Raw genomic sequence first — 56,870 nt, 5'->3', positions numbered from 1 at the left:
GCTCAAGGAACGGAATCATGCCCGCGGCAACAGAAACAAGCTGCTTCGGCGACACGTCCATGTAATTCACGTCTGTCGGCTCTGCTTCATAAACTTCGTCCAACTTACGAACAGTAACGCGACCCTTAAAATGACCGGTCTTTTCGTCGACGATCGAATTGGCCTGTGCGATCACATTGCCTTCCTCTTCGTCAGCAGTCAGGTATTCGACGGTGTCGCTAACGATTCCGTTAGTCACCACGCGGTAAGGCGTCTCGATGAAACCGAACTCGTTGATCCGAGCATAGGTTGAAAGCGAATTAATCAAACCGATGTTCGGACCTTCCGGTGTTTCAATCGGGCAAATACGACCGTAGTGCGAAGTGTGAACGTCGCGAACTTCAAAGCCGGCACGCTCACGATTAAGACCACCGGGCCCGAGTGCGGAGAGACGACGCTTGTGAGTCAGCTCAGCCAGCGGGTTAATCTGGTCCATGAACTGCGACAACTGGCTGCGCGCAAAGAAATCGCGAATCACCGTAGACAGAGCCTTCGGGTTGATCAGCTTCTGCGGAGTAATTGTGTCAACGCTCTGATCATAAAGCGTCATGCGCTCCTTAACCAAGCGTTCGGTGCGAGCCAGACCAATGCGGCACTGGTTAGCAAGCAGCTCACCAACGGTGCGCACACGGCGCGAACCAAGGTGGTCGATATCGTCGATGGTGCCCTCACCCTGCTTCAGCTTACACAGGTAGCGAGTGGCTTCCACGATGTCTTCCACTGTCACAATACGGACTTCTAGGTCCGTCTGAAGGTGAAGCTTCTGGTTGATCTTATAGCGGCCAACACGACCGAGGTCGTAACGCTTGGGATCTTGGAAAAGGCGCTTCAGCAAAGCCTTGGCGTTCGTCACTGTTGGTGGCTCACCAGGGCGTAGACGCTTATAAATATCACGAAGAGCCTCCTCGTCATTGCGAGTCGGGTCCTTCTTGAGCGAACGGATGATCGCGCCGTCGTCGATGGTTGTATCGATGACTTTTACGGTCTCAAGCCCAGCCGTCTCAAAGGAACGAATGATCGTCTTGGTCAGCGGCTCGAAGGAACGTGCCAAGACAACACCACGCTCGGCGTCGACGATGTCTTCAACCAGAACCAAGTTGGAGACGTTCTCCATCGTCAAGGCCTGCTTGATCTTCAAATCCGAAATATCATAGAAGAGATTCAGGATATCGAAGTCGGTGCTGTAGCCCAACGCGCGGAGCAAAGTCGTGATCAGGAACTTACGACGACGACGACGACGGTCAAGGTAGACGTAAAGCAGATCGTTTTGGTCGAATTGACATTCGATCCAAGTACCACGGTCGGGGATGATCCGGAAAGCATGGAGCATCTTACCGCTCGTGTGCTGACTGTCCTCAAAGCAAATGCCTGGCGAACGGTGCAACTGCGAGACTACTACGCGCTCGGCACCATTAATGATGAAGGAACCGCGCTCGGTGCACATAGGCAGTTCGCCCATGTAAATTTCCTCATCCTTGATTGCCTCGCCTTCACGCAGACGAAGCTTGACGTAAAGCGAGACCGAGTAGGTCACGCCTTCACGAATGCATTCCATCTCGGTCATTTTCGAGAGGGTCGCGTTATAAGACACGTATTCTAGCGTCGACGCTTCGTCGTAACTTTCGATGGGGAAGACTTCGCGGAACACGGCTTCCAGTCCGACTGCCTTGCGCTGTGAAGGCGCGGTGTCTAGTTGGATAAACTCCGCATAGGAGTTTATCTGATTTTCAATGAGATTGGGCGGAGCAATGACCTCCTTCAGCTTCCCGAAATTGATACGATCTGCCATGGTGCTACTGCGAGTGTTAAGATTCGGTTAACCGGATTGGTTGCGGTGAAACGACCGCCGAGAAAGCGCTAGAGGGGGGGACCCTAACGCCCTGTCGGCGAGCGTTGTCAGCCTTGAGTGGAAAACGCCGACAGCGGACCCGCCATTTGGTGAGTCCGCTTGTCTGCGAAAATAAAGGATGCTTGAAACAAATTTCTGCTTCCTGAGAAAACGTCGTGTTACTTGACTTCGACTTCGGCGCCTGCGTCCTTGAGCTTCTTTTCAAGCTCAGCCGCTTCGTCCTTAGACACGCCTTCCTTGATGACCTTAGGTGCGCCTTCGACCATGTCTTTAGCTTCCTTGAGGCCAAGACCGGTGATTTCGCGAACTGCCTTAATAGAGGCAATCTTATTGGCACCAGCGGCCTTGAGGATAACGTCGAACTCGTCTTTTTCCTCGACAGCAGCAGCTTCAGCAGCTGGGCCTGCAGCCGCAACAGCTACGGGAGCAGCGGCGGATACGCCCCACTTTTCTTCGAGGTCCTTAACGAGACCGGCAACTTCGAGAACGGACTGATTGCTCAGCCATTCGATAACTTGATCTTTAGTGATGTCTGACATGATATTTCCTTGAATGACAGGCCGCCGATTGACGATTTAAGGAATAAATCCCCCTGCACGGTTCTTTGGATGTTAGTTTTGTTTTCTTACCAGTTGGGTAAAATTCAATGAACTACTCCGCACCGCCGTCTTTGTCGGCCTTGGCTTGGAGAACGTTGAGAATGCCTTGCGGCGTAGCGATAAGCACGCGAACCATTTGAGTGGCTGGTGTGTTGAGCAGGCTGAGGAATGTAGCACGGAGCTCGTCGAGGCTTGGCAGCTTCGAGAGGGCTTCGACTTCATCCTTGGTCAAGGTCTTGTCACCAAGCACGCCCTTCTTGACCTCTACTTTTTCGCGGTCTTTGAAGAACTTGATCAGCACCTTGGCCACTTCCGAAGGATTCGGGCCGCCAACAACGATTGCCGTTGGGCCATCCAACGCATCTTCAATACACGGCATCTCACGCTCTTTAATAGCGGTATTGAGAATGCTGTTCTTAACGACGTGGAATTCAGCGTTCTGAGCAGCTAGTTGGCCACGCAGTTCTGCGGTTTCCGCCACGGTAAGGCGGTTAAAGTCGGTCAAAAAGACGTATTCGCTTTTGGCGAGCTGCTCGGAAACTTCTTGAACGAGGTATTTTTTTTCAGGTCTCATGGTGACGCCCTCTTTAGTTGAGTTGCAGTGCCTTGACGTCAATCTTGACGCCCGGGCTCATGGTTGAGCTAATGGTGAGGCTCTTCAGGAACGCACCGCCCTTGAAGGTATCGGGACGTGACTTGGCGAGGCTATCGATAGCAGTCTGCGCATTTTCCAGGATTTGCTCCTTGGAGAACGAACGCTTGCCAACGACAACGGCGACATTAGCGGTCTTGTCCATCTTGAATTCGACACGACCAGCCTTCACTTCATTCACGATTTTAGCGATATCTTCGCCCACGGTGCCTGCCTTTGGATTCGGCATCATACCGCGAGGTCCAAGAACGCGCGCAACTTTGCGCACTTCCTTCATCGCACCCGGTGTCGCAATAGCGACGTCGAAATCCATCCAACCGCCGAGAACCTTTTCAATCAGGTCATCGAGGCCAGCGAATTCCGCGCCAGCGGCAAGGGCTTCTTCAGGATTTTCAGTGAAGACAAGGACGACGACCTGCTTACCGCTGCCATGTGGCAGAGCAACTGTGCCGCGAACCATTTGAGTGGTCTGGCGAGGATCGACGCCGAGGTGGGCGTAAACTTCAATCGTTTCGTCGAACTTGGCAGTCGGGAAAAGCTTCAAGGTATCAACAGCCTCATCAAGAGTATAAGCCTTGTTGAGATCGAGGCTTTCATTGGCTTTCGCCATGCGTTTGGATAATTTTGACATGGATCAGTTCTCCGGGTTAGCCTTCAATTTCGATACCCATAGAACGAGCAGCGCCTTCAATCATGCGGGCGGCGCGTTCTGGGTCAGAGGCGTTGAGGTCTTTCTTTTTGATCTCAACGATTTCAAGAATCTGCTTACGGGTCACTTTGCCGACCTTTTCCTTGTTCGGCGTGCCGGATCCCTTAGCGATTCCTGCGGCTTTCTTCAAGAGGACCGCAGCTGGCGGGCTCTTGAGGATGAAGGAGAAGGAGCGGTCCGCATACACGGTGATCACCACTGGCAGAATCATACCTGCCTGGTCCTTCGTCTTCGCGTTGAATTCCTTACAGAATCCCATGATGTTCACGCCATGCGAGCCAAGAGCCGGGCCAACTGGGGGCGCGGGATTGGCGGCACCAGCGGGAAGCTGTAACCGGATTAAACCTACTGCTTTTTTCTTTGCCATGTTATATTATGCGGTATTAGCGAATGCCTATTACGTCTGCCAGAGTGGCGATGCTTAGGACTCTTCCGCGCGTTCGACTTGCCAGTATTCCAACTCGACCGGGGTAAACCGACCAAAGATGGAAACCGAAACTTTGAGTTTTCCACGGTCTGGATCGACTTCATCGATACGACCAGTGAGATTAAGAAAGGGACCGTCAGTGATTTTGACTTCTTCTTCGATACCGTATTCGACCTTGGGCTTTTCATGGCCTTCGGAGGCCTTGATTTGATCCAGAATACGGTTAATTTCCTCCGTTTTGAGCGGAGTAGGATTATCGCCGCCGATGAATCCGATGATGCCCTGCACGCCGCGAACAAAATACCAGGGTTTCTGGAGCACCTTGCCAATTTCGTCGTAAACGCGCATGTGGATGAACACATAGCCCGGATAGAGCTTACGCTGTTTGGTGTACTTCTTGCCGTTCTTGACCTCGGTTACGGTCTCCGTCGGCATGAGCACTTCCTTCACGTAATCGCCCATTTCCTCAATTTCGATGAACTTGTCGAGGTACCGCTTTACCTTCGCTTCCTGGTTAGAAAGCGTTTGGACAGCGTACCATTGGAGTTCGCTCAACTGAATTGGGTTAGCCATGAAACAATGTGTTCTGAAATGAAAAAAAAAGGGGGGGGGGGGCTTAGCTCACTAAAGTCGTGAATAAATTCACAACGTTGAACAAGGCGAAGTCGGCCAAGCTAATAAAAGCGCCGATTATGATAATGCCAACAACAACAACCATGGTAAGCTCGCGCAATTCCTTGGCGTCAGGCCAATGGGACTTTTTGAGCTCAATTGCTGTTTCGCTGTAGAAAAGGCGTAATTTGGCGAAAGGATTAGCCATGGTTTTGAAGATATGAAATTCGCAAGCGAGGAGCTTCGTAAATGAATCGATTGGTCAGTAACTTACGAATTTACCAACTTATATAAACTGTTGAAAGGTGGCAGGGCGGGAGGGAGTCGAACCCACAACTTGCGGTTTTGGAGACCGCTGCTCTACCAATTGAACTACCGCCCTACTAAAAAATCTGTTATTAATACTGAAAACAACCAAGCCGGAAGCCCGATATCGAGCTTCCGGCAGAAGTTGTGCAATGTGAAAATCTATTCGACGATCGAGGTGATACGACCTGCTCCGATGGTGCGTCCACCTTCGCGAATCGCAAAACGCTTGCCTTCTTCCATCGCGACGGACTTGCCGAGGACGAGGTCGATGGTCAAGTTATCACCAGGCATCACCATTTCCACACCTTCTGGAAGGTTGATGACACCAGTGATGTCAGCAGTGCCGAAGAAGAATTGTGGACGGTAACCGTTGAAAAATGGCGTGTGGCGACCACCTTCGTCCTTAGTCAGAACGTAGATTTCAGCCTTAGCCTTGGAGTGTGGCTTAATCGTGCCTGGCTTAGCAATTACTTGGCCACGCTCGATTGCTTCCTTGTCGATACCGCGCAACAGGAGGCCGACGTTGTCGCCTGCTTGACCCTGTGGCAGAAGCTTACGGAACATTTCCACACCGGTAACGGTGGTCTTCTGTGTGTCAGCGAGACCAACGATCTCAACTTCTTCACCGACCTTGATAATGCCGCGCTCAATACGACCGGTGGCAACGGTGCCGCGACCAGTGATCGAGAACACGTCTTCAACGGACATCATGAATGGCTTGTCGATTTCGCGCTCAGGCTCAGCAATGTCAGCGTCAATAGCATCCATCAGGGCACCGATTGCTTCAGCGCCGCCGGGCTTGCCGTCGAGGGCTGCAGTAGCGGAACCACGAACGATAGTGATGTTGTCACCGTCGTACTTGTACTTGGAAAGGAGGTCACGGACTTCCATTTCGACGAGCTCGAGGAGCTCTTCGTCGTCGAGGAGGTCAACCTTGTTGAGCCACACAACGATATTTGGCACGTTCACTTGGCGAGCCAAGAGGATGTGTTCGCGAGTCTGCGGCATTGGGCCGTCAGCAGCAGAGACCACAAGAATAGCACCGTCCATCTGGGCGGCTCCTGTGATCATGTTCTTAACGAAGTCTGCGTGTCCTGGGCAGTCAACGTGCGCGTAGTGACGGTTGGCAGTTTCGTACTCCACGTGAGCGACAGCGATTGTAACCGTTTTGGTTTCGTCGCGGACCGTACCACCCTTGGCAATTTCAGCGTAGGACTTAAACTCAGCCAAGCCCTTATCGGCCTGTACCTTGAGGATAGCGGTGGTCGTCGTGGTCTTGCCATGGTCAATGTGACCGATGGTGCCCACGTTCACGTGAGGTTTCGTGCGTTCGAAGGTTTCTTTTGCCATGTGTTAGTGTTCGTGTGTGATTTGGAAGGAAGCGTAGACTAATGGAGCTCCGGAGCGGATTTGAACCGCCGACCTCGTCCTTACCAAGGACGCGCTCTACCAACTGAGCTACCAGAGCAATAATAACCGTCTCCTCTCGTTGCCGAGAAAAAACGGAAAGCTGGCGAGATTGCTAAGCCAAAAAGTTGCCGTCAATGAAAAATTACAATTATTTTGTTCTGAAATGACGACAGAGGCGACGTTTCAAGGGCCGATAACAACACGGTAATATCCCTCTGGCAAGCCCCATTCCGGGGCTTTTTGTAATAAATACTGGGCTGCAGCGGCATCGACGGCCTCCAATCCACTGCCCTTGATCAAGAGCGCTTGCCCCACAATGCCAATTTCTCCTACGGCCAAACGCCATTCGAGCACACCGCTTAGATTACTAACTGACTCATCGATGATCCCGCTTTCAAGCTCCTTAACTAGAGTCACTTGCGAATCATCCTCCCGATAAACCTCTAGCGTACCAGCACGATAAGGCAGGGCCTCCTGCGTGCCAGACACCTGCCCGAAGGCCCCAAAACTCCCGGCTGTATCGCGCTCCAGCATGTCTAATGGCTTGTCAATCGGCTCAACGAACTGATCTGCACGCGATGGAAATTGCCCATCATTAATAAGGAGACGCGGTGGGAGCGCAGAAAACGGCTCAGTACGCTCCACCAGCTCGCTCCAGCCCAAATAAACCGAGGCATTGCGCGCAGTCGGCAGAAAAAGCGGCTCAAAATCCAATAATTCAGACTGCTCCTGCATCAGAAGGTCAATTCGCTCGTCGGCACCACTATAGAAGATCTCAGGGGCCTTGATCGGCCCGACTTGATCAGGTGGCAATTCAATGCTGAATGCGAAAAAGCCAGCAATATGCACTAAAACCCCGAGCAACAGCGCCCAAATCGCGATCGGATTGCGCCAATAACGCACCTCACGGTGCCCTCCCCCGCTCACACTTGCAGTGGCACTCATTGAAACCCCTCGGCTCGATCCGTGGATTTGGTTTGCAGGGAAGATGCCTCTTCGGCGGGCCTCTCGGCAATTTGCACCCGAGTATAACCAGCCTCACGCGCACGATCAGAGATTTTCAGAAAAGCCTGTAGGCTGATGCGGGCGTCGGCCTTGATGAGGAGAATTGCGTTGCTTCCGCGGCGGATCTCGGCGTCCCCGTCCTCCAATTGAACCGACCAAGCCTCTGCGCTCATGAATTGCCCACCGTAGATCAGGCGATCATCCTGGAGCAGCGTCAGCACGTCCACCGTCGGCACGGCCGTGAGCTCCTGTTGAGAGGACTGCGGTAAAAGCAGATCTGCGTCGAGTCCCACCGTGCTGCCCGGTGCATAGACGAAGCGCGAGCCCAGCATTGTCAGCATGAAGGCGATCAAGAGGATATCAAACAGCGCAGCAACGTCCGGCCCTGTTGGCGGGGTCCGTAAGCGGCGGGCTAATTCCAATGGCTGGACGAGAGACATGCGATTCGGTTCTTGTGCTTGATTCGTTAGCTGGCCTTGTCAGCGGGAGTCGTGTCATCCACCTCTAGATTTTCTGGGGCCTCGATACCGGTCTCACTGCTGGCGTATTCAGACGCGGCGGCCAGCTCATCTGGTAATTCCAGCAAGAGAAACTGCATGATGTCATTGGCTACCCACTCCATGTCATGAACCAATGCGCGAACGCGGCCGTAGAGAAAATGGTGCGCCAAGTAGGCCATTACAGCAATTGCTAGCCCGGTAGCCGAAGTGATCAACGCCTCAGCAATCTCACCGGAGAAAAGGGAAGCGTTGGCGTAAGGCCCCTCTGCCTGCATCACCGAGAACGCCTGCATCAAGGCAACCACTGTGCCGAGCAGTCCCAGTATCGGCGAGGCCTTGGCGATCGCCGCAATCGTCCCAATGCGCCGTTCCAAGGCCGGGATCTCAATAATCGCAGCCTCCTGTACCGTCGAACGGATCTTCGCCTCGGGTTGGTCAAAATTCATGAGCGCAGCCTTCACAATGGCCGCCGTCGGCCCGGGCGTTTCTTCGCAAACGGTCAACGCCTCCAGTATCCGCTGCTTGCGGACAAGATTCTTGATCCCGTCAACAAAGGCGCTGGCCGGAATTTGCCCGCGGTGCAAATAGAGTGCGCGCTCGACGAAAAAAACGAAACCGAGCAAACTAAGCGCCAGCAGCGGCCACATTATTGGGCCACCCTTTTCGATGAGCGATAGGTCGAGATAGTTCATGGTATGCTTTTGAGCTATTTGGCGGGAGTAATCCGAACGGCGCAAATTCTTTCGCGAAAGATTCCTTCGTCGCCTTCGCTGGCAAAGCCCGCGAAAAACACCCAATCGAAGCTATTGAGGACCAAATTCGTAGGTGAAGACAAAGCCCCCTGGTCATCTTGCACCTGAAAAAAAGCATTGAGGCGGAAAGATGTTCTATCTCGAGCAATTTGGTAGGCGATGATGTAGCCATCACTCGTCTCAAGAATGCCGGAGTCGGTCGCCGCAGTCGCTAGGCGAAAAAGCCGTCCGTTTTCTATCATCTCTGGCGTTATCTCGTGCCCAGTCGAAGATTGTCTGCCATTTTCCAAACGCTGCTTCTCTACGTCTTCCTTATCCAGCACGACCATGGACATCAAAAATTCCAGCTCGTAGGGCTTATCTACGCGAATGGACGTCACCCAACTCGGCTCCTCCATTTTAAAGGGAATCGGTTCCTGGCCGAATATCGGATCGGGGTCGGCGCGAACGACTAATGGCAGCAAGGCAATGAGCCAAAGCAAAGTCTTCATTCGGAAATGATACTGCCCCCCTCCCCTCTGACTCAAGACAAAGCAAGGGGCGCTAATAAAGAAGGAAGTCTTGGATGAAATCGCCATTGATCAGCGTATCAATTTTTAGAAGCCGGCACCGATGCGACCTGACGTAGTTTTTCGCGACGGGCAGCAGCCAAGTTCTTACCTGGCAGACCATTGGAGACTAGCTGAAAGTAAACTTCACGCGCATCCTCCACCTTGCCTTCTCTTTCCAATATTTCGCCTAACTCCAGCAAGCAACGAGCCATCCAGTATTTTCCATTGGCACCTAGTTGGCTGGCGGCAGATGGCTCTCGCAAAAAGCGTGAAATCACTAGCCAAAGCGTTTCAGCAGCGAGCTGGCTGCTGTTCGATTGTAATTGGATGCGGCTGAGCATGTAACCAGCCTCGACACGTACATCGACTGGGACGGAAGCTAGGTCAAGCAGGCGTTCCAAGCCTCGGGCCGCTTCGTCCAGCAGCGCAGGGTCATCTCCTGAACGGGCTAGCAGCGTGTTGGCGCGGTAAAGCTCGGCCAAATAGATTTCCGGGTGGTTCGCATAGTCACGGAGGACGGTTTCGTAGACCACGCGGGCATAACCGAACTCACCCAATTGACGGGCGATGTTGCCCTGAAGCAGGCGGGCGCGGAACACCAATGCGTGGTCTGGATAGCGGGCAATCAAGTCGTTGAGAATGGAAAGGGATTCGCGGCGGGTGGACTCCAGCCCCTGCCGGTCAGCAAGGATGGCCGCCTCATAGAGAGCAGCGGGCGCATGGGGGCTGTCACGGTAACGGTCGGCCAATTCACGGAGACGGCGTTGCGCCTCGGCGTCGCTGAACTTACCCGCGAAATAACGTGCTTCTTCTAGTATAGACAAAATGGCCGGATCGCTGCCGGGATAATCCTCACGAAGCTTGGCCAAAGCGGCGAGACCTTCCTCGGATTTACCAGAGCGAATCAGCGCCTGCCCTTCCAGTAGGCGCACATGGCTGGCAACCTCGGGCGTAGCTGCGGCAATCTCTCCCTTGGCCAGCTCGACCTCCACCTCTTGAGCCAACTGACGTGCTTCTTGGGCGGCGGCATCAGACTCACCATTGTCGTAGGCCAACCGTGCATTCAGCCACTCCAAGCGCCAACGCAATGCAGGGTCCGCAGGCAGGCCATGTGAAGCAAAGAGCGTCTTGAGCCGGATGCGCGCTTGTTTGGCCTGACCGGACCGGCGAAGGCTATCAAGCAAAATCCACTCGGCTTGCCAGCGAATCGCCGGAGGAAATTGCCCCCCCTCATCAAGCAGGGTTCGGGCGTTGTCCCAACGCTCCGCCAAGGCGTTGGCGAGGATCGTCTGATAAAAGAGCATGTTTTCAAACACCGAGACTTTGCTCTCCCGGAGCACACTGGTGTAGACGTCGGCGGCGGCGGCATAGTCCCCTTTTAAGAAGTAACAATCGCCGATCTGCTCGCCAATGCGCACGCGGGCGGGGCTGGGTTCCATCTTGTCACGAATTTGCACCAAAGACTGTGCTGCTCGGAGATAGCGGCCTTCGTTCCAAGCCAGGGAAGCACGAAGCCAAAGCGCGTCGTCAACCAGCGGCGAAGCCGGGTAGTCTTCAATCAATTCCCCAACATCGGCATCTGCCGCAGAGTAATCTCCTGCCTCCAATTGAAGCCGACTCCGCATCAGCAGCAGCTCATCGCGCAAGGGGTGGCTGGGCTGGGCAATCAGGTCATCCAAGGTCTTACGGAAGGCGTCACGATTTTCACCGGGCTGAGTGGCGCTGGCGGCCAACAAATAGAGGGCGAGCTTTTGCGTATCGGGCTGGCCTTTACCAGTCAGGATCTCGCGGAAGGCCAATTGGCCACGGGCAGAATCTCGCCCGGAGATTAGCCCAATGAGCAACAGCATTTGGCCGGCCTCCGCTTGCTCACGGTCTGTCAACATGCTCATTTGGTCGCGCAGAACGGCGATTGCTTCGTCTTTACGACCGAGTCGGTCGAGCACAACCGCCATCTGGCGAGCAAAGTCAAACCCGGCCCGTGTGCCGCGAGTCTGCTCCACCTTTCGCTGCAAAAGCTTAAGTAATTCCTTGTCGTCCTGTGATGCGAGGACGGCTCCCTTGAGGATGACGGCCTCTATCTGTGCGCTTTGTGCTGGGGAGACCGAGCGCGCCAACGCCTCTTCCAATGCAGCGGAGGACGCCGCTTGATCATCCCGCGCACGGGCTTCCATCCCGCGCAGCAGGTAATACCAGGAAACGTCCGCCCGGCTAAGTTCCTTGGGGGAAATCCGCGCAAGCAAGTCCATCGTAAGGCCGAGTTTACCATTGTTGTAAGCAAGGATCGCGCGGCGGAGGGCGACGGCTTGAGCCATCAGGCCTTTCTCCGCAGGCAAGGCCTCACTGGCTTCTGTAAAGCGGCGCTGGGCGATCAAGGAGGAAGCCAGCTTGAGCTGGAGTAGCGCCCGGGCCTCGGCGTTTAAATCGGGGTTAGCGAGGACGCCGCGATAGAGGCCCTCGGCAAGGCCGGGCAGACCTGCCTGCAAGGCGTCATCACCAGCAAGCATCTTCCATCGCCAGGCGGGCCAGTCGGCGATCATTTCCACTGGCGCAAGGAGCGGCTTAGTCGGGAGGCTGGCCGGGGCGGCACCGCCTGTTACTGCGGAGGGCGTTGCCTCGGCAGGCTTGTCCTGCGCTTGCAGCCAAGCCCCCGCGAGGAGGCAAATGGCGTACAAGGCCCAACGCCAATGGGCGATCAATCTGCAATTCGAAATGGGCATCAATGCGTCAAAGTCTCTAATGAAATGACTTGCCTCGCTCAAGGCAACCCAATCCAGCACTACCTCGGAATTCTCATTTTTTTGGGGGGGAGGAAAAATGAAAGGGGGGGGGTGCGGAGAGGGCAATCCCGCGGAACGCCCGTCAAAAACCACTTTCAGAGCCGTGGCAGGCTAATAACACCCGTTTCGAGCCGAAAAACTGATACTTTTATGCTCTTTTTGGCGCAATTTCAGACTCAAAATGTAAACTAGAGCAAAGTTTAGTCGTCCGCCCCATTAACTCAACAAACAAAAACCCTTCAGATTTCGAAAAATGCGCCTTCTCAGATTTGATCAAACGCTTGACAGAATCATCCCCTAAAAAGGCGTGGCAAATGAGTTGATTTCGAGTCTCAAAGATTTAGCATCAAAACGATGCCCGAAGATGAATCAGTGCGCCCGATGGTTCCAGGAAGCCGTAAGCTCTTTCAGGCGTTGATGGGGCAGACTCCGGATCGTGTCTATTTTAAGGACATGCGCAGCCGATTTCTTGTCGTGAGCAAAGCCCTCGCGAACAAGCATGGCTGTGAGGATGCAGACGAGCTTATCGGCAAAACAGACTTTGATTTCTTCAATGAGGAGCACGCGCGGGAAGCTTTTGAGGACGAACGCAAAATCATACTGACGGGCAAACCGCTCATTAATAAAGAGGAGCGCGAAGTCTGGCCCGATGGCAGCATCACTTGGGTGTCCACTACCAAAGTGCCCCTGTTTCTCGAATCCGGGAAAATCGCGGGCATCATGGGCATATCCAGAGACATTACGGAGCAGCATAAAACCCGTGTCCTGCTTCAACATCAAAATGATATTCTTTCGCGGGATTTGGAAAGCGCGCGCCAAGTGCAAAAGCTGATGATCCCCGGGCGGGTTCCCGACTTCGACGGCATCGTGATCGGCGTATCTTATCGCCCCATGGAGGCCGTGGGCGGAGACATCATCGTCTTCCCCGTTACGCCCGATAAATACACCTTCTTCTTTATTGGCGATGTCTGCGGCCACGGGCTCTCCGCCGCGATGTACACCGTGCTGGTGCGCCATCTTACAGACCAGCTTGCCGGGCAGTATAATGGATCGCCCGAGCAATTCCTGACCAGCATGAATACGCTCCTCATGGGCAAGTTCACCAATCGTTTCATGACGACGCTGTGCGGGCACTTTCTACTGGCTGAGAACGGGCACATCACCTACACCGCTGCCAATGCCGGGCACCCTCCCCCGATCATCTGGCGCAAAGAAACCCACACCCTCGAAACGCTCAAATTTTCTGACAGCCTCGCCATCGGTCTAATGGACGAGCCCGCTTCCCAAATCGTTCATGGCGAGCTTGGCTCCGGTGACCGCATTTTCCTCTACACCGATGGCTTGCCCGAGATTCTTGACGCCTATGGCGAGCTATCGCTAGAGCAGCTCATCCGCTCAACGATTTCGCTGTCACCCCAGTATCAAGCCGATGCCATGACCGAGCGCGTCCGGCAGATTGGCGAAGAGATCACCATGGAAGATGACATAACGCTCGCCGTGGTCGAGGGGCCGTAAGCTCCTGACACGCTTGACTTAGCGCAACTTCAGGCACAGGCTGTGCCCATGAACGCCCTGCAATGGCTCTGCCCCACCGTCCAAGCTGCCCGGCCGGAAAATTGGTGGCAGGTAGTTACGATAGCGGTTGCTTGGCTAATCCTTTATGCCACCTGTCGCGGCTCCAACGAAAAAACCGAGAGCTACAACCCCGCGATCTGGCTCAAACAAAATGCTGAGCTACCGCTCCTCGCCGCCTTAATGCTCATTTTGGCAGCCGGGTTTTCGTTCACGGATATTTCGGTGCCAGTCTTCCGCGTAGCCGCAACGCTCTTTTCCCTGTGGACGGTTATCGGGCTGCTGACCTCACTGATCAAAGATCGGTTCTGGGCCGAGTCCACCTCACTCGCACTCTTTCTACTGACCGCCTCCGTGGTGCTCACGGTTGATGATCAGGTCGTGGATTTTCTGGAAACAATCACCCTGCCGATTCCCGCGGGCGACCAACCACTTTCGCTGTGGAAAATGATCACCGTCGCCGCGTCATTGGCCATTGCCCTTTGGATCGGCATCGGGCTATCACGATTCATTGAGCAGCGGGTAGAAACGGTGGATCGCATCAATGCCTCCAGCCGCGCATTAATCGGCAAAGTCATTCGTGTTTTCTTCGTCGCCATCGCGCTCGTCGTTGGCCTCACCTCGGTTGGCGTTAACCTGTCCGCACTCACGTTCTTTGGCGGTGCCTTTGGCCTGGGCCTGGGCTTTGGTCTACAGAAAATTGTTTCCAACTTGATCAGCGGATTCATCTTGCTGTCCGACCACTCCATTAAACCGGGCGACGTCATTGAGCTGGAGGGCACCTATGGCTGGATCAACGGCCTGCGCGCCCGCTACGTATCCGTCATCACACGCGATGGCACCGAACACCTGATCCCCAACGAAGACTTGATTACCCAACGCGTCATCAACTGGTCCTACAGCCACGATCGCATCCGCATCAAGGTGGACATCGGCGTCGCCTATGGCGAAGACCCGCACCGCGTGATCGAGATTTGCGAAGCAGCGGCCCGTAAGCAAAAACGCGTGATCCAAGACCCTCCACCACGCTGCCAGCTCAGAGAATTCGGCGACAGCTCGGTGAACCTCCAACTGCGCTTCTGGATCCGCGACCCCTACGAGGGCCTCGCCAATGTCCAAAGCGACGTCTTGCTCGAAATCTGGGACCGCTTCAAAGAAGAAGGCATCGAAATCCCTTTCCCACAACGCGACTTACACATCAAAAGCGATGAACGGCCCCTAAGCTCCCGACCCGAAGGGACGGGAGATTAGGGGAGGTTAAAGTTTAAAGATTAAAGGTTAAAGTGCTGGACGCCTGAGTGTGTGAACACGCGGCCGGATGTGAGGATGCGCATTTTCAATACGCATTCAATTTCGTTGCATTAACGCAAGTTATCTTAATTAATGAGAAAAATAATTTTATCAAGCTCCTGAGAATATGGATGACATCTAAAATCAATCATTTCTTAGGCGATATAGGTGACTTTAAAAGCTATGAAAAAAGCTACGCGAAAAACACAATTGCCCCGCAGCCCTGTGTATTGCGAGGTTTTCGACCATTTTTTCACTTTTAACACGAAGCAACTGCCCATCGCCATCCAATCGTTACGCTGTGACTCAAATTGATGTTGATAAAGAGCTTACGGGTAGATTAAGTGATTTTCATGCAATTGACGCCAACCTCTGATTGTTACCGTAACAATCGCACCGTACGCGTATACTAACCTGTTAGCTAATTAAAAATGAATGACTTCTCAAAAGCACTGAATAATAGGTTCAATCTTGAAGCTCCAGAAAGCTATAAAGCACTAGAAAGTCATTCCGGTCTATTATGGAAAGATGAATACAGAGGATCTGAGTTGAATGAATCTAACATACCATATTTTTGGCTGAATGATATGGAATGGTATCAAGCAACAGAAATAGAAAATTTTGAATTTGAAGAGTATCATAAGCCCGGCTTCATCCCATTTGCCCATACTGGAGGCGGTGATTACTGGTGCTGGTCTCCACCCCATGAAACAAATAGCGAAATCCCCGTATTGCTTTGTCCACATGACTGTGAAGAAGCAGAATTTTATGCTCCGAACTTTTCTTCGGCCTTATTTCGACATGCTCTGGAATATTCCGCATCAATTGATGAAGATGAACTAGAACTCCTGAAAGCAACACTCACAAAACTACTCTCATATTTTTCTGAAATTTGGGATGACCAGTGGGTCGAGAAAATCAAAGAAGTCAGCTCTACTCCATTAACTTGGAATCAATACGAACATTACATAGAACATGAGTTCGGGAAAGACTTCATCGAGAGGACAATCATCTGGACGAAATAAGACCTAACCAGGCAGTCGTGGACAACTCCGTTCGTGCCTCACTCCGTGCCACACTTTGACGTTCACGGCGGATTTAAGAGTAGTCGCTCAAGACTTCCCAATTTTTTAAAAAGCCAGTAAAGAAGCTCCGCTATTCTCTCGCCAAGCCGCCGCCGTCACTCTGGCGTTTGGCCTGAGAGCTTGCGGAGGATGCTGACGACGTTGTCGGGGGTGGCGATGGGGATGTCTTGCTGGTGGAAGGTTTCGCGGACGTGGTCGTCGAAGTTCTTCATGTAAGGGACGCAGAGGACGACGGCGTCGATTTGCGGCATGCTGCGCAAGATGATCGCTTGGCCAAGAGTCACCGTGTAACGGCCGCGGAGGTTGTGCTTGCACTCCAAGGCAATACGGATCGTGCGGTCGGTTTTTTCGTCAACGTGCTGGATGAGGAAGTCGGTGCGCAGATTGGCGACTGAGCTGTAACGCGTGTAGCAAATGTCTTCGTCGCGGAGAATTTCCTCGATGTCGTCTTCAAAGTCGATGGACGCCGCCTTGGCCGCGCTGTAGTCGCTACCGGCGTCGATGGCGGACTGGAGGTTGAGGTCTTCGCGGACAGGCGCGGCCCCTAGCTCGGTGAGTAGCTGCGGCTGGCGGCCATTAAGCTCGGCCTCAACGCACATTGTGACGTAGCGGCTGAAGGATAAACCGAGGCTGCGGGAGCGTTCACTGGCTCGATCACGGAGCTCCGGATTGAAAGAAACGCCGACTGTTTTATGCTTTTGGGTGTCCTGGGCCATGTTGTTGAAAGTGATGTATCAAATTGGGTTCTGTAAGTCATTGATGCTGAACGCAGGATAACACTCAATAATAAAATAAACAAAAATAGTAAATAGTTGTTGCCAAGAGTGCATTATTCAATGATGATTCGTTCACTATGAAAGTCATGAAAAAACGCACTGTCAACGTTTCGATTTCACTGCCCAAAAGCCTCCGGGACGCGGCTCGCAATGCAGCGGTGGACGACCAGCGCTCGGTTTCGAGCCTAGTCGCTAGCCTGCTCAAAGATCACTTGTGTGCGGAGGGTTATATCTCGGCCACGCTCCAGCCTGCCGAACGCCCGTTTAACCGTAACCGCCTCTAACTCCCCCCCCCCTCCGCCATGAAAAAGAAACTAAAATCACCTCATTTCTCCCCTCTACTACCCACCGACAAAACTTGGTTTAACACCAAGGACGTCGCGTCCATGCTGGGACGCACCGATCAATACGTACGTGATTGCTACGACTCTGGCCGCCTGCCGGGTCATCGCTTGGCCGCTGGCCCCGTCAGTGAACGCACCCGCCACGTTTATCAATTTCACCGCGACGCGCTGCTGATGTATTTGTTGGAGACAGCCAACTACACGCCGGAAGATTTCGAGGAACGCCTCGCCGCGCTGATTCGTGGGCGGAGCCCGGAGGAAATGCGCACGGTTTTGGCCCGCGCGGGGATGGTTATCCTGCCGACTCCCCCCCCCCCTCGTGGTCCACGGGCACTAGGAACTTGTTAACCACGGCGCGCACCTGGGCAATCGTAGCAGGCTTGGGCAGGAAAAAATTGGCCCCGGCAGTCAGACAGCGATCGGCCGCTTTCTGATCCGCATAGCCCGAGATCACGATGACCGGAATATCCCGGGTGCGCCAGTTGAGCCGGAGCAATCGCAAGTCCGTATAGCCGTCGATATCAGGCATCAGGATATCCAGTAAGATGAGGTCGGGCCGGTGCTTTTTTGCCTGATCAAAAGCGTCTTTGCCGTTGCTCACGAGGATGGTCTCATGGCCAAGTCGGCGAACAGCGGCGTCCAAAAAAGTCCTCGTAGCCTGATCGTCATCAGCTACAAGCACCGTTTTATTCGTTGGTTGCACTTCACTCATTGGACAACTTGTCTTTACTGATCGTGGGCTATTTTGAAAAGCGGAAAATTTTCCAGTTTGATTTTTGCTCCACGGACGTCACGTTTTGGCGTGTCATTCCGTCATGGCCCCCTCATTAGTAGAGACATGGAGATTATAAGCTCGGTTCAGGAAATGCAATCTCAGGCGACGCGCTTACGCGGCCAGGGGCGGCTAATCGGCTTTGCCCCCACCATGGGCGCATTGCACGAAGGCCATCTATCGCTGATCGACATTGTGCGGGAAAAGTCCGACGTGGTCATCGTCTCGATCTTCGTCAACCCAACGCAATTTGGGCCCAACGAGGATTTCGACCGCTACCCCCGCCCTCTGGAGGCTGATTTGGCTGCCTGCGAGGCACATGGGGCAGACATTGTCTTTGCCCCAAGTCGCGACGACCTCCTACCCCCCAACTTCTCAACCTACGTCGAAGAAAACTCCTGCTCACAAGGGCTGTGCGGCATCTCCCGCCCCGGCCATTTCCGCGGGGTGTCGACCATAGTCGCGATCCTGTTTAACGTCTGCCGCCCGGATTTTGCTGTCTTCGGCCAGAAGGATGCCCAGCAGGCCGCTGTGATCAAAAAAATGGTCACTGATCTGAATTTCCCGGTTGAGATAATTATCGCCCCAACGGTCCGCGAGCCCGACGGCCTAGCCATGAGCTCGCGCAATCGCTATCTGGACCCCGGCCAGCGCCAAGACGCGGCCCGCCTCTCTCAGGCACTGGTGATCGGCAAGGAAATCGTCGCCAAGGGCAATCTGAGCGTTGACCGCATCAAGGCCGAAGTCACCCATCACCTGAGCCAGAGTCGGCGCATCCGTATCATCTACGTGGAAATCGTCGACCCTGACTCCATGAAGCCCGAGCGCGCCGTCCGCCCCGGCCAAAGCCTCTTGACCGTAGCCGTCTGGCTGGAACAGACTCGCCTAATCGACAACATGACCCTTTAATCCCATGACCATGCCTAAATACATTGCTTTCCTCGCCGCCCTCTACCTCGCAGTTTGCCTGAGCGGCTGCGGCGAAGATGAAAAAGTAAAGTCCATGCGCTTCTACATTGAAGTGCCTGCTGGCGGTGCCTCTGGCGAGGTCGGCAAGAATGTAACTCTTCCTCAAAGTGGGCTGAACTACAACGTGCGCATCGATCCGCTCTTTACCGAAGTGGACATCAGCAACGTGCAACTCGTGAAGGTTGCCTCCGGCGAACACGCCCTGCTCTTCCACCTCAACGAACCCGGTGCACGCAAGCTCTACCGCCAGTCCGTCTCCAACAATGGGCGCGTGGTCATCTTTGAATACGGCGGTAAGCCCATTGGCGCACGTCAGATCGACGGAGCCATCAGCGATGGCCGCTACTTCACCTTTGTTGAAATGCCTTACCCTGAGCTCGAAGCCATGGTCATGGAAATGCAGGGCGACACGCGTCTCATGAATGAGAAGCTGCGCGAATCACGCTTTTAAGCAATCTATGGTTAAACGCCAACGCCACGCCATCCGCTGTTTTCTAGTCTGCCTGCTGGGCATGTTCCCATTCGCACTTCAGGCGGACGAACCGCCGTTGTTTTGGCCCACGCCCAACCCCGCCTTTTTCGAAGGCGCGACCTGGGAAGACATCGTCCAGCCGGCCGCATCCGGCACGACCGAGTCTGCTCTTTTTGGCTGTGTGCGCAATGGTGGAAGCCGTTTTCATGAAGCAATCGATCTGAAGCCCATCGGCCGTGATCGGCACAACGAAGCCACCGACGCCATCTACGCAGTCATGCCAGGGCGCGTCGCCTATATCAACCCGCATGCCGGCAACAGCAGCTATGGCCGCTACATCGTGTTGGAGCACCAAGACGCCGATGTCGCCGTTTACACGCTTTACGCACACCTCTCCGCCATTGAGCCTGGCCTGCGCGAAGGCTCCTTAGTAACCGGCGCTCAACGCATCGGTACGATGGGCCGCTCGGCCGCCGGTTATACGATTCCCCGCCAACAAGCGCACCTGCATTTTGAAATTGGTCTGCGCAAAAGCACCAACTTCGACGCTTGGTACAAGAAAGCACGCTACTCGGGTAAAAATCACCATGGTGACTACAGCGGCCTGAACCTGATTGGTGCCGATCCCGTTGACTTTTGGGAAACCGTTCGGGCGGGCAAGCTCAAGACCTTCCGCGAATATTTCTTTAACCTACCCACTGCCTTCACCCTGCGAGTCGGCACCAAAACCGTCCCGGAATACATCAACCGTTACCCGCAACTGCTCACCAAGCCAATTCCCTCAAGCGGCGTAACTGGCTGGGACATTGACTATACGTGGTACGGCCTGCCGAAACGTTGGACTCCATTAGGCGCGGAAGCCTTCCCCTACGGGGCCAAAGAGGGAGACATTGCCTTACTCGATTTCAACCCCGAAGCCTTCGAAAGCCAATGCCGCGACACACTGGAATTTTCAAACTCCAACCCCGAAGGCACGGTCAAGCTCGGTAAAAATTTGAAGAACGACCTCAAGCAGATTTTCGGTTTTTAAGACCAGCAGGACGCTGTTACATTTCTCACGGAGCCACAGAGATCACAGAGGCCAGCGTGATGAATTTCCTCTGGTAAAGGCGCAATGCATCGTAGTCCAATGCGCGTAGGAAAACTTACGAAAGTATGGAGAATTTGTTCGTGTAGAACATCTTTAATATAATCCGCGTGTCGTCAAAAAACAGAATCCCACGCATCGCTGGCCTCTGTGATCTCTGTGGCTCCGTGAGAAAACCTGCACACCCTACTCGCTCAGTGCCTTCCCAGCCTCAGTTGCTGAAGAAATTCTTTTCCAAGCATTGCCGCAGGGCCATGCGGGCGCGATGGAGAATCGTCCAAAGATTTTGCGGGGTAATCTCGAGTTGCGCGCAGATTTCATCGCTTTTGACGCCATCCACTTCGCGCATGATAAAGACTGTGCGGATTTTGTCCGGGAGCTTGTCAGCGCAGAAATAAAATTGCTGCATGAATTCCTTGCGGTCCATCTTTTCGACTTGGGCCGGATTCCAATCCTTCGGCACGTTGGGGTTATTGTAATCCCAACTACCATCTTCGCTGAAGAGATCGGCTTCCTCGCGCTCAAAGAAGGCCGCCGTCTCTTGCATGGACTGCGTGCGATTCTTTTTGCGGTAGTAGTCGATGACCTTGTTTTTCAGGATACCCGTTAGCCAAGTCTTAACGCTGGCTTTGCCGGAGAAACGATCCTTGCCCTTGATTGCCGCCAGAAAGGTTTCCTGGACGAGGTCCTCGGCCAACGCCGTGTTATTCACCCGAAAGTAAGCAAACTTGTAAAGCGCATCGCCGTAGGCGTCGACCCAGGTTGCAGGGTCGAGTTCCGGATTGGCTGGAGACTCATCGGGCATGTGTAGTGGATTCCGCGAAAGGACGGCGCACTCTCGTTCACTAAGCCTAATACGTCAAGCGTGATAAGATGTTGTCTACGCGGACGCAACAAATATGCTCCCCACTAATGCCACGGAAAAAAGCCCCTGCCCAGCCCTCGACAAATCCTGAACGGGATCGCCTTACCGAAGCTCGCGAACGCACAAACAATTGGAAACGCTGGGGGCCTTATCTCTCCGAACGCCAATGGGGAACCGTGCGAGAAGATTATTCTGAAGACGGCGATGCTTGGCGCTATTTTCCCCACGATCACGCCCGCAGCCGTACGTATCGCTGGGGGGAGGATGGGCTCCTCGGCTTCACAGACCGCGAATGCCGCTTGTGCTTCAGCCTAGCCCTCTGGAACGAGCAGGACCCGTTTTTAAAAGAACGCCTATTCGGCGTTGACGGGCATGAGGGCAACCACGGTGAGGACGTCAAGGAGCTCTATTACTACCTCGAATCCACACCCACGCACAGCTACGTCAAATCGCTCTACAAATACCCTCAGGCCGCATTTCCCTATCAGGACCTGGTCGACGAAACCGCCCGGCGCGGCCTCGATGACCCCGAATACGAACTCCTCGACACCGGCGTTTTCAACGAAAACCGCTACTTCGATGTCTTTGCAGAATACGCCAAGGGGGGGGCCAATGATATCCTGATCAAGATCACCGTGGCCAACCGCGGGCCCGAAACCGCCAAGCTCCACGTGCTCCCAACGCTCTGGTTTCGCAATACCTGGATCTGGGGTTGCGACCACGAAGGCTGCTCCATGAAGCCAAATATCTCACAAAGCGCTGGAGATCAATTAATTGCCAATCACGAAACGCTGGGCGACTTTCAATTTTGCGCCGAGGAAGCGCCCGAGTTCCTCTTTACGGAAAACGTCACCAACTCGCAATTACTCTACGATTCACCGAGCTACACCCCGCACACCAAGGACGCCTTTCATCGCCATATCGTCAACGGTGAGCATGGCGCCGTCGCCAAAGACAAGGGCACGAAAGCCGCCGCGCACTATCAGCTTGAAATCCCGGCGGGCGAGGAACGCGTTATCCGCCTGCGTCTAAGCAGTTCAGAAAAAGCGCCCAAAACACCCTTTGGCAAAGGCTTCGAGGATATCTTTAAGCAACGCATTGCCGAGACCGATACCTTCTACGACAACATCACCCATGGCAATCTCTGCCCGGACGAATACAAAGTCCTGCGTCAATGTTACGCCGGGTTGCTGCAATCCAAGCAGTTTTATCATTACTCCGTAGCGGATTGGTTGGACGGCGACCCAGACTCTCCCCCCCCCCCTGAGGCTCGAAAAAGCGGCCGGAATTCTGATTGGCGGCACCTGTTCAATCGTGACGTTATTTCCATGCCCGATAAATGGGAGTATCCGTGGTTCGCCGCGTGGGACTTGGCTTTCCACATGATCCCATTCGATAAAATCGACCCGGACTTCGCCAAACAGCAACTGATCCTGTTTTTGCGTGAGTGGTATATGCACCCCAACGGCCAGATTCCGGCCTATGAATGGAACTTTTCCGACGTCAACCCGCCGGTCCACGCTTGGGCCGTCTGGCGCGTTTACAAGATGACCGGCGAACGCGGAAAGCGAGACTTTGATTTCCTCGCCCAATGCTTTCACAAGCTGCTCATCAACTTCACATGGTGGGTCAATCGCAAGGATCCCGAGGGCCGCAACCTCTTCGCTGGTGGCTTTCTGGGCTTGGATAACATTGGGGCCTTCGACCGCTCTCAAACGCTACCGGGCGGCGCTCAGCTGGTGCAGGCTGATGGCACGGCGTGGATGGCCTTTTACTGCGCAACCATGCTCTCCATGGCCCTTGAGCTGGCAGATCACGACCCGTCCTACGAGGGCGTGGCGTCCAAGTTTTTTGAGCACTTTGTGGCCATCGGCGAGGCCATCAACACCCTTGGTGGGACGGGCCTTTGGAACGAGACGGACGGCTTTTACTACGACATGCTCCACACCGGAGACGGCCAAGGTATCCCTATGGCGATTCGTTCGCTCGTCGGCCTTCTGCCGCTCTGCGCAGTGGAAATCCTGCATGGTGACACGATCAACAAGATCACTGGCTTCAAGAAGCGCATGCAGTGGTTCATCAAGCACAACAACATTTTTGAGCAGCGTGCTTCGTGCCTGGAATTTGAAGGCGGCGAAAACACCGACCCAATGGTGCTCCTTGGCCTGACCTCTCGTGAGCGCTTGGAACGCGTGCTGCGCTACGTCTTCGACGAAAATGAATTCCTCTCGCCCTATGGCATTCGCTCGCTGTCCAAGGCGCATGAGGAAACGCCATTCGTGCTGAACTACGGCGGCGAAACGCATACCGTCGCCTACGAGCCCGGCGAATCGCGCAGCTACCTCTTTGGTGGGAACTCCAACTGGCGCGGCCCAATCTGGTTCCCGATCAACTTTTTGCTCATCGAGGCGCTGGAAAAATATCACCATTACTATGGTGACGACTTCAAGGTCGAGCTACCCACTGGCTCTGGTAATTGGGTCAACCTCGACACGGCCGCCAAAGAGCTTAGCCGTCGCATGGCGAATCTCTTTTTACCGGACAAAAACGGTGACCGCCCGGTCAATGGTGACCATGCCGAGCAATACCGTGACGAGCATTTCCGCGAACATGTGCTCTTCTACGAATACTTCCACGGTGATACTGGCCGCGGCTGTGGGGCCTCTCACCAGACTGGCTGGACAGGCCTCGTGGCGAAAATCCTCGAAGACGCCTGCCAGCAGAAAAAATGAGGAATCCGCCTGCTGGACAGATGCGGAGAAAAAGAGCAAAGTAAACGCATGTCGAAATTCGCCAAATATGTGAACCACCCGGATGTCGGGCTGCTTATTATTCGCGTCGTCGCTGGCCTGATTTTTGTGGCGGCGGGTATTCCGAAGTTCGCTGGCGGCGCGGATATGCTCAAGCAAGTCGGTGCGGCAATGAGTACCTTTGGCATCACCTTTGCCCCGCTGCTCTGGGGCATCTTGGCAGCGACGGCGGAGCTGCTCGGCGGCATCTTGCTGATCATTGGCTTGGGGACGCGCACGGCAGCATTCTTCCTACTATCCACGATGATCGTGGCCGCGGCGGTCCTGCTCAATGGTGGCGGCGAAATTGTTAAAGACGCGGGCTTTCCGATCACACTGGGCGCAATCAGTTTGGCGCTGATCTTCACCGGCCCTGGCAAGTACGCCGTTAAAAGGTAATCCGTCTTAGCCCTTCGCGGGCACCGGTTCGATTTCACCACGCTCGCGCTCTTCCTGAAGACGTAGCTGACCGCATGCGGCATTGATGTCATGTCCCTTTTCACGGCGCAATGTGGCGCTGATGCCTGCCTCGTGGAGGATGCCGACAAAGCGTTCCTGGCTCTCAATGCTCGGGCGAATCCAGTCCAAACCCTGCACGGTATTGTAGGGGATCAGGTTAACGTGCGCATGCAGCCGACGAGCGATCTTCGCCAAGGCGTGAGCCTGCTCGGGCATGTCGTTGATGTCCTGAATCAAAATAAATTCCAGCGTGATCATGCGGCCGTGCTTATCGGAAAAAGCTTGGACGGCGGGGAGCAATTCCTCCAGTGGCCACTTGCGATTGACGGGCATGATCTGTTCGCGCACTTCATTGGTGGCACCATGCAAGGACAAGGCCAAGCGGAAGCCCATTGGCTCCTCGGCTAGCTGATAAATTTTCGGCACCAAGCCAGAGGTCGATACCGTGATGCGCCGTGCGCCGAAGTTCAGGCCCCAATCGGCATTGAGAATCGTCAACGCGCGGAGCAGGCTGTCGTAGTTGGCCAGCGGTTCGCCCATGCCCATGACGACAAGATTATCAAAGCTCGCCAACTCTTCCCGGGCTCGCGTGGTGTACGGGTCTTCGCGGCGGCAGACCTCAATAAGTTGAGCCACGATTTCGCCAGCGGAAAGATCACGCTTCCAGCCTGCCAAGCCCGAGGCGCAAAACTTACAGCCATAGGCGCAACCGACCTGCGTGGAAATGCAAACGGTTTTGCGAGAGCTATCTTGCCCAACTCCCTTTTGCGGGGCGCGGATGATAACCGTCTCGATCAGCGAGCGGTCGCCGAGCTGGAGCAGGAGCTTATCGGTTACATCACCTGATTGTTTTTCGAGTAAGGGTGCCGCGGGGGCAAACTCAAAGGTCTCTGTCAGCCAAGCACGGAGCGACTTGCTGAGATTCGTCATGTCCTCCGACGAGCGAGCGCGTTTCTTGTAGAGCCAATCCATGATTTGCCCAGCCCGGAAGGCTTTCTCCCCCATAGCCTCAAGACGTTCCCGGAGGGAATCCAGAGTCTCTCCATAAATGGCAGGCTTGTCGGGTGTGTATTTCATGGATGCTCGGTTATCAAATCAAAGTAGATAAGGATGGCGCGCAATTTGATAAAATCCAGCGCGTAATCCATGCCGCAATGGTGCCAATCGCTCTTCAGTGTGCTGCCAGCTTGAGCACGACGACTCCGCCAATGATCATCGCGACCCCTGCCCAACGAAGCAGAGATGAAGGATCATCGAAAATCAGCACGCCCAGGATGAACGTCCCCGCAGCTCCAATCCCCGTCCACACTGCGTATGCGGTGCCAATAGGAATTTGCTTCTGCGCGATCCAAAGAAAATATCCGCTGATCGCCATGGACAGAATTGCTGCGCCAATGCCTAGCCCTACACGGGAGGTCGTTTGAGATACCTTTAGCCCTAAGGGCCAGCCGATTTCAAACAGCCCGGCCAACAAAAGGCAGATCCAATATTTGCTCATCAATGCTCCCAGTACACCACTCGTCCGCAACTGTCGCAGTGAACGGGCCCATCTTTGTGACGTGTGGCAGACTCAACTTCGCTGGACACCTTCAGGTGGCAACCTCCGCACTTATGCTCCTCAATCGCGGATACATGGGGGGGGCGTGCGCGACGACGCTTTACACGATCATAAGATGCCAAATACAACTCCGAGCAATTTTTTTGAGCGTCAGCAACCTCAGCTTGGACAGCAGTGATCTCACTCTTGAGCGTCTGTTCGCGGTCCTGCAGGGTTTCAATTTCGTCACGGAAAAGCTGGATACGCTCTTCACGTTCTGCCTTTTCGGCAGCAAACTTAGCGGTCCCCTCGTCAATCTCCAGTAAGAGGCCGATCTCGGCTTCTTCCAGATCGCCGATTTTTGCTTCGGTTAATTCGATCTCATGAGTGAGCGCTTGGTATTCCTCGTTTTTCTTTACCTGGATTTGCTGGTTCTTGTACTTGATAACCTGCTCCTCGGCAGACTTCACGTCGTTGTCGAGATCCTTGCGGCGAACTTCTAGTTCTTGCAGCGCCAGGCGGGCGGCGGCAATGGCTGCCTCCTCCTCGACAATCTTGCGCTCGTTTTTCGCGAGTTCGACGGGAATCGACTTCAGCGAATTCTCGATGTTATAGAGCCGCGTATCGCGCTCCTGCAAAATAAGTAGCTGCTCAATTTCGGGATCCACGCCTGCATCATGCACCGTCGCGCGCGGCGATAAAGTCTTTTCTATTACAACTTCATCCTTCGATTGAATTGAGCGCAATAAAACAGCACGAAACCGTTGCCTGATCTTACGACTCGGCTGCCGCCTTTGCGTATTTTCGCTGCGGATTTTCGGTTTTGAAACACAAGAAAAAGAAGATGACGCTTAGGCCAATGCTAATGAAAAACGCTGGCCGATAGCTACCCATCAACAGCTTGCAGAAGTCGAAAAAGACTGGGCCAAGCGCACTGGTGACAACCATGAGCATCATCACCCAACTGCTGATCTTTCCCAAATGACGACGCCCATAATAGCGTGGCCACGTAACCGTGACGAGTGTGCCAAATGAGCCCCACGTCGCTCCGAATCCCAAAAGAAACAGTATCCGGCCCAATTCAGATGGTAATAACAAGTAGCCCACCATGCCCAAGGCCATGCCAAAGGCCGTTACCAAATAAGCGTATTTCAGGCGAAAACGGCTCGTCATCCAGCCAACGATAAAGCTTACCGGAATATTGATAAAAATGGTGGAGGCCAACAGTAGATAAAAGGCCTCCTGGTCCATTCCGATCTCCTGAGTCAGTGACTGAGCATGAAAACCAATCGCCGTGCCGACGAATCCGTTGATGCAGATCGTCAGCGAAAACACCCAAAACGCCATGGTACGCAGAGCCTCACGAGCGGTAAATTCCCGGTTGATCACGAACTCGTCGTTCTTTGCTTTTGCAAGGCCAAGATCGGCCGATCCATCCATCACTAGCCCGCATTCCTCGGGATTATCGCGAAAGATCAGCCAACAAAAAACCGTGCTAAAAAACAGCACAAAAAGACCCATCCCAATCCAGGCCTGCCGCCAACCTCCCATCGTTTCGATGATCTTATAGAGGATATAGAGTGCCGAGGTGAAAGCGATCGCAACCGGCATGCCGCTGATCGCGCTCGCGATGCCCCGCTTCCGATCAAACCATTTCCCAATCATCGCCCGTGAAACGATAGAAAATACGCCCTGCCCCCAAAAGCGGATCGCGAAAAAACCGAGAATGATCAACGGCATCGCCAGCCAGACGGAGGAACGGCCCAGTATCCCAAACATGATCCGGTCCACTTGGGAAATATAAAGCAAGGACAAGCCCAAGCCAATCGACGCCATAACCCCTACCTTGCGCGCTCCGATCCGATCGAACACACCACCAATCGAAGGCAACGACAGCCCTGAAACAATAGTTCCAATCATGTAAGCAATACTCAGTTGCATGCTACTAACGTGCAACGCCGCCATCATGTGTTCCTTAAAAGGCCCGATGCCAGCCGTTTGCCCCGGAAGGCTGAAGAGCATGGCCCCGGTGCCAGCAGCCACGATCGCCCAGCCGTAGAAAAACGGCAAAGATGCGGGCCGGAATGGCATATTGGGATCGAAAAAGCGGCGCATAAGAAGTCGCCAAGCTACCGCTTTCCATCGATTCGACAACCTGTGATTCAATTTTCTTTCGCGCAGCTACCTACGGCGTACATTCATGAACCTGAGCGTCAGCTTGATTTGACAGCGCCGCGACAGCGGACCAAAGTCCGCCCATGTCATTGGAACTCCGACTAAAAGAACTGGGTTATGAACTCCCCGACGCACCTGCGCCGGCTGGCAGCTACGTGCCCTTTGTCCGCGTGGGCGACGTGCTCCACATCTCTGGCTCGATTTGTATGCAAAAGGGCGAGATGACTCACACTGGCAAGGTGGGGAAGCTCCGCGATCTTGAATACGGTCAGAAAGCGGCGGCAGTCTGTGTCCTCAACTCACTCGCCGTGATCAAATCCGCTGTGGGTAGTCTCGATGCGGTGAAACGGATTGTATTCGTCAACGGATTCGTCAATGCCGATGAAGGCTTCGCGGACAGCCCAGCGGTGATTAACGGCGCTTCGGACCTGCTGGTCGCGCTCTTTGGCGAGATGGGCAAGCATGCCCGTGCAGCGGTTGCTGTTAGTGGTTTGCCCAAGAACACAACCGTCGAAATCCAGATGATCGTCGAGGTCGAGTAAAACGACGGCAGATATACGGAACAGGATAAATCAGTCGCCCGGCGGACAATTTCGGGAAAACACTTGTGCTTAACTCGACGTATGTTAGCCAGTTGAGCATCGCGCCCTAGTGGCGTTAGTTGAACCGCTACTACTATGAATCACTCAGAATATACATGGGTGCGAAGTGCCTTGTTACTGTCCTTGATGTCCACTGGTCTAATCCATGCACAAGCGACAGTCGTTGACTCCACTTGGATCGGTGGCTCGGCCAACTGGAATGTCCCCGCAAATTGGTCCCCTGGAAACATCCCGAACAACAGCACGGACTCCTATCAGGTGATCATCGATGGCAACGACGGCGCGGATTCCGTGGTCTCGTTGAATACAAATGCGGTCATTGATAATCTTTCAGTCACGACCGGCGACACGTTGAACATTCTCAATAGTCGCAGCTTGTCGCTAACGACTCTCACGCCAAGCACCGCCTTAACGAACAACGGCACGATCAACCTGAACAGCTCAGGTAGTGCCACACGGCTGATTTTCGGTGGCGACGCTGCTATCAGCGGCACTGGCCAAATCCAGCTTTCCAACAACGCCGCCAACCAAATCACGACCACAGGTGTGCTCAATCATGGCAGCGGCCACACGATTCGCGGCGCAGGCACACTGCTTAATAATCTCGGTGGCATGATCAACCACGGGACAATTGTTGCAGACTCAAGCACGACCCTGAGCATCGCTCCTGATTCACGCGGCTTTGTGAATCAGGGGTCACTCCAAGCGACGGGTAGCGGTAGTTTAACGTTCGCCGCTGGTATTTTTACCAACACCGGACACACGATTCACGTAGGCAGCAGTTCACAGCTGATTCTGTCTGCGGGCACCCAGCTCGTTGGCGGAACCATCGAAACCATTGAAGGCGGCTTTACGACTTTCGCCGCCACGGGAGCAGTGTTGGAAGACATCACCCTCAACGGAACAATTATCCAGGACACCGCGATCGACACGACGATACGAAACAGCATAACCAATAACGGCACCATCAGCCTGCAATCCTTAGGCAGCTCAACCGATTTATTTTTTACCGGAACAAACCCCGCGATCCTCGGCAGCGGTGAGATCAATTTAAATAGCTCCAGCGCCAATCGCATTTCGGGCGCGGGCTTGGTTATCACTCATGGTGCCGACCACACCATCCGTGGCAGTGGTGCCGTACTCCTGAACCAGGGCGGCATGATTAACTTGGGAACGATCATCGCGAACCAATCTAGCGCCATGATCATTGACCCAGATGCGAACGGTTTTGTCAACCAAGGCACCATACAGGCGACGGGCAGCGGCGGTTTAACATTCGGCCCCGGAGTCTTCACCAACACCGACCACACCATTGAAATAGGGGATGGTTCGCGGCTTTATCTGTCCGATCATTCGGAAATCATTGGAGGTGCGATCAACACAACGGGCACGGGATACGTGAGAATGAGTGACGATGACGCCGTCCTCGAAGATGTAACTTTCAGCGGCATACTTAACGTCAACAATAGCATCAATCTACAAATCCGCGACGGCATAACCAATAACGGCGTCATCAATCTGCAATCATCCAACACGGACACCAGTCTGCAACTAACCGGCACCACGCACATGCTTAATGGGACCGGTGAAATCGTTCTTGGAAACAATGTCAATAACCGCGTCTTCATGAACGGCGGCGTCATCACCAACGGCGTAAGCCACACGATTCGGGGGGCGGGTAATCTGCTGAGCAACTCGGGCGGAATGGTCAACAAGGGAACCATCATTGGCGACCAGACGAATGCACTCGTGATCGACCCAGACGCCAACGAATTTGAGAATCAAGGTGAGCTTCGCGCGACGGGCAGCGGTGGCATTACACTCGCTTCAGGTATCTTTACAAACAGTGCGGGAGGGATCATTTCAGGCACATCATTTTTCAATGCAAGCGCGGCCACCTTTACCAATGCAGGCGTAATTTCGCCCGGAACCTCTCCCGGCAATCTGGAATTCCAAGGGGACATTGACTTCACCGATTCGGCGAGCCTGTTGATCGAGATCGCGGGAACAATCGCCGGAAGCGAATACGATGTACTCACTGTCACCGGAAGCGGTCTGGTATCCCTCGACGGCAATCTCGATATTGTTCTGCTAGGTTACACCCCGGATGTGGACGATGAATTCACCATCATGACCACTACGGGCGAAATCACTGGGACATTCGACAACGTCTCTAGCGGCGTAGTCTTCTTCTCGGGGGGGCAATTCGACGTGACGTTCAACAGCAACCACATCCTGCTATCGAATTACTCCGCAGTGCCTGAGCCTCATCAATGGGCTTTGTTGACCAGTCTGGCAGCCTTGGCCATCACCGGCATTCGGCACCAGAAGATTCATCGATAAAAAAACACCGCAGAATCTGCGGTGTTTAGAAATAGAGCGAAAACGGAATCTACGAACAGCTTGAGGCTTATTCAGACAAGATTCTAGCGAGCTTCCATTTTTACGTAAGGACGCTGCGTACTGCCCTGATAAATCTGGCGTGGGCGATGGATGCGGGCACCGCTTTCCGCAAGTTCCTTCCAGTTCGCAATCCAACCAGGCATACGCCCAATCGCAAAGATAACCGTGAACATGTCCAGTGGAAGACCAATGGCCTGCAAGATGATGCCACTATAGAAGTCGACATTTGGATATAGGTTACGGCTGACAAAATAGTCGTCCTCACGAGCCTTAGTTTCCAGTCGACGAGCAATGTCGAGTAGCGGATCGTTGATATTCAGTGCAGCAAACACACGTTCGGCAGCTTCACCGAGGATCTTGGCACGCGGGTCGTAGTTTTTGTAAACCCGGTGGCCGAAGCCCATCAGACGGGTTTCCCCAGTCTTCGCCTTTTCAATGAAATCAGTGCCATCGTCGCCAGAAGCATGGATGTCTTGCAGCATTTTGACCACGGCCATATTCGCACCACCATGCAACGGCCCCCACAGTGCGCAAACACCAGCGGAAACAGAGGCGAACAGATTCGCGCCACCGGAGGCCACCATGCGGACGGTGGAGGTGGAACAGTTTTGCTCGTGGTCTGCGTGCAGAAGGAAAATCAGGTCTAGCGCGTTCACAACGTCATCATGAAGAACATAATCGTTGTAAGGCTCGGAGAACATCATGTGCAGGAAGTTCGCACAGTAGCTCAATTTTGGCTTTGGGTAGATGAATGGCAACCCGTGCTTCATACGGTAGCTCATGGCGGCCACCGTGCGAACCTTGGATATCAGGGTTGCAGCAGCATCATCGAAATTGTCCAAATCCTTCTGGCGATCATTTGTGGCGAGCTCCGGATAGTAGCTGCCCAGTGTATTGAGCAACGCGGAGAGGATGACCATCGGGTGCGCATTGGTTGGGAACCCATTAAACAAGTTCTTCATGCCCTCGTGGATCGAGGCACCGCGAAGAATACGGCGGGAATAGTTGCGAAGTTCGTCCGCCTTGGGCAACTCACCATAAATCGTCAAATAGGCCGCCTCAACGAAATTGGAGTTCTCAGCGATCTCTTCAATGGGATAGCCGCGGTAGCGCAGGATGCCCTTTTCGCCATCAATAAACGTGATCTTGCTTTCGCAGGACCCTGTGTTGCCGTAACCCTCGTCGTAGGTCACTACCCCGCTTTGAGCGCGGAGTTTGCGCGTATCAATTGCGCGTTCACCCTCCGTCCCAACAATAATGGGGAAGGTGTAGTTTTCATTTCCAATGCGAATAGTGGCGGTGTCTTCCATAAATAGAGATTAGCTGGGCTAACAGATGCTAACAGATTCCACAAAGTTGCGGTATATTTGCAAGCCTTTGGCTTGGCTTTTTTCTGGATGGAACTGCGTAGCATAGCAGTTTCCACGCCGTATTGCGCTGACAAACCGCTCCCCATACTCCGTTTCACCCCAAACCAAATTCGCATCGTCCGTTTCTACTCTATAGCTGTGAACGAAATAAAATTGAGCGCCATTTTCAACCCCAGCCACAGCTGAGTGCGCTGGATCGCTGAACTGAACGGCATTCCAGCCCATGTGCGGGATTTTATACTCCGGGCCGAGTTTGAATTTTTTTACCTTTCCGGAAAATATTCCCAGTGCTCGAGAATCCCCTTCCTCCGAATATTCGAACAGCGCCTGCATGCCCAAGCAGATGCCGAAGTAGGGCTTATCGGCACTAATCCATTCTCTTATAACTGCATCAAAGCCAGTTTGCCGCAGTGCATTCATACAATGTGGCATCCCCCCCTGCCCCGGAAAAACGAGCGCGTCGGGATCACCAACTTCCTTCGGAGAGGCAGCCAAATGCACGTCAGCACCGACATGTTCCCACGCGCGACAGACGCTGCGCAGGTTGCCCATACCTGGGTCAATGATCGCCAATTTCGGCGCTGAACTCATAGTGCTTCCTTCGTGCTGGGCAAACGGTCACCCATGCGCGGATCGATCTGCGTAGAGACATCAAGCGCGCGCCCAAAGCATTTAAAGAGTGATTCGGCAATATGATGCGGCTCCTCGCCATATTCGAGCTTCATGTGCAAATTCGCGCCCACAGCGTTCGTGAAGGCTTGGAAGAACTCCTTGACCAGTGCAATGTTGAAGTCGCGGATCATGACGTTTGCAGCCTCCACCTTATAGCGGAAGATTGGGCGATTGCTCAAGTCGATCACAACCTGCGCGAGGCATTCGTCCATTGGCAGAATAAAAAAACCATAGCGCTTCATGCCGCGTTTATTACCAATGGCCTGCTTGACGGCTTCACCGAGCACGATACCGACGTCTTCCACCGTGTGGTGATAATCGACATCGAGGTCGCCAGTCGCTTTGACTTCCAGATCAAACAACCCATGCCGGGCGAACAAGTCCAGCATGTGGTCGAAAAACGGAATACCCGTGTCGATCGACGATTGGCCCGTCCCGTCAATGTTCAGGGAAAGCGTGATCTGCGTTTCCTTGGTTTCACGGGTGATTGCAGCGCTACGCGCGTTGTTTTCTACTTCTTCTGCCATGCGTCTAATATTTCGCCGAGGCGGTTCATCTCCTCAGCGCTGCCTACGCTGATACGGAGAAAAGATTGAGTCAAGGCGTGGTTCGGAAAAGCCCGGACAAGAATTTTGTTATCGAGCAGACATTGGAAAAGGTCTTGGGCGACCGCCTTGCCTGCCCCCCCCCCCTTACGCGGCTCGACAAAGTGAAAATTCGCCGCACTCGGGTAGACGAACCAACCGCGCTCTTCGTAACTAGCCGCTGCTTTGTCACGGAGCACTTTGGTCGCCTCGATCGTTCCCTGATAATACGCTTGGTCTTCCAGCGCGGCCTTGGCGGCGACTTGAGCCAAGCGGTCGAGGTTATAGCTGTCACGCACACGATCGAGCAGGCTGATGACTTCCGGATTCGCCAACGCATAGCCCGTCCGCATACCCGCCAACGCATAAGCCTTGGAGAAGCTGCGTACAATCACCAGACGTGGATTATCCGCCAATAAGCTGACACAATTCTGCTCCGCAAAGGGCGCATAAGTCTCGTCTACTACCAAAATGCCAGAGAACTTCTCCAACAGCTCCGCAATGCGCTCAGGCGCAAAGCTGACGCCGGTCGGAGCGTTCGGTGAAGTCAGAAAGAAGATATTTGCTCCGCTGCTCGCAATGGCGTCTATCGGCAGTTCAAAACTACGGTCAAATTCCACTTCACGCATTTCAGCTGCCTGAATACTACGCAGAACCGTATATAAAGAATAGCTGGGAACGGTCATACCAGCGGGTCGGTCGACACTACAGAAGACTCGCATCAATAGATTAAGCGCATCGTCGCAGCCATTTGAGGCCAGCACCTGCTCCACCTTCAGCCCATGATGCGCCGCAATGGTCGCACGCAGGGGGGCGCTAGTCGGGTTCGGATAAAGCCGAAGCCCGCGCGCTTCATTTGCCAATTCACGCTGGATTGCCTCAATTACTTTTGGGCTCGGCGGAAACGGATTCTCGTTGGTGTTAAGCTTCACCCAGCCGCTTTCCATTGGCTGCATACCGGGCACGTAGGCGTGCATTGCGGCAACATGTGGCAAGGCCAGGGATTCGATAGAGAGGTCGGGTTTCATCTGAAGGGTTGTTGTCTATGCGGGAATCATCGGTCGCGGCAAGGAAGAAGGTAAGGGCGGTTGCCTCAACCGCCCTTACCAGATCAATTTTCCTTCTTTGTCTTGGCGCGAACGACCCATCCGCTGCCGAAGAGAATCAACACACTACCGGCCAATTCAAAACCGCCATAGGACTCACTGAAAAACACCACACCGCCGATAGCATTCATCACCGGAAGTATGAGTTGGATCGATGCCCCCTGCGCCACTGGCAACCGCTGGTAAGCAATTGTCATTACCATCTGCCCACCGGCCACCAGAATTCCAGCGCCCAGCATAATCAACACATTGCTCAGGCTGGGCATCAGGTCTGCCAACCCAATGAATGGCACGGCGACCAACATACCGTAGATGGCCTGCGCGGCATAAATGGTGGTCGTGCTCTCCGTTCGCACCAGTAATCGGATCAGCATGACAATACCACCTGCCGAAATGGCCCCACCAATCGCGTACAAGTGATAGACACCCACGCCGGCGAGCGAAAAGCCTGTCAACAGCGGTATACCCATAAAGGCCACTGCAAGGCCGATGCACTGCATTTTATTAAGGCGCTCTCCGAGGAAAATCGCTGCAAACAACGTACCCCAGAGAACATAGGTCAGATTGAGCACGCTCGCCGTTCCCAGATCCATGTGGAACACAGTTACGTAAAACATCGCTAAGGCTACGCCACCAAGGACACCGCGAATAATAAGCATCGGCCGATAGAACACGCGTAAAATCTGCCGAGCGCCCACGCCCGCCAAGAGCACTGCAAACGCCGTCCCCGCCACGCCACGGTAGAAGTTCACTGCCCAGAATGAGACCTCACCTTGCGTGCCCAGGTATTTAACCACCAGGCAGTTCGCGGAAAAGAGCACGACGGACGCGAGCATCAGGAAGACACCCTGTGCAGCGGCGCTCAGATTTAGGATTGGTAAGCGGATTGTTCGATCATTCATGGGTGAGGTTGAAGCGCCTCGCCGAATGGTTATCCTGCTAATCCTAGTTTACAACTCGCAGAGGCCAACCCGGTCAAGGAGCCTCTGCTTTGTGTTGAAATCAACTTACGCCAGAGACACCCCACGCTCAAGAAGCGCGACGACGAACCAACGGTTGACATGTTTCTGTGCAAACATTGCCAAAAGGAATGCGCCTCGCCGATGGGAAGTCAAGGCAGGAACACCCGTAGCGCAAAAGTCACAAACCCGCCACGGCCTTGGCCATGCGCTCAAGCGCTTGCTCCAGAACGGAACGTGGACAGCCGAAGTTCAGGCGCAAGAAACGGTCGTCTCCGAAATCGGAACCCGGCGACAGGCCAACGCCATGCTCAATGAAGAACGCGTGCGGATTTTCCACACCCTTGGCTTTCAGGTCCTCGACATTCATCCAGGCCAAATAAGTCGCTTCCATGGTTTGCTGGAATTCAATGCCCGGTAAGTGTTGCGACACAAAGTCGTAGAGGTAGTCGCGGTTGCCGGTCAGATATGTCATCAGTTCCTGACGCCATGGTTCACCGTGATTATACGCCGCCGCGCACCCAACATATCCGTAGGGGTTGACCTCGGTAATAAAACCCCGTGCAGCTTGCTTGAAACGCAGGCGCAACTCAGCATTTGGAATCACGGCGAACGAACACGCCAGACCAGGGATATTATATGTCTTACTAGGCGCGTTGAGCGTGACCGTTCGCTGGTTGATTTCTTCGCTCAATGTGGCCGTCATTCGGTGCTTGTTATCGTCAAAAAGCAGGTCGCAGTGGATTTCATCTGAGATGAGTATCAGGTCGTGCCGTTTGCAGAAATCCGCAATGGCCAGCAACTCATCTTCGCGGTAAACGCGACCGACGGGGTTGTGCGGATTGCAGAGGATGAAGATCCGCGTGTTGGGCGTCACCTTCGCTTCGAGGTCGTCAAAATCGAAGGTCCACTCACCATCCTGTTGCTTGAGGTGACTAGAAATCAACGACTTCTCCTGCCAGGGACCACACGACAGAAAGGGCGGGTAAACCGGCGTGCAGGTCAGCACCGAATCGCCGCGCTCACCGTAGGCACGGGCCACAACATTCAGTGCGGGGACGACTCCTGGTAGCCAATGTAGCCACTCTGCCTTGGCCTCGTAGCCATGGACGCGGGACAAATAGCCCAACACTGCGTCGACGACTTCGGTGTTCGGCAAGGTGTAACCGAGCACGCCATGTGCGGTACGTGCGTTGAGCGCATCAATGATTTCCGGTGCGGAACGGAAATCCATGTCGGCCACCCAAAGAGGCAGCACATCGCGGCCAGCATAGCGGTCCCACTTCAGTGAGCCCGTGCCGCTGCGGTCTAGGATAGAGGTAAAGTCGTAGGCCATTGGTCGAAAAGGGGAATACCAGACGCGAGTTGTCAACCGAAGCAAGGTTTAATATAGCGGCGGCTTTACCCAAAGCAGGAAAATGTAGATTGAAGCGGCCAAATTGTTTTACGTGGAAACCTCAAAGAAACTCGTAATGCGAGTTAACGATAATATGCTTAATGTCATGATTAAGAAAAGCCCACAAAACCCCATTCTAACTGCTGACCAAGTCCCGTACAAAGCAGACTGCGTATTCAATGCTGGTGTCGCCAAGATCAACGGCGAATACATCATGGTCTTCCGCAATGACTACGACTATATCAGTGGAGCTGCCTTTGGCGGCTGCAACCTTGGCTTGGCGCGCAGTAAAGACGGGATAGCGTGGGAGGTAGAAAAGGAGCCAATCTTAAACGCGGAGCAGGCGCGTGAGTGGTTTGCAGATTCTCACGATGAACGTTTTGGTTTAGGCGAAATCCGACGCGTGTATGACCCACGTATCACCGTCATTGACGGGCAGTCCTATCTATGTGCCGCCATGGATACAAGGCATGGCATCCTCGGAGTCATTCTAAAGACCGATGATTTTCGCTCATTTGAGCTTTTAAGTTTAACGAGTCCGGACAACCGAAATATGGTGCTGTTTCCAGAAAAAATTCAGGGCAAATATTACCGACTCGAGCGCCCCTTCCCAGTCTATGGTCGGGGCAAAGCGGAAGCCTTTGAAATCTGGTCCTCCGCCTCACCGGATTTACGCTACTGGGGGGACACCCGTCTGCTGCTCGGGAGCGAGGAAGTCCCATACATCAATTGCAAAATTGGACCAGCGGCCCCACCTATCCGCACCCCCAAAGGTTGGTTAACCACCATTCACGCAGTCAACAAAGATGAGAGCCAACTGCTGAAAGCATGGGGAGACCAAAAGTGGACAAAGAGCTACTATGCTGGCCTGATGTTGCTGGATCTGGAAAATCCACAAAAGGTCATTGGTCTGTCCGATCAGCCGCTTCTGATTCCTGATGCCCCATACGAAGCCGATGGATTCCGAGGCAGCGTCATTTTCCCAGGCGGAATGATTCTTGAAGATGACGGCGAGGTAAAAATCTACTACGGTGCTGCTGATACATGCGTGGCACTCGCAACTGCACACGTCGACGAGCTTATCGCTCTGTGCAAGCCTCTGCCAAAGCCCGAATAATAGCTTAGACGAGCTCCAATGAGGCGTTGCGAAAGCACCTCATTGGAGTCTGTTCTCCTTGACCCACGAAGCTCAATCGCCAGATTGGTTTACGTGGAAAACCGCACAGTCACCATCAGAGATATTGCGAAGTCTGCTGGCTGCTCGCACACGACCGTATCCCTCGCATTACGGAACCACTACCGAATTTCTGAAGAAACCAGAAAGTCGATCCAGTCGCTGGCCTCAAGGATGGGTTATCAGGCTAACCCGCATATACAAACGCTGCTGAGCCAAGTGCGACGCGGGAGATTGCAGTCGCAGCGTGCCGGGCTCGCCCTTCTATCCAAATACCGGAAAAAGGAGCAATGGCGTCAGATGCCAAACAATAAATTGGCCATTATGGGTGCCTTTCAACGCGCCAATGAGTTGGGATACAACCTGAAAGAATTTTCCCTTAGCGAAGAGGGAATGAACTTTGATCGCTTACGAAAAATCCTGATCGCCCGCGGCATACTTGGCATCCTCGTCGCGCCAACTCCGGATGATCGTCTTGAGTTTGAGATGGATATCAGCCCCTTCGCAGTTGTCTGTATGGGCCAAAGCGTGCGTAACCGCCAAATATCGATGGTCTCGCACTATCACGCTCATTCCATGCAACAAATCCTGCAGGAACTACGAAGGCGGGGCTATAAACGCGTGGGCTGCAGCCTAGATGTTGGCATAAACGAGCGCATTGAAAACGCATGGTCGGCGCACTACCACGAGTATCAGTCGCAGATTGCAGAAAACCAACGCGTTCCATTGCATCTCCGCCCAACCAAAAGCCAACCAAGCAATCTGCTTGAGTATACGGCAAAAAACAAGCTGGACGTTCTGATAACCGATAGTGACCGCCATTTGCATTTGCTTCGATCGACTGGCATGCGAATACCCGATCAACTAAGCTATGTTTGCCTGTCAACTAGCCCAGGTGCTACAACTATCAGCGGAATTGAGCAAAACAACCAGCTATCCGGAATACGTGCCGTGGAACTACTGGTTCAATCCATCAACAATGGCGTCTTCGGATCACCGGAATCACCTCAATATATTTATATCCCGGGAAAATGGGTCGAGGGGAACACCCTATTCCTTGACGCAAGCTCTGCTGTATAGAGCGGAAATGGCCAATGCACTTTTCACCTATAAAACCAATCATATAGAAGTAATTATTCAATTCACCAAAAAACAACCGACACTCTACAAACAATAAATCAAGATACTATTAACATAAATAAAACTATGTAACCGAAACCAGTTAAACAATTTCACTAAACATAATAACTTTATTTCGTCTACGCCATTCAAAAAAAACAATACTCAATATAAAAAACCCTCCAAAAGCATATGTAGTAGGTTCTGGCAAAATTTTCATGCCGGGCACAAGCTCGATCGCGCCTAGATATGTTGGGCTAGCGATTGCCTGGGCATAATACGCAAATCCATCCGATGCAAAAATACGCACATTTGGCAGAGTATCGCCCACCATCACTTCCGTTGTTCCATTATACAGAGAACTGAAGACAAACTGGTCTGTGCCGCCACCGGTGTCGAACGTGCCATTCCAATTCGACATCACAATGATGTTGTTGTTGAAATTGCCACCGGTAGTATTCGTATCGACGAACGCGATAGTACCCCCACCAACATTATTGCCAAATTGAATGGTTGAATCCGCAGTCGCGGTTAGGCTGCGGTAGAACTCTGCCCGACGTACGTCATTATCGGCGCTGGTGTAGCCAAACGTCCCCCCTTGCAGCTCAAGCCTCGTCCCACGTGCAGTATTATCGGAGTCCTGAATGAGGTCTACTCCAGTTGGACCATCCAACAAGAAGGTACCTCCACGGACCCCAATACCATGCATTCCCGCATTATCCCCAGTAATCCCTACGGTGCCGCTCACAGTAATCGTAGTGCCTGTTCCTGCGTAAATAACTGCGGAGGAGCCAGTGGAATTGGCGAGAGATGAACTGCCATTCAGATCAACATTCCCCGAGCCAGAAACGAGCACATCCTTGGCGCTATTAGCGAACGATACTGTCTGGTTGAACATCAATCCTCCCGAACCGGGAGACCAAATACTTTCCGTAAACGAAGAGCTGTTTTGCGCACTCTGCTCAATGGGCACATTAAACGTAGCCAGATTGCCCGAAGTGTTGACGATCGAATTACCCGTAGGATCTCTCCCGAAAACAGCATAAGAATGAGAACCCGTTCGATTGAAGGTGTAACCAGTAGAACCGCCATTTATCAAAATCGTGCCAGCGTCTTGTACATCCTTATTATCGCCCTGGTTGAGTAATACGATATAATCCCCTCCCCCAGACTCAGCACCGAAGGTTAATATTTGACCTTTAGCGGAGTTGTTCGTCAATGGAACGCCTGCTGTCCAATTACTAGAATTATTTACGTTATTATTCCCCCCACTTCCATTCCAAGTAGTATCTGCACCTAATGGCAAAACAAAAGCCATGCAGGTGAAAAGCATGAGTCTGTAACCTCTCGTTTCGCCCATTGAAATTCGCATAGATGTATATTTAATTTATATACATACATAATCGAAAAATCACCAGATTGCAAATTTACGAAGATTCAAGATACCCTATTATAAAGGGGGTAAAAACCTTTTCATTTAGAACCCGCGACGTGCGTTATCAAGTTCAGCACAAGCGGCATTTAAGTCGTCGTGGACTTTTTGTGTCCAGGAATTACCCCAATAGAGATTGCAACTCGTCTCCGCCCGGAGAAGATGCCAATAAGCCTCATTGAGATGATAATCCAAATGCTCAGGATTCCGTGGAGAGGATGCCTCGGCCTCCGACTTAACGAAGTGAATGGCGCTGCTGATCTCATGGATACGGGCTAAAGCATCTTTTTGCTCCTGAGTTCCTGTCCACTGTGTAAAATCGTCACCATAATGCATCTCGGTGTTCCAGGCACCTGTCTTGACCTTCACCTTACCACCAACACCGTGCTTGCTGATGTAATCGTCAATAAAGGTCGGAACAATCTGCCCCTCCAGACGAGCTCGGTTGAGAAATGGCTGGTAGAAAGCGTGCCAGAAATTGGCCTCAGGCGTGTAATTCCGGAACCAACCGCCATTGTCCCCATCACTACAGGTCGTGACAAGTGGCTCGAAATCGCAGAACTTCGTGCGTTCCTTGACTTCGTGGTCAAACCACTCGGGGTCCATACCGGAAAGCTGCGCATTGGATAGCTCACGCTCACGGGGAATAACGATAATTTCCTCACCGCCATACTCTGCTATATGGGGACGGTAACGCAACTCGGGCCAAGACATCTCACCCTCAGCGGCTTCCAGATAAACGTCGTCCACCAACACGTAGCGATAGCCAAGACGCTTGAGCAGCGGGATAAGCTCCATTGTGAAACCCATTTCCGGCGGCCAGAACCCGCCAAAATCTTCTCGCCAAAACAGGTGTTGCGCAAGGCCCTTCCAGCGAGCCAGTTGTTCGCTCCAATCCTCCTTGGGTATCAGCGGCAGCACGGGGTGATAGTAGCCCGTGCCAAGCACATTAAAGAGGCGCTTGTTCTGAAGCTGCCAGAGCAGATCGCCAACTTTAACAACGCCGTAGACCTTTTCCTGAAACTCAGGCGAGGCCAGACTCTCCAGCAACGTACCAGAAAGCGACATGTGCACCCGGGCAATGTCCTCGTAACCCCACAAGGCGCGGGGCATGCGATCCATGGCAAAGAGAATCTCTTTGACCTCCCATGGGTTCGTTTCCAGCAGATCGTCGAGATTATGCGGGGGCTGGTGAAAGTTTAGGACAAGCGCGTGATGTACAGTCATGGTGAGAGAACTGACCACAGACGGTAAGCGGCATTAGGTACCTTCGGCAATCTTGATTTTTCAAGAGCATGTCAGCGGGATATTCTAAATACGTACCGACACTGCCCGAAATGTGGAATGCGATTTTATAGTGCGACTGAAGCAGTTTTTAAATTGAATACGGGGTAAACTTGGCACAATATGTGGTAAATAATAACCTTACTCTTCTACGGAGTTAAAGGCCTAAAACGGCTCAATGTTAGTTTCGATTCACACTCATTTCCTTATCATTGGATGAAAAACCTGCTCGCTAACCTCCATGCCCATTTATTTGGGCTTATACTACTCACTGTAGCTTGCACCGCAGAAGCCCAAGTCGAAATCCCACTCGTGCTCCACTACGATGGCAGCGATGATTTGCGTATTGGCATTGAGGTCAGCTTTCAGGCTGGTTCTGGGACAACTGAGCCCAAGCTATTCTTATTCGACACTGGCAGCAGCTCACTGATCACCAATACTGGCGTCGACTTGGGCACGAGTTCGAATACCGGCAATTCGTCCATTGCCAGCTATGGCATTGCGACTTCAAGCAACCACCCCTTTAACGAGTATTCAGGTGCCGTGGTGTTCCATGACCGCGCGGGCCAACCCGTCCCCGTATCGAACGTAAATTTTGGGAGCAGCTACAATACTGCGACCTATCCGAATGGAGGAACCGTGGCTAATGGGGACTTCCATGGCATTATCGGCGCTGGCCTTGCGCCAGACCACTTTTCAGGAGACCCCAGTGACTTCTATCTCTACTCGATTTTTGGGCAAATCCCAGCTGGATCGGGCTTGAAGTCTGGCTTCACGGTAGACGTCGCTTCTGGCACAAAATCCCTCTACTTGGGCGTTTCTGATGCACAGATTGCCAATTTCACGGCCACAGCTCCACTGAATCCCACCTATAATATCCCGACCGAATACAACACCTTCCCCAATACTGGATACCAAGCTTATAACCAAAAGCAGATTAACACGACGATCTCTTTTGATGGGCAAAACCTGTCTTCGGAAGCAATTCCAACGACAATTGACTCTGGGGCACCTGATGCCGCAATTGTCGAAGGGCCGGGCCATTCGATCGAGCCACATATCACAGTGCCAAATGTACCGAGCGAGTATCTTACCACCTTCGAAGACAACAGCGTCCTAGTGGATGGAACAAACTTCGCTGTAGGAGCGTTTGGGGGGGGATCGCTCTATGAATACTTGGCTAAGGTACTCAAGGATCCCGCGTTGGTGAAGGTGGATGATCAACCTGACGGCACCGATGGGCACCTAAACACTGGCATCGAACCCTTCCTGAGCTATCAGATCACCTTTCTCTTCGACGATGGAACCGGCAAGGGAATCGTTGGCTTTACTGCCGTGCCCGAGCCAGCAACATACGCTCTAGGCCTAGGCTGGGCTACTGTCGCAGTTCTCATTTGCCAGCGGCGTCGGCAAAAGTTCCGGAATGCCTAAGCGACCACCTCGGAATTCCGTCTGAAGAATCCGCCCAGATGAGGGCTTAATAATCGCTTTCCACAATGGCACCGACGCGGCGGCAAATTTCGCGGCCAAAGTCCGTCCATTCGCCCTGGCCCCAATAGCGGTAGCAACTGGTCTGCGAACTCATCAAGTGGAATAGGGCATTGCGGTAGCGATTTTCGTCGGTGGGCATACCGGGCTTGAGGACCTTTTCGTGGAAGATCGAACTGGCCTCCTCCATTGGCCCAAGGACATTGTCATAGCCTTTGACCCACGATATATTATCCGTCCAGCTGCCGCCATCCATGTGGAACTGGTGGTCTTCTTCCTTGAGCTTTTCAATGGCCTTTTCGAGCTTCTTAGGGCCACAGCCAGGCTTCACTCGATCCCAGATCTTCTTTTGCTGCGCGGGCTGCACAACTGGGAGATCCGAGACTTTGATACCCATGCCAAAGAGCTTATCGAGGTATTCGGAAACGTTCATCATCGGAGTGTCCGTGCCGGAGGCGTTGGCGCATACTTCCTTAAACTTGCCCGGAAACTCGTTCATCATCACACCGCCGTTTTCGCCGTCGGCAATTTGAGTGACGAGGGGGGGGACCTGCTTACCTGCCAACTCCCAACGAGAGAGACTCTGCGCCTCATACCAAGGCTGCATCTGGGCAACGAGCTTGGTGTCGCTGCCCTGCGTCTTAATGATCGCAATGATGCTCACTTCCTCGCCCTCGGAGTTTTTCGCCACGAGGCGATGAGGCAGGTGCTTGGCCTGCGGACCATGCCCAGACTCGGGTAATTCCACAGTGTGCTCTTGCACAAGCACCCACTCGTAACCGCAGTCCACGAGCGTCTTAATGAATTCGTAGGCGACGTCGGGCTGGTTCGGCAACGCCATTTCCGAAGGAGAAAAACCGCGCAGACGGCCCAAAGCCTCCAAGCCAAAAATGCCCGCAAAATGCTGTTGGAAAGCCTTCACGTGAAGGCGGTAATCCTGCACGGGAGTCGAAGGCGCAACAGCGTGCCCCCAAGGCATGCCCAGCCACTCAATGCAATGGCGGTAGTCGGGGTTCATGGTAACGCCCTTCAGGCTGTCAATGACATCATTCAAGCCCATGTCGCGAAGGCCGTGGAACAGTGTGCCGGAATACTCCAGCATGCAACGTGGCTGCTTCCCCTGATGAATCAACTCGGGCACGAACTCACCAATGCGCTTGTAGCACCAAGCAAAGGCTGACCAGTTATGGTTATCGCCCTCGTTCGGGTGTTCCCGCATGTGCCGCAGATTGCTGATTAGCGGCGCAGTTTGCAGGTTGCCTGTACGCTGAGGAATGAGCGGCTGATGCTGGTGCAGCGCAATTGCCGCGGCGCTCTTAATGTGATCAAAGTTGATCGAATTATCGCCCGCGTAGGGGGAGGTCTTCGCGGCCTCGGCAATGGTAGCCTCGATGAGGGATTCAGCGCCCGCAATATTGGGGAGCCCGTCAACGTATTCAGGAAGCGTGGTGGCAGTGCTCATAGTAATTATTTTCTCGTGATGCTTGTGTGAGCTCAATCATGACCGAAAACCCCGAAAAGTGAAGTAGATATATGAAACATTTGCCCACAAAGACCATCCGTTTACCAAAAAAGCACCCAAACGCTTTGCATGAAATTGAAGGCCATTTACGAAGCACCGTGACCAATGGCTGATCAGCGCCTCGCGCTATTTCATGTCTTCTTCTGTCCGCTCATAGATTTCCTCATCAGCAACCCAAATGACCATGCGATCTTGGTTCTTGCGATCTTTCATGTAGCGAATGTCGGTATCGCCCTGCTTCGTGCCGCCGCCTGTGCCATGCGCACGGAAGGTGATTTCGCCATCGGGAGTGTTATAAATCGTAATCAGATAGCCCTCGTTCATGGCGTCCTCATCGAAGAAATATTCCTTGGTAAAATACATGGGGTTCGCCGCGGCGGCATTATTAGATAAGATCGGGTAAGGCAGGCTCGCGATACGTTTTTCCTCCATCTCATACGTGGCCTGAATACGGTCTGGGGCAACGAGCTCCGGCTCATGCAGGGAAACTTGATCGAGCGGTGAAAGCTGACCAATTTCATAACGAACCTGCTGCTTGTCCTTCTGAATGATGACTACCTGATTTCCGCGAAACATGCTGAGCTTGCCCAAATCAAGAAAGCCCTGACGGGTGAGCCAGCCACGGGTGCCGTCCACATAGGTCGGGATCGCCATCACGCGTCGTAACTCGAGCTTAACCGGCAGGTTGTTGATCTTATTCAGCGTCCCCGTTAAGGTGAGTTTATTGCCCTCCAAAGTGTAATTATATTCTAGAGGAACAACGGCGAGTCTCTCTTGGCGGTCGAGGATGACAATGGAGTCGGGCTCCAAGACGCAATTATAAGCCTCCAACAGATGACTCTCGGCCTGCACGAGGAATTTATTGCGCGAAATCGTAATGATCAGCGGGTCGAGCGTCGGCAAGCTCAGCCGTGAACCCAGATGCCCCAAATTAAGCGAGGCCAACTGCGCTTCAACGATCTTACGCTCCGGCGGGTCCTGAAACTCCACCTTCCAGCGGCCAATCAAACCCGGGTCATAACGTTGGCCATGAGCCAGCGTAGCAAGAGTAAGGAGAAAAAAGAAAACAACAGCTCGGCGAATCATGGGGATAGAAGGCTACAAGTTAAAGTGAAGAGGTTAAAGGTTAAAGCATATTCAGGCGCAATAGTTGCAGACCAAAATCCATTTTACAGTCAAGCGATGAAGCCCTCCTGCCCCACATACTTTAACCTCTCCACTCTTACCTTTAACCTCAAAAAAAAGCCCCGGCCAAAACTGACCGGGGCTGAAATTCATACGAGCTTATCGCCGAAACTAGGCAATTGCCTTGGCGTAGTATTCGTTGACCTTGTCCCAGTTGATGACGCTCCAGAAGGCTGCAATGTAGTCTGGGCGCTTGTTCTGGTATTTCAGGTAATAGGCGTGCTCCCAGACGTCGAGGCCGAGAATCGGCGTGCAAACGCAATCGACCAAGCCCTTCATCAGTGGATTGTCCTGATTTGGAGTGGAGCAGACGCAGAGCTTGCCGTCCTTCACACCGAGCCACGCCCAGCCGGAGCCAAAGCGATTCGCAGCAGCAGCGGCGAATTCCTCCTTAAACTTGTCGAAAGAGCCAAAAGCGGAATCAATGGCCTTGGCAACTTCACCGGTTGGTGCACCGCCGCCGTTTGGCGCAATGACCGTCCAGAAAAGGCTATGATTGGCGTGACCGCCACCATTGTTGCGGACTGCAGTGCGGATCTTTTCAGGCACATCGGAAATCTTTGCGCAGAGCTCAGCGACGCAGCATGGTGCATCGTAGCCGCTGCCTTCAAGCGCGGCATTGAGCTTGGAGACATAGGCAGCGTGGTGCTTGCTGTGATGGATTTCCATCGTCTGAGCGTCGATATGCGGTTCGAGCGCATCGTACGCATAGGGGAGACTTGGAAGTTCGTAAGCCATAATCTTAATATATTGTGTGGTTCGTGATTTTGTCGGATGACGAAAGCAATAGCGTGTAGTCCTTCTGCCAAGTCGTCAACGCTCAGCAACGTTTTTTGCTTCAAGTTTTCCCACGATCAACCCACCAAGTGAAAGCTGGAGCAAGCTGTAACATAAAAGCGGCAGCAGGACGACGCCAGTGTCCCACTCGTGGAAAGCCAATAAGCTTTGGGCCATCGGCACACCAGCCGCCACGGTTTTCTGAGTCGAGCAAAAGAAGGCGCTTAGTTTGTCCTCCCGTTTGAAGGGCAGTGAACGAAGCGCCAGCGCACAGAGGCTCCAGGAAACCAGCGCCAGCAGAACCGTCCCGCCAAAAGAAATCGCCAAGGCGGCTGGCGGTTGTTTTTCCCAGAATCGATTGAGCACCGCTTGGGCAAATGACAGGTAGATAATGTAATAGATGATGTAGGGCGTAATCTTCCCTGGCAGGTGCTTGTGCCGATCAATGAATGCCCGCAGAAGCGGCCGCATCCCCTGCCCTAATATCAATGGCAAGAGCAGCAAAATAACGATCTTGAGCAGCATCTCCCCAATCGGTGCCCCCTCGCCGGAGTTCCCCGTCCACCAGACGAAAAACGCGGGCACAATAAAAATACCGAGCACGTTGGCCACGGACGTATTAAACAGGGCAACAATTGTCGAACCGCCGGATTTCGTCGCATAGACGACCGAGGTCGAAATCGTGCAAGGCACAATGCCCAGAAACAGCCAACCAAATGTAAGCGCCGGGCCGAGAATCTCGGTGAAAGGCAAACTCAACAACCAAGCCAACAGCGGCATCACAACAAAAATAAACAACTGCGTAAAACCGTGGACCCTCCATTGCGCAAGGCCCCGGCGTAGCTCTTCCGTTGGCAGAATCATCCCTTGCAGGAAGAAAATAACAAACACGCCAATCTTCGTCGTCCACTGCGGGAACAGCCAACTCCCCTCCGCCGCACCCTGCGGAATAACCGCCGCCAGCAACGTCGCCACAAAAACGCCGACGACGAAACGGTTACTAAGAACGAATTTGACCACGCGGCACATTTTCGCATCCCGCGCCATGAGTCACTTGCAAAATGTAGCGCATTTCGCGCTCATTGGCCGATCTGCCCGAAGCCTTGGTCAGGCGTCTGACGTGTTCGGCTGCGTAGATGGCCCGGATTCGTTTTGCTTCAATTCGATCGTCTGGGTGGGGAATGCGAAGTCGATGCCTGCGGCGTTAAAGCGCCCGATGAGCTCGAGGTTGAACCAAGTAGCGTGCGCGAGATAGTCAAAGTAATCAGCAGGAGTGAACCAGTAGATGACCATGATGTTTAGCGAATCGGCATTGAGATCGTTGAAATAAACACGCGGCGGAAAATCGCCGGAGTTTACATGCCGATTGCTCGGGCGTCCCAAGTCCTCGGCGGTTTTGCCGCCATCTTCGTCCTCCGAGAGAAGCTGTTTGATGATGTCCATCGCCTCCTTTATTTTTTCGGGAGACGTGTCATAGGTCAGCGTTACGTTTAACAGTCGCTTCACGTGTGGTCGCTGGCCGATATTTTCCACGTAGCTGCTGCTGACCTCTTCATTGGGCACGGTTAGCAAATGCCCGTCCAGCGTGCGGATACGTGTTGATCTCAGGCCAATTTCTTCGACCACGCCATCATGCTTGTTGATGACAACGCGCTCCCCAACCTTAAAGGGGCGATCCGCAAAAATCAGCACGCCACCAAGAATGTTCCCCAAAGTAGGTCGGGCTGCTAATGCAAAGGCCAAGCCACCCACACTAACCCCCGCAATAAGCGGTACCAGCGAGAGCCCGAGACGCTGCATCCCCTCGACCAAAATCCAAACGCCAACGAGGTAGGCCACGAGTCGGCAACTCAGCCGCACCAGACTCGCGTCCAACCCAAACGGGCTAATTTTGGGCGACGCGATAATAATGGCCGAAATGACGTTGGCCACGCAAACGCTCAGCCAAAACGCGGTAAAATAAAATGCCAGCCACAGGATGTCGTCAGTGATCGCCAAGGGCAAGATACGCAACCGAATGTCCACCGTGATCAGGTTGATCGTTAGCGGCAGCAGCAGCATCATGAACAATGGCAGCGTCAAGCGGCGAAACTGCATACCGATATGATTCGGGCTATCGTATTTATCTTGCCGAAAACGAGTCAAGAATCGGACGAGCCAGTAAATGGCACCGAGAAACATAAGCGTAATTAAAGTCGCTAGGTACTTCCAAATGGGATCTCCAAAGAGCTTCACCCGCAGAACGCGCGGGATTTTTTTTGTAAAATCAACGGGAATCAACGGGCCGGTGAAGGCGATATAGTTGTCGAGCAGCCCTCCATCCACGTTGATGTCGCCGACGATGGCATCCGTGCGATACGGCAAGGTTTCGACCCGTGCGTAGAGGTCATCCATTTGATGCATGGTATGCTTCGAAAAGACCCAATCACCTTTACGAGGCCCCTCCTGTAATTGCTCCAAGGAAATTTCCGTTCGCGGCAACTGCCAATACTCCACACCTTCCGGGAGCTCATGAGCACTCGGAATGCTCTCTATTTCAGGCGTTTCGATCCGGTCCAGGATTTCAACGAGCTGAGAGATGATGATGTTTATCTGTGCGTAGCGGTCGTCTTCTGCCAGCGAATCAGTATTCATCAAATAATCCATTTTGCCATAAAGCGCGATCAACTGCTGCTCCTGAGTCCAATCGACATCGCCATAATAATCACCACCCTTGAAGACATCTCCCACGGCCTTGGCTAACTCATTAAAGCTTTTTATGGTGGCCTGCGGGCTGCTACACTCTGGCACATAAATTGGCGCATGGGAGTGAGCGCTCTGCAACAAATCGCCGCGGCCAGTGCTAATATTTTCCTTAGAAAGATTCTGAGAAAACGCGCTCATCGGCCCGAAGCACAGCAGTAGAATAAGATATTTAATAATAGAGCGCATGGGCAACTTATTTAATTCAGAAGCGATAGTAATGTCCACATCAGACAAGTGAAGCTAAAACCCTAGAAGTTTATGAAACCTGTGATTGATCGCAGCAAAGCAGATTGAACGCCATCATGCAGCCCTGCGCTCACGCGTGAGCAGGATCACGAGCATCACCCAGATGGTGAGGATCAGGTTTTCCAACGGCAGTTGGAGGGCCAGCGGGAAGGTATAGATAATGATGACGGCGGGGGTCCAGACGCCCCAGTTGGAAATCATGACGGGGATGCTGCGCTCCCAGTAGCTCCGCCGGAGCAGAGCAGCACGCGTATCGGCTATGCTGTAGCCGCACGCCTTCCAAAGGTAGCCGAGGACCATGCTGGGCACCGCGACCAGCGGCACATAGATAAGCTGGTCCACTAAAACCTTGGGCAAAATACTCTGCCAGGTTGCGGAGTGGCCAAACAGCGCAGCCTGCATCTTATAGAAGAAGTAGACTTCCAGACCTTTCTCACCCCAAAAAAGCGATTGAAACAGGTAATCCTGCCATCGGCTGCTCTCTTTCAAGAAAACCCGCCGAAAAACCAACGGCAGGACGCCGCCGAAAAAAGCCGTGGATGGAATCGCGAATGCCGGGCCAAAACGCTTCTGCAACTCACCCACCCAGTCCAATGTATTGCGCACCGCTTCAACCTGATAGTAGCCCACGACCAGCAATATGCCACAGAAGATCAGGAGCGCACCCGGTATCAGGTTGGCCTTGGCGGCAGCAATGCCTTCATTGATGGCGGCGCGCCATTGGATTGGATGGGTTCTCACAATCCGGCAAACGCTGCACATTAAAACTCACTTCGCAATCCCGCTTGCATCATTGCCGATTTTTCGCAATTTAGGGCGATATGATGCCCGCAAAACCAGCCCGCCCGTAATGCCGCTTCTCGACGTCAAAGATTTAAAGATCAATTTCCAAGGCCGTGACCGCGTAACCGAGGCCGTCAAGGGCATCAGTTTTCATCTGGACGAAGGTAAGACGCTGGCCGTGGTTGGCGAAAGCGGTAGCGGCAAGTCCGTCACCGCAATGTCGCTGACGCGCCTGCTGCCCGAGCCACCCACCTGCCAGATTTCCGGCGAAATTTTCCTCCGCGGCCAAGACGTGCTCAAGATGCCCAAGCGAGACCTGCGCTCGATCCGTGGTAAGGAGATTGCCTACATTTTCCAAGAGCCCTCGACCTCGCTCAACCCGGTCTTCACCGTTGGCTACCAGATCGCCGAGGCGATCAAGCTCCACGTGCCTGAAGAGCGAGACGTGCCCGGTCGCGTGGTCAACGCCCTCCGCCAAGTGGGTATCCGCGACCCGGAAAAGCGTTACAAGGCCTACCCGCACGAGATGTCCGGCGGCATGCAGCAGCGTGTCATGATCGCCATGGCCCTCGCCTGCGAGCCCAAAATACTCGTTGCCGATGAGCCCACAACCGCGCTCGATGTCACCATCCAGGCACAAATCATGGAGTTGCTCAAGGAATTGCGCCAGAAGCACACGATGTCGATTATTCTGATCACGCATAACTTCGGCATTATCAAGGACTTCGCCGACGAAGTGCTCGTCATGTTCCGTGGTCAGATCGTGGAAAGCGGCCCGACGGAAGAAGTCCTCGGCAACCCACAGCATCCATACACCAAGGCGCTCATCGCCTGCATCCCCCGCCTCGGTGCTAAACAGCATCGCCTGACCACCATCGACCACGAATCACTGGTTGGATAAGCCAAGCTTTTTAAAAACCATGCCTGAATCCGTCGAACAGCCCCCCCCCCTCCTTGAGGTCCGCGACCTCAAGGTATATTACCCCATTCACGGTGGGCTGATGCGGCGTGTGGTCGACCAAGTGAAGGCAGTTGACGGCGTCTCATTCGCAGTGCCCAAGGGCACCACAGTAGGCCTCGTAGGTGAATCAGGCAGCGGCAAGACCACCATCGGGCGCAGCATCATCAAGCTCGCCCCAATGACCAGCGGGCAGATTTTCTACGCAGACTCCCCCCCCCTCGCCGAGAGCGATTTGCCGCCTTCTGAGCCAAAGCAGACTTACTACGACAACACCCTCGGAGATGCCTCCAGCTCAGCCCCTCCAGGCATGAAAGATATTGGCGCGATGACCCGCCCCGCATTCTTTCCCTACCGCAAAAAAATCCAGATGGTCTTTCAGGACCCGTTTAATTCGCTTAATCCACGCATGACCATTGAGCAAATTATCTCCGAGCCGCTGGACATCCATTTTCCTGCCTGGGATAAGGCCAAAAAATCCGCCCGTATCCTTGATCTGTTGGGCAAAGTAAACCTGCCCGCCGACAGCCGCAGCCGCTATCCGCATGAGTTTTCCGGCGGCCAACGGCAGCGCATCGGCATCGCCCGCGCCCTCGCCGTGGAGCCGGAGTTTATCATCTGCGACGAACCCGTCAGCGCACTCGACGTCTCGGTACAGGCTCAAATCGTCAATCTGCTCCAGGACCTTCAGGAAGAACTTGGGCTGACGTATCTGTTTATTGCGCATGACCTCGCCGTCGTGGAGCACATTAGCGACTTTGTCCTCGTGATGAACCAAGGTAAGCTAGTCGAGCAGGCCACATCCGAAGAAATTTACTCCAATCCTCAAGACCCCTACACGAAAAAGCTCCTCGCCGCCGTGCCGAGCTTATAGAGTGCTCCATGCACGCAGTACCAGGCATTGCGGGCTACGGAAAGTCCGTGGAACGATTTATTGAAGTCAGCCAAACGCTTTGTTTCGACGAAGTTTGCCGAGATTTCCTACCGCACCTCCCCGCCGCCCCAAGCCGTATGCTGGATGTCGGTTGCGGCGTTGGGCAAAACGCAGCCGCACTCACCCAAATGGGCCACTCAGTCGTCGCAGTGGAGCCGATGCCCGCGTTTCTAACGGCGGCGCAAAACCACTATGCGAAGCTGGAAATTGAATGGATCAAAGACTCCCTGCCCGAGTTGAATCGCTTAAATGGCTTGGAAGCGACGCTGGATTTCATCCTCGCCGATGGGGTCTGGCATCACCTCGACCCGCAAGCCCAACACAACGCAATCAAGCGACTTGCCTCACTGCTAAAACCAAACGGAAAATGCGGACTTTCGCTCCGAAATGGCCCAGCCGGTTTGGGCGAATATATTATGCCTACCGACGTCCAGCGTACCCTTAAACACGCTGAAGCGGCTGGATTATCCTGCATTTTTCGTATCGAAAATCAGCCTAGCCTCCTGGTAAGTAAGGCAAAGGTGAAGTGGGCACGACTCGTTCTACAGAAGGGATGATACCTCCTTAAAGTCTACCCCACATAGCCGATCCCGCCTCATATGGCCGAAATGGCTAGGCACATAGGACCTCCGAGATCAATGAACGTTATGGGGCAGCTCTCCGTATTTCATGTTGCATTTATCCTACCAATTAGACAGGGTGGAATATTCAGTAAAAGGGTGGTTTGACGGAACCAGCCGCGCAGATTTCTTACTTAAACGCCATGTCTCCAAAGGGTCATAATCGCCTCCGCCATGTCGCCATTATCATGGATGGCAATGGTCGTTGGGCGCGCCAACGTGGCTTACCCCGTATTGAGGGCCACCGTCGCGGCGTGGAAAATGTGCGCCAGATCATCCAAGTCGCCCGGGAAATCGAGCTGGAACACCTTACTCTGTTCGCCTTTTCGGTGGAAAACTGGCAACGTCCACCCGATGAAATTGCCTCACTGATGGACCTGCTGGAGCTGTTCCTGAAGCGCAACATCAAGGATCTGATCAAAAACGAGGTCCGGCTCAATGTTATTGGGCGCCCCGAAGAACTTCCCGACCGCGTCCAAAAACCGCTGCACAAAGCGCTGGAGCAGACCGCCCACTTTACCGAGCGCCAGCTCAACGTTGCCCTCAACTACGGCTCACGCACGGAAGTTCTGGACGCCGTCCGCGCCTACGCTGAAGCCGTTCGTGAGGGCAAGGAAGACCCCCGCAACCTCGACTGGCCGCATTTCGAAAACTATCTCTACACCCGTGGCGTGCCCGATCCGGACCTGCTCATCCGCACGTCAGGCGAAAGTCGCATTTCCAATTTTTTGCTTATGCAATGTGCATATTCTGAACTCTTTTTCAGCCCGGTGTTCTGGCCGGAATTTGGCCGGGAACACTTCCTCAAAGCCATTGAGTCCTATCAGCAACGCGAGCGTCGCTTCGGTAAAACCGGCGAGCAGGTTCAGCATCCCACGGACCACGCAATCGCGAACTCGTGAAGGCGCGTATACTCAGCACGGTGGGCCTATGGGGGGCCATCATCGCCGTCATTCTGATTTTTAAAAACTTCGGCGGAGTTGTTCTGCTGACGGCGATCACCATCCTCGCGCAACTCGAGCTTTACGCGATGCTCGAAGCAGGCGGCAAGGCTCGGCCAATGAAGATTCTGGGCGTTGTTCTGGGCGCTGGCGTGATGATGGGCAGCTACTTCCTGCCAGTCTCGGGTGCCATGGAGGTCCCGGCGATCGCCTTGATCATCCTGTCGCTCACACTCCTGCAAAAACCTAAAATCGGCGAGTGCTTCATGCCAACGATGTTTGGCCTGGTTTACCTGCCGTTCCTGCTTCAATTCTACGGCCTCATGCTGGCCGAATGGGGCTCCATTTTTCTGCCGATCTGGGTCATTGCCGTGGCAAAATTCTCCGACGTAGGCGGCCTGCTGGTTGGCAAAAAGTTTGGTAAGACCAAGCTCGCTCCGTCGATTAGCCCCGGTAAGACAATCGAAGGCGCGGCGGGCGGCGTTTTGGCCTCAGCCTTGGTCGGCGTAATCCTGGCCGTGATCTTCCAGAAAGTTTGCCCAATCCCGATGCCGATCTTTAAAACCGCGATTGTCGGCGGCGTCATTGGCTGCGTGGCTATCGTCAGCGATCTGCTGGAATCCCAGCTTAAGCGCTGGGCCGGCGTCAAGGACTCTGGCTCCATCATTCCCGGCATCGGCGGTGCCTTTGACTTGATTGACAGCCTCGTGCTTACCGGCCCGATCGCGCTCATACTTTTCCAATATGTCTTTTGAGATTTAAGGCATTAAGACTAAAGAAAAATCGTTGCTCCGACGCTTCTGACTACTGAATCTATCACTGCCAATGTCTGCTAAGAAAATCGTTCTCCTAGGGGCCACGGGGTCCATCGGCGAAAGCACCCGTCGGGTGGTCGCCAAACATCCTGATCGCCTGAACATCGTCGGCATCGCCGGGCGCACGCGCTGGCGAGAACTCGCCCAGATCGCCCACGAATTTGACGTGCGCCACGTGTCGATTTTTGACGAGACGGCCTTTAACGAAGCACGGGCCAGCGGAGCCTTCCCCGAAGGGACAACATTCTACTGCGGCCTCGAAGGCCTGACCGAAATTTCCTGCCTCCCCGAGGCCGAACTCGTTGTGGCCGCGATCGTCGGCACGCTCTCGCTCCAGCCCACACTGGCGGCGATTGAATGCGGCAAAGACATTGCCCTCGCGAGCAAGGAAATTCTCGTCATGGCAGGCAAAGTCGTCATGGCCGCTGCCAAGAAGCACGGCTGCCAAATCTTGCCAATGGACAGCGAGCACAACGCGATTTTCCAATGCCTGCAAGGCGAGCGCGACATCGATGTGCACAAGCTCATCCTGACCGCTTCCGGGGGGCCGTTCCGCGACTTCACCGCCGCGCAAATGAAGCACGTGACGAAGGCCAACGCGCTCAAGCACCCAAATTGGGACATGGGCCCGAAGGTGACAATTGACTCCTCCACCATGGCCAACAAGGGCCTGGAAGTCATCGAAGCTCACTGGCTTTTCGACAAAGGCCCGGACCAGATTCAGGTCGTCGTCCACCCACAAAGCATCGTCCACTCGATGGTGCATTATGTCGACGGCTCCGTGATCGCGCAGCTCTCGCCGCCCTCGATGACTTTTGCGATTCAGCATGTGCTACTCTACCCAGAGCGCGCTGAGGGCGTGGACCCCACGCTGGACTTCACTCAAATGCTCCAGCTCGATTTTCGCCCACCCAATTACGAGCTCTTCCCCTGCCTTCGTTTGGCCATGAACGCCATGGGCGTCGAAGGCGTCGCGCCAGCCGTTTTCAATGCATCCAACGAAATCGCCGTGGACGCTTTTCTCTCCGACCGCATCGGCTACTGCGACATTGCCCGCATCGTTGAGCAAACCCTCGCCGCCGTGCCCGCCTGCGATCCACAAGGGCTGGAAGAAATCCTCGCCGCCGATGCCGAAGCGCGCCGCCGCGCCGCAGATTTCGTCCAACAAATAGCGGGCGCGCCGATCCTAACTCAATAGTGCACTGATCGGCCACTGATTGATAATATTATTTGCCGTGCTTATTACGGATTAAAAATAACCCCAACCAGTAGGAATGAGAAGGCGTTTCCCCGGAACTGATACTTCTCAAGATGAGCAAAACACCGACTAAGCACCGCAAGACTAACGCCGCCTCCATCACCATTGGGG

55 protein-coding genes and 2 tRNA genes (1 of these 57 running past the window's edge) are annotated in these 56,870 nt (G+C 53.7%); 21 read left to right on the top strand and 36 right to left on the bottom strand.

The window, feature by feature from the left end:
- From rpoB to IE065_RS15600, 15 genes are all read right to left on the bottom strand, one after another.
- On the bottom strand, nucleotides 1-1,828 hold the beginning of the coding sequence (gene rpoB / locus IE065_RS15670) for a DNA-directed RNA polymerase subunit beta (RefSeq protein ID WP_189516784.1). It extends 1,994 nt beyond the left edge of the window; 1,828 of the gene's 3,822 nt are visible here — the first part of the coding sequence; its start codon is at nucleotides 1,826-1,828; its stop codon lies off the left edge, out of view.
- Between the two features lie 218 nt (nucleotides 1,829-2,046).
- Entirely contained in the window at nucleotides 2,047-2,427 is a 381-nt protein-coding gene (gene rplL, locus IE065_RS15665) for a 50S ribosomal protein L7/L12 (protein ID WP_189516782.1), read from the bottom strand.
- Between the two features lie 112 nt (nucleotides 2,428-2,539).
- Entirely contained in the window at nucleotides 2,540-3,061 is a 522-nt protein-coding gene (rplJ, locus tag IE065_RS15660; protein WP_189516780.1) for a 50S ribosomal protein L10, read from the bottom strand.
- 13 nt (nucleotides 3,062-3,074) lie between these two features.
- Nucleotides 3,075-3,770: a 50S ribosomal protein L1 gene (rplA, locus tag IE065_RS15655; RefSeq protein WP_189516778.1), complete on the bottom strand. Its 696-nt coding sequence runs from the start codon at nucleotides 3,768-3,770 to the stop codon at nucleotides 3,075-3,077.
- 16 nt (nucleotides 3,771-3,786) lie between these two features.
- Entirely contained in the window at nucleotides 3,787-4,215 is a 429-nt protein-coding gene (rplK, locus tag IE065_RS15650) for a 50S ribosomal protein L11 (RefSeq protein ID WP_189516776.1), read from the bottom strand.
- A gap of 54 nt (nucleotides 4,216-4,269) precedes the next feature.
- A complete protein-coding gene (nusG, locus tag IE065_RS15645; protein ID WP_189516773.1) occupies nucleotides 4,270-4,848 on the bottom strand; it encodes a transcription termination/antitermination protein NusG in 579 nt (192 codons plus the stop codon).
- Nucleotides 4,849-4,891: 43 nt separating this feature from the next.
- Nucleotides 4,892-5,095: a preprotein translocase subunit SecE gene (gene secE / locus IE065_RS15640; RefSeq protein ID WP_189516772.1), complete on the bottom strand. Its 204-nt coding sequence runs from the start codon at nucleotides 5,093-5,095 to the stop codon at nucleotides 4,892-4,894.
- Between the two features lie 98 nt (nucleotides 5,096-5,193).
- A tRNA-Trp gene (locus IE065_RS15635) sits at nucleotides 5,194-5,269 on the bottom strand.
- Between the two features lie 86 nt (nucleotides 5,270-5,355).
- Nucleotides 5,356-6,546 carry an elongation factor Tu gene (gene tuf, locus IE065_RS15630; protein WP_189516770.1) on the bottom strand — a complete coding sequence of 397 codons (1,191 nt, stop codon included), beginning with the start codon at nucleotides 6,544-6,546 and terminating at the stop codon, nucleotides 5,356-5,358.
- Between the two features lie 42 nt (nucleotides 6,547-6,588).
- Nucleotides 6,589-6,664: transfer RNA gene (locus IE065_RS15625), tRNA-Thr, on the bottom strand.
- Nucleotides 6,665-6,789: 125 nt separating this feature from the next.
- Nucleotides 6,790-7,551 carry a hypothetical protein gene (locus IE065_RS15620; RefSeq protein WP_189516768.1) on the bottom strand — a complete coding sequence of 254 codons (762 nt, stop codon included), beginning with the start codon at nucleotides 7,549-7,551 and terminating at the stop codon, nucleotides 6,790-6,792.
- Nucleotides 7,548-8,051 carry an ExbD/TolR family protein gene (locus tag IE065_RS15615; protein WP_189516766.1) on the bottom strand — a complete coding sequence of 168 codons (504 nt, stop codon included), beginning with the start codon at nucleotides 8,049-8,051 and terminating at the stop codon, nucleotides 7,548-7,550. The genes IE065_RS15620 and IE065_RS15615 overlap by 4 nt, the downstream gene beginning before the upstream one ends.
- A 26-nt stretch (nucleotides 8,052-8,077) precedes the next feature.
- Nucleotides 8,078-8,803 carry a MotA/TolQ/ExbB proton channel family protein gene (locus IE065_RS15610; protein WP_189516764.1) on the bottom strand — a complete coding sequence of 242 codons (726 nt, stop codon included), beginning with the start codon at nucleotides 8,801-8,803 and terminating at the stop codon, nucleotides 8,078-8,080.
- A 14-nt stretch (nucleotides 8,804-8,817) separates the two neighbouring features.
- Nucleotides 8,818-9,354 (bottom strand): hypothetical protein, encoded by a 537-nt coding sequence (locus tag IE065_RS15605; RefSeq protein WP_189516762.1) that lies wholly within the window; start codon nucleotides 9,352-9,354, stop codon nucleotides 8,818-8,820.
- 98 nt (nucleotides 9,355-9,452) lie between these two features.
- Complete coding sequence (locus tag IE065_RS15600; protein ID WP_189516760.1) at nucleotides 9,453-12,134, bottom strand: tetratricopeptide repeat protein; 2,682 nt, start codon at nucleotides 12,132-12,134, stop codon at nucleotides 9,453-9,455.
- A 414-nt stretch (nucleotides 12,135-12,548) separates the two neighbouring features.
- On the opposite strand from IE065_RS15600, the gene IE065_RS15595 reads away from it, so the two are divergent.
- The 3 genes from IE065_RS15595 to IE065_RS15585 all read left to right on the top strand — a co-directional run bounded on the left by IE065_RS15595 (nucleotide 12,549) and on the right by IE065_RS15585 (nucleotide 16,081).
- Entirely contained in the window at nucleotides 12,549-13,709 is a 1,161-nt protein-coding gene (locus tag IE065_RS15595) for a SpoIIE family protein phosphatase (RefSeq protein ID WP_189516758.1), read from the top strand.
- 48 nt (nucleotides 13,710-13,757) lie between these two features.
- The gene (locus IE065_RS15590) at nucleotides 13,758-15,017 is read left to right on the top strand and encodes a mechanosensitive ion channel family protein (RefSeq protein WP_189516756.1); all 1,260 of its coding nucleotides are present in this window, start codon (nucleotides 13,758-13,760) and stop codon (nucleotides 15,015-15,017) included.
- 470 nt (nucleotides 15,018-15,487) lie between these two features.
- A complete protein-coding gene (locus IE065_RS15585) occupies nucleotides 15,488-16,081 on the top strand; it encodes an SMI1/KNR4 family protein (protein ID WP_189516754.1) in 594 nt (197 codons plus the stop codon).
- A gap of 155 nt (nucleotides 16,082-16,236) precedes the next feature.
- Here IE065_RS15585 and IE065_RS15580 read toward each other — a convergent pair whose 3' ends face one another.
- The gene (locus IE065_RS15580; RefSeq protein WP_189516752.1) at nucleotides 16,237-16,857 is read right to left on the bottom strand and encodes a hypothetical protein; all 621 of its coding nucleotides are present in this window, start codon (nucleotides 16,855-16,857) and stop codon (nucleotides 16,237-16,239) included.
- 146 nt (nucleotides 16,858-17,003) lie between these two features.
- Here IE065_RS15580 and IE065_RS15575 point away from each other — a divergent pair, with 146 nt between their 5' ends.
- The gene (locus tag IE065_RS15575; protein ID WP_189516750.1) at nucleotides 17,004-17,201 is read left to right on the top strand and encodes a hypothetical protein; all 198 of its coding nucleotides are present in this window, start codon (nucleotides 17,004-17,006) and stop codon (nucleotides 17,199-17,201) included.
- 18 nt (nucleotides 17,202-17,219) lie between these two features.
- Entirely contained in the window at nucleotides 17,220-17,609 is a 390-nt protein-coding gene (locus IE065_RS15570) for a hypothetical protein (RefSeq protein ID WP_189516748.1), read from the top strand.
- Here the strand turns inward: IE065_RS15570 and IE065_RS15565 are convergent.
- Complete coding sequence (locus tag IE065_RS15565) at nucleotides 17,554-17,973, bottom strand: response regulator (protein WP_189516746.1); 420 nt, start codon at nucleotides 17,971-17,973, stop codon at nucleotides 17,554-17,556. The genes IE065_RS15570 and IE065_RS15565 overlap by 56 nt on opposite strands.
- 126 nt (nucleotides 17,974-18,099) lie before the next feature.
- Between IE065_RS15565 and panC the strand changes: the two genes are divergently transcribed.
- Genes panC through IE065_RS15550 form a run of 3 tightly spaced genes read left to right on the top strand, consistent with a single transcriptional unit; the run spans nucleotide 18,100 to nucleotide 20,504 of the window.
- Nucleotides 18,100-18,942, top strand: coding sequence for a pantoate--beta-alanine ligase (panC, locus tag IE065_RS15560; protein ID WP_189516744.1), 843 nt, complete (start codon nucleotides 18,100-18,102; stop codon nucleotides 18,940-18,942).
- Between the two features lie 10 nt (nucleotides 18,943-18,952).
- A complete protein-coding gene (locus IE065_RS15555) occupies nucleotides 18,953-19,453 on the top strand; it encodes a hypothetical protein (protein WP_189516742.1) in 501 nt (166 codons plus the stop codon).
- A 7-nt stretch (nucleotides 19,454-19,460) separates the two neighbouring features.
- Nucleotides 19,461-20,504, top strand: coding sequence for a M23 family metallopeptidase (locus IE065_RS15550; protein WP_189516740.1), 1,044 nt, complete (start codon nucleotides 19,461-19,463; stop codon nucleotides 20,502-20,504).
- Between the two features lie 268 nt (nucleotides 20,505-20,772).
- On the opposite strand, the gene IE065_RS15545 is transcribed toward IE065_RS15550, so the two are convergent.
- Nucleotides 20,773-21,366, bottom strand: coding sequence for a sigma-70 family RNA polymerase sigma factor (locus tag IE065_RS15545; protein ID WP_189516738.1), 594 nt, complete (start codon nucleotides 21,364-21,366; stop codon nucleotides 20,773-20,775).
- A 107-nt stretch (nucleotides 21,367-21,473) separates the two neighbouring features.
- Between IE065_RS15545 and IE065_RS15540 the strand changes: the two genes are divergently transcribed.
- Entirely contained in the window at nucleotides 21,474-24,158 is a 2,685-nt protein-coding gene (locus IE065_RS15540) for an MGH1-like glycoside hydrolase domain-containing protein (protein WP_189516736.1), read from the top strand.
- Between the two features lie 48 nt (nucleotides 24,159-24,206).
- Entirely contained in the window at nucleotides 24,207-24,614 is a 408-nt protein-coding gene (locus IE065_RS15535) for a DoxX family protein (protein ID WP_189516734.1), read from the top strand.
- Nucleotides 24,615-24,620: 6 nt separating this feature from the next.
- Here the strand turns inward: IE065_RS15535 and rlmN are convergent, their stop codons facing one another.
- The 4 genes from rlmN to IE065_RS15515 all read right to left on the bottom strand — a co-directional run bounded on the left by rlmN (nucleotide 24,621) and on the right by IE065_RS15515 (nucleotide 28,302).
- Entirely contained in the window at nucleotides 24,621-25,751 is a 1,131-nt protein-coding gene (rlmN, locus tag IE065_RS15530) for a dual-specificity RNA methyltransferase RlmN (protein WP_189516731.1), read from the bottom strand.
- A 94-nt stretch (nucleotides 25,752-25,845) separates the two neighbouring features.
- Nucleotides 25,846-26,172: a DMT family transporter gene (locus tag IE065_RS15525; protein WP_189516730.1), complete on the bottom strand. Its 327-nt coding sequence runs from the start codon at nucleotides 26,170-26,172 to the stop codon at nucleotides 25,846-25,848.
- Nucleotides 26,172-26,879 carry a zinc ribbon domain-containing protein gene (locus IE065_RS15520; RefSeq protein ID WP_189516729.1) on the bottom strand — a complete coding sequence of 236 codons (708 nt, stop codon included), beginning with the start codon at nucleotides 26,877-26,879 and terminating at the stop codon, nucleotides 26,172-26,174. The genes IE065_RS15525 and IE065_RS15520 overlap by 1 nt, the downstream gene beginning before the upstream one ends.
- A 106-nt stretch (nucleotides 26,880-26,985) precedes the next feature.
- Nucleotides 26,986-28,302 (bottom strand): MFS transporter, encoded by a 1,317-nt coding sequence (locus tag IE065_RS15515; RefSeq protein WP_189516728.1) that lies wholly within the window; start codon nucleotides 28,300-28,302, stop codon nucleotides 26,986-26,988.
- 167 nt (nucleotides 28,303-28,469) lie between these two features.
- On the opposite strand from IE065_RS15515, the gene IE065_RS15510 reads away from it, so the two are divergent.
- Together IE065_RS15510 and IE065_RS15505 are read left to right on the top strand one after the other, a co-directional pair.
- A complete protein-coding gene (locus tag IE065_RS15510) occupies nucleotides 28,470-28,928 on the top strand; it encodes a RidA family protein (protein ID WP_189516727.1) in 459 nt (152 codons plus the stop codon).
- A 135-nt stretch (nucleotides 28,929-29,063) separates the two neighbouring features.
- Complete coding sequence (locus IE065_RS15505; protein ID WP_189516725.1) at nucleotides 29,064-31,331, top strand: beta strand repeat-containing protein; 2,268 nt, start codon at nucleotides 29,064-29,066, stop codon at nucleotides 31,329-31,331.
- 83 nt (nucleotides 31,332-31,414) lie between these two features.
- On the opposite strand, the gene IE065_RS15500 is transcribed toward IE065_RS15505, so the two are convergent.
- The 6 genes from IE065_RS15500 to IE065_RS15475 form a co-directional block, all read right to left on the bottom strand.
- Complete coding sequence (locus IE065_RS15500; RefSeq protein WP_189516723.1) at nucleotides 31,415-32,701, bottom strand: citrate synthase; 1,287 nt, start codon at nucleotides 32,699-32,701, stop codon at nucleotides 31,415-31,417.
- 18 nt (nucleotides 32,702-32,719) lie between these two features.
- A complete protein-coding gene (gene hisH, locus IE065_RS15495) occupies nucleotides 32,720-33,352 on the bottom strand; it encodes an imidazole glycerol phosphate synthase subunit HisH (protein ID WP_189516721.1) in 633 nt (210 codons plus the stop codon).
- Nucleotides 33,349-33,960 carry an imidazoleglycerol-phosphate dehydratase HisB gene (gene hisB / locus IE065_RS15490; RefSeq protein ID WP_189516720.1) on the bottom strand — a complete coding sequence of 204 codons (612 nt, stop codon included), beginning with the start codon at nucleotides 33,958-33,960 and terminating at the stop codon, nucleotides 33,349-33,351. The genes hisH and hisB overlap by 4 nt, the downstream gene beginning before the upstream one ends.
- Entirely contained in the window at nucleotides 33,945-35,045 is a 1,101-nt protein-coding gene (hisC, locus tag IE065_RS15485; RefSeq protein WP_189516718.1) for a histidinol-phosphate transaminase, read from the bottom strand. Before hisC ends, hisB begins: the two co-directional genes overlap by 16 nt.
- An 83-nt stretch (nucleotides 35,046-35,128) precedes the next feature.
- Nucleotides 35,129-36,025 carry a DMT family transporter gene (locus IE065_RS15480; RefSeq protein WP_189516716.1) on the bottom strand — a complete coding sequence of 299 codons (897 nt, stop codon included), beginning with the start codon at nucleotides 36,023-36,025 and terminating at the stop codon, nucleotides 35,129-35,131.
- Nucleotides 36,026-36,263: 238 nt separating this feature from the next.
- Complete coding sequence (locus tag IE065_RS15475; protein WP_189516714.1) at nucleotides 36,264-37,418, bottom strand: MalY/PatB family protein; 1,155 nt, start codon at nucleotides 37,416-37,418, stop codon at nucleotides 36,264-36,266.
- Nucleotides 37,419-37,584: 166 nt separating this feature from the next.
- Here IE065_RS15475 and IE065_RS15470 point away from each other — a divergent pair, with 166 nt between their 5' ends.
- Both IE065_RS15470 and IE065_RS15465 read left to right on the top strand, forming a co-directional pair.
- Nucleotides 37,585-38,595, top strand: a complete 1,011-nt coding sequence (locus tag IE065_RS15470) for a glycoside hydrolase family 130 protein (protein ID WP_189516712.1) — start codon at nucleotides 37,585-37,587, stop codon at nucleotides 38,593-38,595.
- An 18-nt stretch (nucleotides 38,596-38,613) separates the two neighbouring features.
- Nucleotides 38,614-39,732 (top strand): LacI family DNA-binding transcriptional regulator, encoded by a 1,119-nt coding sequence (locus tag IE065_RS15465; protein ID WP_189516710.1) that lies wholly within the window; start codon nucleotides 38,614-38,616, stop codon nucleotides 39,730-39,732.
- 142 nt (nucleotides 39,733-39,874) lie between these two features.
- Here IE065_RS15465 and IE065_RS15460 read toward each other — a convergent pair whose 3' ends face one another.
- Entirely contained in the window at nucleotides 39,875-41,104 is a 1,230-nt protein-coding gene (locus tag IE065_RS15460) for a hypothetical protein (RefSeq protein WP_189516708.1), read from the bottom strand.
- A 144-nt stretch (nucleotides 41,105-41,248) separates the two neighbouring features.
- A complete protein-coding gene (locus IE065_RS15455) occupies nucleotides 41,249-42,430 on the bottom strand; it encodes a polysaccharide deacetylase family protein (RefSeq protein WP_189516706.1) in 1,182 nt (393 codons plus the stop codon).
- Nucleotides 42,431-42,703: 273 nt separating this feature from the next.
- On the opposite strand from IE065_RS15455, the gene IE065_RS15450 reads away from it, so the two are divergent.
- Nucleotides 42,704-43,918 (top strand): hypothetical protein, encoded by a 1,215-nt coding sequence (locus IE065_RS15450; protein WP_189516704.1) that lies wholly within the window; start codon nucleotides 42,704-42,706, stop codon nucleotides 43,916-43,918.
- A 46-nt stretch (nucleotides 43,919-43,964) separates the two neighbouring features.
- On the opposite strand, the gene IE065_RS15445 is transcribed toward IE065_RS15450, so the two are convergent.
- The 6 genes from IE065_RS15445 to IE065_RS15420 all read right to left on the bottom strand — a co-directional run bounded on the left by IE065_RS15445 (nucleotide 43,965) and on the right by IE065_RS15420 (nucleotide 51,191).
- Nucleotides 43,965-45,437, bottom strand: coding sequence for a glycosyl hydrolase family 57 (locus IE065_RS15445; RefSeq protein ID WP_189516702.1), 1,473 nt, complete (start codon nucleotides 45,435-45,437; stop codon nucleotides 43,965-43,967).
- A gap of 186 nt (nucleotides 45,438-45,623) precedes the next feature.
- Nucleotides 45,624-46,583, bottom strand: coding sequence for a hypothetical protein (locus IE065_RS15440; protein WP_189516700.1), 960 nt, complete (start codon nucleotides 46,581-46,583; stop codon nucleotides 45,624-45,626).
- Between the two features lie 210 nt (nucleotides 46,584-46,793).
- The gene (locus IE065_RS15435) at nucleotides 46,794-47,420 is read right to left on the bottom strand and encodes a superoxide dismutase (protein ID WP_200163385.1); all 627 of its coding nucleotides are present in this window, start codon (nucleotides 47,418-47,420) and stop codon (nucleotides 46,794-46,796) included.
- Nucleotides 47,421-47,495: 75 nt separating this feature from the next.
- The gene (locus tag IE065_RS15430; RefSeq protein WP_189516698.1) at nucleotides 47,496-48,506 is read right to left on the bottom strand and encodes a bile acid:sodium symporter; all 1,011 of its coding nucleotides are present in this window, start codon (nucleotides 48,504-48,506) and stop codon (nucleotides 47,496-47,498) included.
- Between the two features lie 60 nt (nucleotides 48,507-48,566).
- Complete coding sequence (locus IE065_RS15425; protein WP_189516696.1) at nucleotides 48,567-50,342, bottom strand: mechanosensitive ion channel family protein; 1,776 nt, start codon at nucleotides 50,340-50,342, stop codon at nucleotides 48,567-48,569.
- 162 nt (nucleotides 50,343-50,504) lie between these two features.
- A complete protein-coding gene (locus IE065_RS15420; protein ID WP_189516694.1) occupies nucleotides 50,505-51,191 on the bottom strand; it encodes an Mpv17/PMP22 family protein in 687 nt (228 codons plus the stop codon).
- Nucleotides 51,192-51,300: 109 nt separating this feature from the next.
- On the opposite strand from IE065_RS15420, the gene IE065_RS15415 reads away from it, so the two are divergent.
- From IE065_RS15415 to dxr, 6 genes are all read left to right on the top strand, one after another.
- A complete protein-coding gene (locus IE065_RS15415) occupies nucleotides 51,301-52,134 on the top strand; it encodes an ABC transporter ATP-binding protein (protein ID WP_189516790.1) in 834 nt (277 codons plus the stop codon).
- 19 nt (nucleotides 52,135-52,153) lie between these two features.
- Nucleotides 52,154-53,065, top strand: a complete 912-nt coding sequence (locus IE065_RS15410) for an ABC transporter ATP-binding protein (RefSeq protein ID WP_200163383.1) — start codon at nucleotides 52,154-52,156, stop codon at nucleotides 53,063-53,065.
- An 8-nt stretch (nucleotides 53,066-53,073) separates the two neighbouring features.
- Nucleotides 53,074-53,682, top strand: coding sequence for a class I SAM-dependent methyltransferase (locus IE065_RS15405; RefSeq protein WP_189516693.1), 609 nt, complete (start codon nucleotides 53,074-53,076; stop codon nucleotides 53,680-53,682).
- A gap of 206 nt (nucleotides 53,683-53,888) precedes the next feature.
- Complete coding sequence (uppS, locus tag IE065_RS15400) at nucleotides 53,889-54,647, top strand: undecaprenyl pyrophosphate synthase (RefSeq protein WP_189516691.1); 759 nt, start codon at nucleotides 53,889-53,891, stop codon at nucleotides 54,645-54,647.
- The gene (locus IE065_RS15395) at nucleotides 54,644-55,441 is read left to right on the top strand and encodes a phosphatidate cytidylyltransferase (RefSeq protein ID WP_189516689.1); all 798 of its coding nucleotides are present in this window, start codon (nucleotides 54,644-54,646) and stop codon (nucleotides 55,439-55,441) included. Before uppS ends, IE065_RS15395 begins: the two co-directional genes overlap by 4 nt.
- Before the next feature lie 70 nt (nucleotides 55,442-55,511).
- The gene (dxr, locus tag IE065_RS15390) at nucleotides 55,512-56,699 is read left to right on the top strand and encodes a 1-deoxy-D-xylulose-5-phosphate reductoisomerase (RefSeq protein WP_189516687.1); all 1,188 of its coding nucleotides are present in this window, start codon (nucleotides 55,512-55,514) and stop codon (nucleotides 56,697-56,699) included.
- Nucleotides 56,700-56,870: the final 171 nt, after the last annotated feature.

The organism is Cerasicoccus arenae, from assembly GCF_014651635.1.
Classification (GTDB): Bacteria; Verrucomicrobiota; Verrucomicrobiia; order Opitutales; family Cerasicoccaceae; genus Cerasicoccus; species Cerasicoccus arenae.
This window is presented reverse-complemented; position numbering and strand designations above follow the sequence as displayed.

Excerpts from the sequence above, each read along its gene's own strand:
- rplL (WP_189516782.1), bottom strand. The coding sequence starts at position 2,427 with ATGTCAGACATCACTAAAGATCAAGTTATCGAATGGCTGAGCAATCAG.
- rplJ (WP_189516780.1), bottom strand. The coding sequence starts at position 3,061 with ATGAGACCTGAAAAAAAATACCTCGTTCAAGAAGTTTCCGAGCAGCTC.
- rplA (WP_189516778.1), bottom strand. The coding sequence starts at position 3,770 with ATGTCAAAATTATCCAAACGCATGGCGAAAGCCAATGAAAGCCTCGAT.
- rplK (WP_189516776.1), bottom strand. The coding sequence starts at position 4,215 with ATGGCAAAGAAAAAAGCAGTAGGTTTAATCCGGTTACAGCTTCCCGCT.
- nusG (WP_189516773.1), bottom strand. The coding sequence starts at position 4,848 with ATGGCTAACCCAATTCAGTTGAGCGAACTCCAATGGTACGCTGTCCAA.
- secE (WP_189516772.1), bottom strand. The coding sequence starts at position 5,095 with ATGGCTAATCCTTTCGCCAAATTACGCCTTTTCTACAGCGAAACAGCA.
- tuf (WP_189516770.1), bottom strand. The coding sequence starts at position 6,546 with ATGGCAAAAGAAACCTTCGAACGCACGAAACCTCACGTGAACGTGGGC.
- IE065_RS15620 (WP_189516768.1), bottom strand. The coding sequence starts at position 7,551 with ATGAGTGCCACTGCAAGTGTGAGCGGGGGAGGGCACCGTGAGGTGCGT.
- IE065_RS15615 (WP_189516766.1), bottom strand. The coding sequence starts at position 8,051 with ATGTCTCTCGTCCAGCCATTGGAATTAGCCCGCCGCTTACGGACCCCG.
- IE065_RS15610 (WP_189516764.1), bottom strand. The coding sequence starts at position 8,803 with ATGAACTATCTCGACCTATCGCTCATCGAAAAGGGTGGCCCAATAATG.
- IE065_RS15605 (WP_189516762.1), bottom strand. The coding sequence starts at position 9,354 with ATGAAGACTTTGCTTTGGCTCATTGCCTTGCTGCCATTAGTCGTTCGC.
- IE065_RS15600 (WP_189516760.1), bottom strand. The coding sequence starts at position 12,134 with ATGCCCATTTCGAATTGCAGATTGATCGCCCATTGGCGTTGGGCCTTG.
- IE065_RS15595 (WP_189516758.1), top strand. The coding sequence starts at position 12,549 with ATGCCCGAAGATGAATCAGTGCGCCCGATGGTTCCAGGAAGCCGTAAG.
- IE065_RS15590 (WP_189516756.1), top strand. The coding sequence starts at position 13,758 with ATGAACGCCCTGCAATGGCTCTGCCCCACCGTCCAAGCTGCCCGGCCG.
- IE065_RS15585 (WP_189516754.1), top strand. The coding sequence starts at position 15,488 with ATGAATGACTTCTCAAAAGCACTGAATAATAGGTTCAATCTTGAAGCT.
- IE065_RS15580 (WP_189516752.1), bottom strand. The coding sequence starts at position 16,857 with ATGGCCCAGGACACCCAAAAGCATAAAACAGTCGGCGTTTCTTTCAAT.
- IE065_RS15575 (WP_189516750.1), top strand. The coding sequence starts at position 17,004 with ATGAAAAAACGCACTGTCAACGTTTCGATTTCACTGCCCAAAAGCCTC.
- IE065_RS15570 (WP_189516748.1), top strand. The coding sequence starts at position 17,220 with ATGAAAAAGAAACTAAAATCACCTCATTTCTCCCCTCTACTACCCACC.
- IE065_RS15565 (WP_189516746.1), bottom strand. The coding sequence starts at position 17,973 with ATGAGTGAAGTGCAACCAACGAATAAAACGGTGCTTGTAGCTGATGAC.
- panC (WP_189516744.1), top strand. The coding sequence starts at position 18,100 with ATGGAGATTATAAGCTCGGTTCAGGAAATGCAATCTCAGGCGACGCGC.
- IE065_RS15555 (WP_189516742.1), top strand. The coding sequence starts at position 18,953 with ATGCCTAAATACATTGCTTTCCTCGCCGCCCTCTACCTCGCAGTTTGC.
- IE065_RS15550 (WP_189516740.1), top strand. The coding sequence starts at position 19,461 with ATGGTTAAACGCCAACGCCACGCCATCCGCTGTTTTCTAGTCTGCCTG.
- IE065_RS15545 (WP_189516738.1), bottom strand. The coding sequence starts at position 21,366 with ATGCCCGATGAGTCTCCAGCCAATCCGGAACTCGACCCTGCAACCTGG.
- IE065_RS15540 (WP_189516736.1), top strand. The coding sequence starts at position 21,474 with ATGCCACGGAAAAAAGCCCCTGCCCAGCCCTCGACAAATCCTGAACGG.
- IE065_RS15535 (WP_189516734.1), top strand. The coding sequence starts at position 24,207 with ATGTCGAAATTCGCCAAATATGTGAACCACCCGGATGTCGGGCTGCTT.
- rlmN (WP_189516731.1), bottom strand. The coding sequence starts at position 25,751 with ATGAAATACACACCCGACAAGCCTGCCATTTATGGAGAGACTCTGGAT.
- IE065_RS15525 (WP_189516730.1), bottom strand. The coding sequence starts at position 26,172 with ATGAGCAAATATTGGATCTGCCTTTTGTTGGCCGGGCTGTTTGAAATC.
- IE065_RS15515 (WP_189516728.1), bottom strand. The coding sequence starts at position 28,302 with ATGCCATTCCGGCCCGCATCTTTGCCGTTTTTCTACGGCTGGGCGATC.
- IE065_RS15510 (WP_189516727.1), top strand. The coding sequence starts at position 28,470 with ATGTCATTGGAACTCCGACTAAAAGAACTGGGTTATGAACTCCCCGAC.
- IE065_RS15505 (WP_189516725.1), top strand. The coding sequence starts at position 29,064 with ATGAATCACTCAGAATATACATGGGTGCGAAGTGCCTTGTTACTGTCC.
- IE065_RS15500 (WP_189516723.1), bottom strand. The coding sequence starts at position 32,701 with ATGGAAGACACCGCCACTATTCGCATTGGAAATGAAAACTACACCTTC.
- hisH (WP_189516721.1), bottom strand. The coding sequence starts at position 33,352 with ATGAGTTCAGCGCCGAAATTGGCGATCATTGACCCAGGTATGGGCAAC.
- hisB (WP_189516720.1), bottom strand. The coding sequence starts at position 33,960 with ATGGCAGAAGAAGTAGAAAACAACGCGCGTAGCGCTGCAATCACCCGT.
- hisC (WP_189516718.1), bottom strand. The coding sequence starts at position 35,045 with ATGAAACCCGACCTCTCTATCGAATCCCTGGCCTTGCCACATGTTGCC.
- IE065_RS15480 (WP_189516716.1), bottom strand. The coding sequence starts at position 36,025 with ATGAATGATCGAACAATCCGCTTACCAATCCTAAATCTGAGCGCCGCT.
- IE065_RS15475 (WP_189516714.1), bottom strand. The coding sequence starts at position 37,418 with ATGGCCTACGACTTTACCTCTATCCTAGACCGCAGCGGCACGGGCTCA.
- IE065_RS15470 (WP_189516712.1), top strand. The coding sequence starts at position 37,585 with ATGATTAAGAAAAGCCCACAAAACCCCATTCTAACTGCTGACCAAGTC.
- IE065_RS15465 (WP_189516710.1), top strand. The coding sequence starts at position 38,614 with ATGAGGCGTTGCGAAAGCACCTCATTGGAGTCTGTTCTCCTTGACCCA.
- IE065_RS15460 (WP_189516708.1), bottom strand. The coding sequence starts at position 41,104 with ATGCTTTTCACCTGCATGGCTTTTGTTTTGCCATTAGGTGCAGATACT.
- IE065_RS15455 (WP_189516706.1), bottom strand. The coding sequence starts at position 42,430 with ATGACTGTACATCACGCGCTTGTCCTAAACTTTCACCAGCCCCCGCAT.
- IE065_RS15450 (WP_189516704.1), top strand. The coding sequence starts at position 42,704 with ATGAAAAACCTGCTCGCTAACCTCCATGCCCATTTATTTGGGCTTATA.
- IE065_RS15445 (WP_189516702.1), bottom strand. The coding sequence starts at position 45,437 with ATGAGCACTGCCACCACGCTTCCTGAATACGTTGACGGGCTCCCCAAT.
- IE065_RS15440 (WP_189516700.1), bottom strand. The coding sequence starts at position 46,583 with ATGATTCGCCGAGCTGTTGTTTTCTTTTTTCTCCTTACTCTTGCTACG.
- IE065_RS15435 (WP_200163385.1), bottom strand. The coding sequence starts at position 47,420 with ATGGCTTACGAACTTCCAAGTCTCCCCTATGCGTACGATGCGCTCGAA.
- IE065_RS15430 (WP_189516698.1), bottom strand. The coding sequence starts at position 48,506 with ATGGCGCGGGATGCGAAAATGTGCCGCGTGGTCAAATTCGTTCTTAGT.
- IE065_RS15425 (WP_189516696.1), bottom strand. The coding sequence starts at position 50,342 with ATGAGCGCGTTTTCTCAGAATCTTTCTAAGGAAAATATTAGCACTGGC.
- IE065_RS15415 (WP_189516790.1), top strand. The coding sequence starts at position 51,301 with ATGCCGCTTCTCGACGTCAAAGATTTAAAGATCAATTTCCAAGGCCGT.
- IE065_RS15410 (WP_200163383.1), top strand. The coding sequence starts at position 52,154 with ATGCCTGAATCCGTCGAACAGCCCCCCCCCCTCCTTGAGGTCCGCGAC.
- IE065_RS15405 (WP_189516693.1), top strand. The coding sequence starts at position 53,074 with ATGCACGCAGTACCAGGCATTGCGGGCTACGGAAAGTCCGTGGAACGA.
- uppS (WP_189516691.1), top strand. The coding sequence starts at position 53,889 with ATGTCTCCAAAGGGTCATAATCGCCTCCGCCATGTCGCCATTATCATG.
- dxr (WP_189516687.1), top strand. The coding sequence starts at position 55,512 with ATGTCTGCTAAGAAAATCGTTCTCCTAGGGGCCACGGGGTCCATCGGC.